The sequence below is a fragment of the Desulfosporosinus burensis genome, from assembly GCF_054657535.1.
Map to the genome: position 1 here is coordinate 1 of NZ_BAAHYN010000020.1, position 57,671 is coordinate 57,671.

Genomic DNA, 57,671 nt, shown 5'->3' on the forward strand with positions numbered 1-57,671 from the left:
TTCCGGTGTGGGTTATAAAGTGGGGCAACGCTTTTTTAAAGTTCGGTTTTTTTTTTACTTAAATACCCGCGGTTTTTTTTTTTTCCAAGTAAAAAAAATTTGGGGAAATTAATGGGGGGCACCGGGTTGCAACGCGCCGGTTTTTGGGGGGCCGTTTATTTTAAAAAAATTAAAATTTTTTAAAAAGGCCCGGCCCCCCAACCACGTCCGCCCCCAACACGCCCGTTCCTTGTTTTTCCAGATGTGGATACAAGTTGTTGCTTCAGAATGATATACTACGTGCTATAATGTTGATATAGAGTGTGATGTAGCATTAAGTATGACATAATGGAGGATGAAGAGATGACGAGACAGCGGGTATTGCTGATTAGCCTTGTAGGGTTCCTGATATTTGGTTTGCTCCTTGGAGGCAAACTTATCTATCAAAAGAAGTGGGTTGATGTTACGATCTTGAGTCAAAGTCAGCAAATTCCAGGCGTCATTTCCGCTAAAGTGGTGACTAATCGTGGCGAGAAAGAGATGGTTGTGGTTACTGATCAATTGGTGAACCTTCGTCAGACAAGTCAAACTCTAGTGAAATTAGCTGAAGATGTTCCAATTCGATTTAAAGATCATAAGAATGAAACTCTCGAAAAACTATATGGACAAATTCAGTTTGCCTTACAAGAAGGTATAGCGCGTGGAAATTTCACGGAAATGGCCCAAACTGTAAGAATACAGGCGGAACAAGCAGGCGTACAGCTTGAATTAGAGATGGATAATGATGCCATATACGTACTCATGAATCAGGGAGATGCTCAACTTATTGAAGTAATCGAACGACATGGGCAAGAGAAATTTCTGCCGACAGAAAGAGAGTAAGATATTACCGATGAAGGGGAGAGAACATGAAACTTGATATTATAATAGGTTTTGTAATTGGGGTTTTCGCCTTTTTAATGGTTTTGGGATATAATGTCTTCCCGATTGGCTTGCTGCTTGTAGCAGCGTATCTGGTTTGGACCTTAGTCCTTTCACGTCAAATCCTAAAAAACGGGAATGGTGTATCTATAGCCACTACTGCGATTGATTTTGAGGATATCGGGGGACAGAGTGTTGCTAAGAAAGAATTGCAAGAGGCGTTAGACTTTTTACTTCACTCTGACCGGATGAAAGCCTTAGGGATCCGCCCGCTCAAGGGGATCTTGTTGTCAGGCCCCACGGGTACAGGGAAAACACTGCTTGCCAAAGCGGCGGCAAGATATACAGACTCCGCTTTTCTGTCGGTTTCAGGCAGCGAATTTGTAGAAATGTACGCTGGTGTGGGGGCGGAAAGGGTCCGTGGATTGTTCCGTAGAGCGCGAGAAATGGTACGGAAAGAAAAGAAAACGAGTGCGATTATTTTTATCGATGAAATGGATATTTTAGGGGCTAAACGGGGCAGTAATGTTTCCCATCATGAATATGACCAAACCCTTAATCAACTGTTAGTTGAAATGGACGGATTGAAAGCGGAACAAGGTCCGCCCATCTTAGTGATGGGCGCTACGAATCGCCCGGAAGCGTTGGATGCAGCGTTGCTTCGCCCAGGACGTTTTGACAGGCAAGTCAAAGTAGATCTTCCTGATAAAGAGGGACGCGTGGCAATCTTGAAAATTCACACAAAAAATAAACCTTTGGCTGAAGAGGTTAAACTAGAAGATATCGCGCATGAAACGTTTGGATTTTCAGGAGCCCATTTAGAAAGTCTTACCAACGAAGCTGCCATTCTTGCTCTGCGTGACGAAGCGAGTGAAATTAATGCTCATCATTTACATGAAGCGGTCGAAAAGGTGATGTTGGGAGAAAAACTTGATCGAAAACCTACGGCAGAGGAATTACGACGGGTGGCTATTCATGAGAGTGGGCATGCGTTGCTAGCAGAAATGGTCCGGCCAAACTCAGTCTCTCAAGTTTCCATCCGTTCACGAGGAAATGCCCTAGGATATGTTCGTCATTATCCGAAGGATGATTTATATCTGTATACTCAGGCGATGTTAGAAGAACAGATCATGGTGGCCTTAGCAGGGGCCTTAGCAGAAGAGGAAATCCTAGGTACTCGGAGCACTGGGGCTGCAGGTGATTATGAGCAAGCACTTAACCTTGTGGAAAGGATGTTAATTTCTGGAATGTCTTCGCTTGGCGTTACTGACGTATCTCGTTTGAATGCTGAACAACGTCAGCCTGTGACGAAAGACATATTAGCAGAACTCGAAGTGCGAACGAAGACAATTCTTTTGAAGAACAAACCTTTGTTAATTAAAATCACAGAGATTTTAGGAGAAGAAGAAACATTAAGTGGAGATAATTTGCGGATGTATTTGCTAAATGTTGCTTAAGCCCTAATGGGCAATAATACGTATAGCGTGGAGCCTTTCACTCAATTTGAAGTGAAAGGCTCCATTTTTTACATTGATGGGAGAAAATCGTCAAGTGATTAAGAGTTTAGATAATATTTTACAGAAAAAGAAGGATATTTCTGGGTTAATTTAGAAATAATTTAATGGGGAGTATCTTAAAGATCCACAGATATGAATTGCAACACGAAGTTTCGTGTTTATTTGCGTTGACAATAGGAGAGTGATAAACTATATGAAGGCTGAAATTGTCTCAACGGGGACTGAGATATTACTTGGAGAAACTCTCAATACGAGTGCTCATTACTTAACAGGAAAACTATCGACTTTGGGCATTGAGGTAGACTATCATACGACCATTGGTGACAATCCCGAACGGTTAGAACAAGTTTTACGTCAGGCGCTTGGGCGTTCTGATCTCCTGATTACGACAGGAGGGTTAGGTCCGACTGCCGATGACTTGACCAAGGAATTAGTTGCCAAAGTCTTAGAGTTGAAGTTGGAGTTAGACTCCTCCAGTCTAGAACAGATTAAGAAGTTTTTTGGTCGTCGGAAAGCGCCTATGCCTGAGAGTAATGAAAAACAAGCCTTTTTTCCAGTAAACTCGAAAATTTTGCCCAATCCCATTGGGACAGCCCCAGGGGCCATCATCGAAAAAAGCGGTAAGATCGTTATTATATTGCCAGGTCCTCCCTTTGAACTGCACCCTATGTTCGATAATTATGTTTGGCCGGAATTAGAGAAGATCCTTGAACCCCATGTCGAACGAATGAACGAGCGTGTCCTAAAAGTATTCGGAATCGGAGAATCGGCAATTGAGGAAGTACTCAACGAACTGATGAGACTTCCTAACGTTACGGTGGCATTGCTGGCCAAACGAGCTGAGATGCACATTCGTTTGGTGGCGAGGAGCACGGAAAAAACGTCTGGAGAAGCAGTTAAAGCGTTAGATCGAGTAGAGGAAGAAATCCGTCAGCGTTTAGGAAACAAAGTATTTGGCCGAGATCAGGAAACAATGGTCGGGATAGTAGGACAATTATTTACGGATAGACATCTGACTATTTCAACGGCTGAGTCATGTACTGGTGGATTACTTGGTGCTGCGCTCACTCAGGAACCGGGAAGTTCTCGGTTTTATTTGGGTGGGGTCGTGAGTTATTCTAATTCTCTTAAACAAGGGTTGCTTGGGGTAAGCGGGGAAACCCTTAAGGCGTTTGGTGCTGTGAGTGAAGAGGTTGCTAAGGAAATGGCAGAAGGAATTCGTGCTAAGACCGGATCAGATCTCGCCATCTCAACAACGGGGATTGCGGGGCCGGATGGAGGCAGTGATCAAAAACCGGTAGGTCTTGTATTTATAGGCATAGCGACACCTACGGGTGTTGAAGTAGAAAAATTTCAGTTATACGGAGAACGGCAGTCTGTTCGTCAGTTAACCGTTCATGCAGCCCTTAATGGAGTGAGACAGTGGATGTTGAATAGCGAAAGGGGTTTACAAATAGGTGATGGTTGAACGTTTACAAAGTTTTGGAGATATTCAGTTAAGTAAACAGGTTTTACAAGCTTTGTCAGAGATGGGGTTTGAAGAGCCTTCTCCGATTCAAAAAGAAGCAATTCCAGTTGCCCTTGAGGGGATAGACCTTATTGGGCAGGCTCAGACAGGAACTGGTAAGACAGCTGCTTTTGGAATCCCTATTACAGAGATGGTAAATGCTAAATTCCAAGCGGTGCAAGCACTCATTGTCACACCAACTCGGGAATTGGCGATTCAGGTTGCCGAGGAAATTGCTAAGCTTGGCAAGTATCGGCATGTCAAACCGTTGCCGATCTATGGCGGACAGCCCATTGACCGTCAGATTCGCGCCTTAAGGATGGGATATCAGGTGGTTGTAGGAACTCCTGGCCGGTTGTTAGACCATTTAAACCGTGGGACACTTCGTCTACAACATGTGAAAATGGTGGTTCTCGATGAAGCGGACGAGATGTTGGATATGGGCTTTATCGATGACATTGAAAGCCTCTTAAAGGAGGTACCTTCTGAAAATAGGCAAGTCTTACTTTTTTCAGCAACGATGCCCCCGGGAATTCGCAAATTAGCCCAAACTTATATGAAGTCCCCGCGTTCCGTTACAGTCAGTCGGGATGAATTAACCGTTCCCCTGATTGATCAGGTTTTCTATGAGACCAGGGAAAGCATTAAAGTGGATGCCCTAGGTAGAATCATTGACATGGAAGATATCGGTCAGGGAATCGTCTTTTGCCGCACAAAACGCGGGGTGGATGAGCTCGTAGTGGCACTTGAAGCCCGAGGCTATTTTGCGGATGCTTTGCATGGGGATTTGAGCCAGCAACAACGGGATCGAGTCATGAAGCGATTTAGAGACGGAAAGTCTGAATTATTGGTGGCTACGGATGTAGCGGCTAGGGGCTTGGATATTAATAACGTGACTCATGTCATTAACTTTGATATTCCTCAAGATCCAGTATCCTATGTCCATCGGATCGGACGGACTGGAAGGGTTGGACGTAAAGGCCAAGCAATAACCTTAATATCCCCGAAGGAGTATCGTCAACTTCGCCTCATTGAGAATCTTATTAAGACGAGAATCCGTCGGCAAGAGCTTCCTTCGATGGCCGATATAAGTGAGCGACAAGCGGAAAATCTCAAGAATCAACTCTTAAAACTGATCCAGAGTAATCGGCTCGGCAATTATCGAGCGATAGTCGCGGAATTGTTCCAAGAATACGATTCCATCGATGTGGCAGCAGCAGCCTTAAAGTTTGCGGTCGAGGGCGCGAATGTTGAAGAACGCTCTGAAGTTAAAGATCAAGATGAGCGGCTTTTTGGAAACACAGGGGCTTCAGCAGGAATGGTGCGTTTTTTTATTAATATCGGTCGAATCCAACAAATTCGCCCCCAAGATATCATCCGTTGGATTGCAGACCAAAGCGGGATTTCTGGAAACACGATTGGGATCATTAATATTTATGATAAATTTACGTTTGTGGAGATTCCCGAAAAGTATGCCACCAGGGTCCAGAGCTGTATGCATCAGACTTTGATAAAAGGGCGTAAGGTAAGTGTTGAGCCAGCCAAAGCTCGTGAAAGTGCCGAATTCTAATGAGTAAATTGATTTGATCAAAGAGTCTTTCACTTCTATAGGATGAACAGAAGTGAAAGACTTTTTTGTACTGATCAACGAACACTATCACCTAATGATTTATTAAATTGTAAGATAATTTGTTTTACTGTCGGTTGTAGATAAACAAATTGACAAGCATTATGAGGTACCTCTATAATAGAAACCGAACAGATGTTTTGGGTAGGACCACGATGAGGAGGTTATAGAATGGCGGAAACAAATAAGCTGAAAGCATTAGACATTGCCCTAGCTCAGATTGAAAAGCAGTTTGGTAAGGGTTCCATCATGAAACTTGGGGAATCTTCGGCAGGACTGTCGATTGACGTCATTCCAACAGGTTGTTTAGCGATAGACCTTGCCTTAGGAGTGGGTGGGGTCCCACGTGGGCGGGTCATCGAGATTTTCGGTCCTGAGTCGTCAGGTAAAACCACAGTGGCACTCCATATCGTCGCTGAAGCACAGAAATTGGGCGGAGTGGCTGCTTTTATCGATGCAGAGCATGCACTAGATCCAGTTTATGCTAAAGCCTTAGGAGTCAACATCGATGATTTGCTCGTGTCGCAACCGGATACTGGAGAACAAGGACTTGAAATCTGCGAGGCTCTTGTACGCAGTGCTGCAGTGGATGTTGTTGTGGTTGACTCAGTGGCTGCCTTAGTTCCTCGGGCTGAGATTGAGGGTGAGATGGGTGACAATCATGTCGGCTTGCACGCCCGCCTCATGTCTCAGGCCTTACGAAAGTTGACTGGCTCGATTAGCAAAAGCAATACCTGTGTAATTTTTATTAATCAGATACGTGAAAAAATTGGCGTAATGTTTGGAAGTCCAGAAACTACCACAGGTGGACGAGCCCTTAAGTTTTACGCTACAATTCGGATGGATATTCGCAGGCAAGAAGCCTTGAAACAAGGTCAGGATATTGTCGGTAACAAAACACGAGTTAAAATCGTGAAAAATAAAGTCTCCCCACCCTTTAAGATGGCAGATTTTGATATCATGTATGGAGAAGGGATTTCCCGCGAAGGAAGCATTGTGGATATTGGGACGGAGATGGAAATCATCAATAAGTCTGGCGCTTGGTACTCCTATAACGGCGAGCGGCTAGGTCAGGGTCGAGAAAATGTCAAGGAATACCTTAAGCAGCACCCAGATAAGGCAAACGAACTTGAACGACAGATCCGTGCCAATATGAGTGCTGTAGAGACGAGCACTGAGCCTGAGGAAGATGATTCTCTTGACGAAATCTAAACCCGGTAAGAGTGCGATGGTCGTTGCGGTGGATTGTTTATCCCGTCGGTCGATGACTCATTATGAATTAGAGACGCGTCTTCTAGAAAAGGGTTTCGAAAGCTCTGAGGTCACGGGAGTGCTGGATAGACTTCTTAAACTAGGCTACCTAAACGACCAGGAATTCGCTTTAATGTACTCGGAAAGTCGGCTTAAACGTTATTCGAAGAGAAGAGTTCAACAAGACATGAAAATGCGGGGGCTTGACCCCTGCTTGATTGAGCAAGCGTTAGAGTCAACTTATTCTGATGTTGACGAATATCAGCAATGTTTAACCCTTGCCAAGCGATGGTGGGTAGAAGAGGGAAAACGTTGGGAACAAAGGCATGAGGCAGAACAAGCAAAGCGGTATGTTCCACGTGAATTATGGATACAGCATAAAGTCGCTCGTAAGCTCATTCAACGTGGCTATCCCACGGATTTGGTATGGAAAGCACTAAATAATCTTGAAGACAGTTATAATATGGACGACGAGTGGTAGGCCCTGGTGTATAGAATGTATCTGTTTAGGACAAGCTTGACATTGATTGCAAATGATATTAAAATCTTAGCAGAGACCTGTCTCTGTTAAGATTTAACCTTTAAAGGTTTTCTTATAGATTTCGTTGTAGTTAGCTAAAATATAGGTTTTTTTGACTAGCGAGCGATAGTTTGTAGGAAACAGGAGAAGACACCTGTTTTAAGGTTATGCTTAAAAGTGACTGGTTTTGGAAACCAGCTTTTTTAATGCAAAAAATAGAAAATTTGTCAAACAAGGAGGTGTGTAGACGTATGATTATTGAACTAATTATTACCGGGTTAGTTTCTGTTTTAGTTGGATTAGGTCTGGGTGTTTTAGCAGGTTGGCTTTTCCGCAAAAGTACTGCAGAAAAGGGTATTGGATCAGCAGAAGAAGAGGCCAAGCGTATTGTTGAGAGTGCCCATTCAGCTGCTGAAAGCAAGAAGAGAGAATCTGTCGTTGCTGCTAAAGAAGAAGTCATGCATATTCGCAATGAAGTTGAAAAGGAAACTCGGGAGAGGCGTAATGAACTCCAACGCCTTGAGCGGCGCTTGCTCCAAAAAGAGGAAAGTCTCGACCGTAAAATTGAGTCACTGGAACGCAAAGAGGAAAATCTGCACCGCAAAGACGGCGAAGTAGAACAACTTAAAGAAGAACTGAACCAGATTGTTGGTAAGGAACAAGCGGAGCTTGAGCGCTTATCTGGAATGACCTCAGAAGAAGCTAAACAATTGCTTTTGAAACGTGTTGAGGAAGACGTTCGCTATGAATCGGCAATCATGATTAAAGAGATTGAGACACGTGCCAAGGAAGAAGCTGAGAAACGGGCAAAGAATATTATTGCCTTAGCGATACAGCGGTGCGCAGCGGATCATGTGGCTGAAACGACGGTATCCGTTGTAGCGTTGCCCAGTGACGAAATGAAAGGGCGAATTATCGGTCGTGAGGGACGAAATATCCGAACTTTAGAAACCCTTACGGGGATTGATCTTATCATTGATGATACACCAGAGGCTGTAATTTTATCAGGGTTTGACCCAATTCGCCGAGAAGTTGCGCGAATTGCTTTGGAAAAACTCATTGCCGATGGGCGCATTCACCCAGCACGAATTGAAGAAATGGTTGAAAAGGCTCAGAAAGAAGTTGACCAAAAGATCAGGGAAGAAGGGGAACAAGCAACCTTTGAAACAGGTGTGCATGGCTTACATCCTGAATTAATTCGTTTGCTTGGGCGACTAAAATTCCGCACAAGTTATGGACAGAATGTTTTGAAACACTCCACTGAAGTGTCCCATCTGGCTGGATTGATGGCGGCAGAGTTAGGTGTAGATATTCAACTTGCAAAGCGGGCAGGTCTTCTGCATGATATTGGCAAGGCTGTAGATCATGACCTAGAAGGGACCCATGTGCAAATTGGGGTGGATCTGGTTAGAAAATACAAGGAATCCGGTGATGTTCTTCACGCTATTGAAGCGCATCATAACGATGTAGAACCCAAGACCATTGTTGCAGTACTTGTTGCTGCTGCTGATGCGGTCTCAGCCGCTCGCCCTGGAGCACGTAGGGAGACCCTGGAAACATATATTAAACGTTTACAAAAGCTTGAAGAAATCGCCGAGAGTTTTGAAGGGGTAGAAAAGTGCTTTGCTATTCAAGCCGGACGAGAAGTTCGTATTATTGTCAAACCTGATAAGATTGACGATGTGCTCGCTCCGCGTGTAGCTCGTGAGATTAGTAAGCGAATTGAAGAAGAACTTGAATATCCGGGACAAATTAAGGTGGTTGTAATCCGAGAGACCAGAGCCGTTGACTTCGCAAAATAGTATAATAGTGAGATACCTAACCAGGCGATCCAGTGGGTCGCCTGGTTTTTTATTAAGGTGAATGCCCTATACCATATTTGACCAGTATGATTGATAGAGGTTTGGAGCAGGAGTTTGCAAGCTTATGCCGAATAAATACATGTAAGGACAGCGTAAAAGAGAGGGCTGAAATTAAGATGTTTAGTAGTTTATATAAAGACGGAGGGCGCACCCATGACGGAGGACGAGCCCAAGATGGAGTGGGATTGCTAACCTCAATTCTTTTGAGATACCCTGAAGTAGGGTCTGTACATTATTGGTGTGAGCAACATGCACTAAAAATCACGTTTATGATTACTCAATCACAAGAGGCCTCCACTCTTCAGGACATGCTAAAACCCGCTGTAGAATTCTTCCATCAACTTGAAGGTCGAAGCATGAGGGTTTTTGATATCATCTCCCGAAGCGAAGAAAATGTCTGTGTTATTACGGTAACTCGTGATGTCGAAAGTATGACTCAACGAGAAGTTGGGCTGATTGTCGAGCTGCTAAAGCGGAAGTACCAGAAACAGCTGGTGTATGATGAAATGTATCTGCCCGAAGAGGAACAGATTTACCAGGAGGAAATGATCAGTAAAATGCTTTACTCAATCCAAAGCGATACTATGAGTAGAAACGTGGTTGCATTGCGAGAGGAAGGGCGTGTTTTGGTCTTCAAGTCCTAGCTAATGCGATGCTCGAAGTTCGATGCGCGATGCTCGATTTGTGATATTCGAACCTCTAACCTCGACTCAGTCATTGGAACAGTATCTAAATTCGGAATAATGGCATTCTATGGATAACGTTTAGGTGCGATGTGCGATATTCGATGTGCAAACTTCGAACATCGAGCTTCGAACCTCGATTTGTAAGGGAGGTACGTTTGTTGCGCATACTTTTTATTGGGGATATTGTAGGCAAGCCTGGAAGGGAAGCGGTTAAACGTTTTTTAAAACCACTTCAGGTGGAATATAAAATTGATGTGACTATGGCTAATGGCGAAAATGCCGCAGCTGGAAAAGGGTTAACCAAAGATATTGCCGAAGAGCTATATGGCTATGGAATCGAATTTTTGACGATGGGCAATCATGTTTGGGATAATCGAGATATTATGACCTTCATTGATCGTGAACATAGAATTATTCGCCCAGCGAATTATCCAGTTGGAGCGCCAGGACAAGGGCATGGATTCCTGAGAGCCTTTGGTAAGAAAATTGGAGTCCTTAATCTTTCAGGGCGCATCTTTTTACCATCGCTTGACGATCCCTTTAGTGGGGCGATACGTTGGGTTAATCAGATGAGGCAAGAGACGCCCATTATCATCCTTGATTTTCATGCTGAGGCTACTTCGGAGAAAATGGCCTTAGGTTGGTTTCTGGATGGCAAGGTCAGTGCTGTTGTGGGAACCCATACCCATATTCAGACTGCGGATGCTCGTCTGCTTCATCAAGGAACAGCCTATATTACGGATGTTGGGATGACTGGGCCAAGGGATTCTGTCTTGGGCGTAAAAAAGGAGATTATAATTAATCGCTTCTTAACCCAACTACCCGCGAAGTTTGAGTTAGCCAACGGTCCTATTCAGATCAATGCCGTGGTCATAGATATTGATGAGGATACTGGAAAAGCGCGCCAGATTGAAGCAATCCAACGGATTGCAGAGGCTTGAATCGAGGCAAGAAGCTCGATGCGCGATCTCGAACCAGGGTTCGCAATACACGATTCCTAGATACATAATCTTGCTTGATTTTTCCGTTGCCTTACTCTTTGACAAAATTCTGAAAATTCTTCTTCATAATAGAGGATTTTGTCTGACTGTTCTCGAATACATATATTCTAAGTTGTGGTAATACTTGTAAATGAATTCGAGCAGGAGGATGTATCTATGGAAGTATTAAAAGTCTCAGCTAAATCTAGCCCGAATGCTGTTGCAGGAGCACTTGCAGGGGTTCTGCGTGAGAGGGGGGGCGCAGAGTTGCAAGCCATAGGAGCAGGAGCACTCAACCAAGCTGTAAAAGCGGTAGCTATTGCTCGTGGTTTTGTGGCTCCAAGTGGAGTCGATCTTGTCTGTATTCCAGCATTCACTGATGTATTGATTGATGGAGAAGAAAGAACTGCTATTAAGTTAATTGTTCAGCCGCGCTAAACGAAGATTGCGAGACATATGTGGATTCACCTGTTTGCTTTATTCATAAGCAGACAGGTGTTTATTTCGTTATGATAGATATAGGGAGGTCAATAGTTATGGATAATATCTTCATAGTAGATGGGCACTGTGATAGTTTAATTCACTATGTTGAGGGAGAAAGAACGTTGCATGATCCCTTAGAAGGAGGGCACTGGGATACACAAAGAGCGAAGCTGGCCGGACTTTCTCTGCAGTTTTTTGCGGCCTATATTGAGACGAAGTATAAACCTACAATGGCAACCTGGCGGGGATTGCAACTGATAGAAGGTGCCCATCGATTTATTGTGGATCATCCAGAAGAGGTTTTTCTGGTGTTGGGAAAACAAGACCTTCAAAAAGTTCCGGATCTGACTCGAATTGGAATCCTGCTGAGTGTTGAGGGCGGGGAAATTCTAGGACAGAACCTTTTTATGCTGGATATAATCTATAAGTTAGGAGTTAGAGCGTTAGGTCTGACCTGGAATCAGCGCAATGCTCTGGCTGATGGAATTGGGGAAATTAATACGCAGAGTAGATTGACAAATTTAGGTCAAGAGGTTGTTTTACACATGAATAAGCTCGGCATGCTGATTGATGTGTCTCATCTTAATGAGGCAGGATTTTGGCATGTTCTAGAGCTTTCTGAGGCTCCTATTGCAGCGACACACTCCTGTGCCAAGGCTTTGTGTTCAAATCCGCGTAATCTTACGGATCAACAACTTCGTGCTTTGGCAGAGCATAAAGGAGTAGTAGGGGTGAATTTTTATCCGTCTTTTTTAAGAGAGACAGGCCAAGCTACGCGAGAAGATGTCATTCGTCATATTTGTCATATTGCTGAGGTAGCAGGCGTGGAGACGGTTGGATTAGGCTCAGATTTTGACGGAATAAGTGAAGCGCCAGCCGGGCTAGAACATGTAGGGGATTACTCCAAGTTGCTGGATGATTTGATAAGAGTCGGGTTCTCGACTCGGGAAATAGAGCAAATTTCAGGTCGGAATTTTATGCGATTATTGTCGGACGTGTTAAAATAAGCGTAAATAGAGAATCTAGAAATGGGGTTGAGTCGTGGTTTCAACATTTACCCTATACGAAGCAGATTTGCATTGCCACACAACAGCGTCCGACGGATTACTGACACCGACAGAACTGGTCCGTTTAGTTGCGGAGTTGGGCTTAAAAGCGGTTGCAATAACAGATCATGATACTATTCAGGGCTGGGAAGAAGCAGTGGATGCTGGTTTAAACTATCAGATACAAGTACTTAGAGGGATTGAACTCAACACAAATTGGCGTGGGAAAGAGGTTCACATCCTCGGATACGAATTAGATGGTTCATCAAACTATTTAAATGAGAAACTAAGGGGTTTGAGTGAAGCTCGTGTACATCGTATGCTGGAAATTCTAGCTCGTTTGGCAACTCAGGGGATTGTTATTAGCGAAGATGAGGTTCGACAGTTTGCCCAAGGAGAATCAATCGGACGTCCACATATTGCCCAGGTACTTTTAAAGCGTGAATTTATACGGTCCATTCGAGAAGGGTTTGAGCGTTACATCGGAATGGGGGCCCCGGCCTACGTTCCACGCTATAAACTTACCCCAGAAGAGGGGATCAAATTAGTACGCAAAGCTCAAGGGGTTGCCGTTCTTGCTCACCCTGGCATTCAACAACTAGAAGAAGGTATCCCTGACTGGATCCAAGTTGGGCTCCAAGGGATCGAAGTTTGGCATTCTGAACACAAGCTGGAGGATGTCAAAAGATACTGCACCATTGCTGAGCAATATGATTTACTAACTACGGGAGGATCTGACTTTCATGGCGAAGCACAGAAACCTGGAGTCCAGGTCGGTCGTTGGGGTGTTTCTCTCGAGGTCGTCGAGCAGATTCTCAATCGAGCAAAACAAAATCGTCGGAACTTAGACAGAGAGTGCTCAGCTTTTGTTTAGAAAGGGTTAAAATGCATTTTCCCGGCATAAACTATAACTATAGATAGTGCCGGGGGGGGCGTAATGTATTGGATTCTAAGGACGAAGTTAAGTTACTGAGGGCTCGTATCGGGGAACTGGAGCAACGTGTAGAACATTTAAGAGTAAGCCGAAGGGTGCTTATGAACTTGTTGGAAAAGGTTGAACGTGAAAAGGTGGCTTTGGTTCATCATCTTGAAAAGGAAAATGTGCGCTTACAACGTGATAATAAACGATTTGCGAAATGGATTTTCTCAAAAAACAAAGAAATTGTTGAACTGCAAGAAAAAGATAATCTAGATACATTATTATAAAAAAAGCATGAGTCGATTTATGAATGACTCATGTTTTTTATTTAATGTTGATTGTCCGCTTGTTTTAAAAGAAAGCCTAAATTGGTTTTAGGATTGTGATGTTCACGAATTAATTGGCAGATCACAGGGTTTAACCCTGCATCTTCAGCGAGATAACCGCCCCATAGGGCGTGCCTTGTTTCGACCTTTAAGGGGTATGAGAAAATGGAGTGACCGCTTTCTAGGCGTGACCTTAGGGACTTGGGTATTTTCTGGACAAGGACAATAAATACCCGCTGCCAGAGACGGATGGAAAGAACGGATTTTCCGCAGTCATGGAGGAGTGCGGCGATGACAAGGTTTTTAAAGTCGTCAATGGATAGAGAATGTTTTGCTTTCAAGATACTTTTGGTAACATCTATCGCATGCCGTTGTTCGGTCAGTGATTGCTGAAGAAAGAGTACAGAGGCAGCAGGAGATAAGTGTTTCAAGGCCCATTCGATGTCCTTGGGATCAATATTGGGAAAAATTGCATGCGCGAATTGAAGTACCCGGTAGATCATGTCATGATTCCTCCATTCTCCTTCTCCTTTTTCATCATAGGTCACAGAATCCTGTTTTGCAAGCCATATGGAATAGTTTGCTGGAATAAGGGAAATCTATCGTTTGAAAGGTATTACTTTCACCTTCACTAAGCTGATTAAGAGGTTATAATTATATGTTCTTTTTTTGATATATCTGATATACTAATTAGAAAACTATTTGAAGGGAGCCAATCATGCAGTCCAATCGTATAATCAATAATGCAGCACTAACGTTTGATGATGTTCTCATTGTTCCGGCCAAATCTGAGGTTTTACCTCGAGATGTCGATGTCAGCACTTACTTAACCAAAAAAATCAAATTAAGTATCCCGCTTATGAGTGCTGGAATGGACACTGTTACAAATTCTCGGATGGCGATCTCCGTTGCGAGAGAAGGCGGAATTGGGATTATTCATAAAAATATGAGCATTGAGCAGCAAGCCTTAGAAGTGGATAAAGTTAAACGTTCTGAACATGGTGTTATCACGGATCCAATCTTTTTACATCCCAACGACAGTGTTATGGAAGCTTTAAAACTGATGGAGCGTTATCGAATCTCAGGGGTTCCTATTACTGTCGATGGAAAACTGGTTGGAATCCTAACAAACCGGGATCTGCGCTTTGAGAAAGACTATAATCGTTTAATCTCTGAGGTGATGACTCGGACAAATTTGGTAACCGCTCCTGTCGGAACAACTCTGGATCATGCCCAAGAAATATTGGGGCAACATAAAATTGAAAAGTTACCCCTTGTAGATTCTGAGGGGATGCTCAAGGGACTTATTACAATTAAAGATATTGAAAAAGGGCGGCAGTATCCGAATTCTGCTAAGGATGAAAGTGGTCGTTTACGTGTAGGCGCAGCTATTGGAGTCACTGCAGATACATTGCAGCGTGCCGAGGCGTTAGTAAATGCTCGTGTCGATGTTATTGTGCTTGATACAGCTCATGGTCACTCTAAAGGGGTCATCGAGATGGTGCGGGTCTTAAAAGAACGCTTTCCGGAGACTCAGCTGATTGCTGGGAACGTTGCAACGGCTGATGCAACTCGAGAACTCATTGAAGCGGGTGCGGATGCTATCAAAGTTGGGATAGGACCAGGTTCGATTTGTACCACTCGTATCGTTGCAGGTATTGGCGTTCCTCAAATCACGGCGGTTATGGATTGTGCTGAAGAAGCGGAGAAATATGGTGTTCCTGTGATTGCGGACGGAGGAATTAAGTTCTCAGGGGACATCGTCAAAGCCTTGGCGGCCGGTGCTCGAACTGTCATGATCGGAAGTCTCTTTGCTGGTACGGATGAGAGTCCTGGAGATCTGGAAATTTATCAGGGACGAAGTTATAAGGTATATCGCGGAATGGGATCAATCGGTGCGATGAAAGAAGGTAGCCGAGATCGTTATTTCCAAGAAAAAGATCAAAAACTTGTTCCAGAGGGTATTGAAGGACGCGTCCCCTTTAAAGGACCCGTTTCAGAAACTATCTACCAAATGATCGGGGGATTGCGTGCTGGGATGGGGTATTGCGGCACAGCCAACATAGAGGCACTCAGAACACAAACCAAGTTTATACGTATAACAGCCGCGGGGCTTCGTGAAAGTCATCCCCATGATGTAACGATTACCAAGGAATCCCCAAATTATAGTTAGTAATAAAACAACGATAGTTAGTATCAAGCTTAAGACTCCCACTTCTATAAGTGGAGTGGTACCCCGGACTATGCTTCGGCGTTCATTTAGTTGAACGAGTTCACTACGTTTGAATTTTAGGTTAACCATTGTATAGCGAAGCTCAGGGAGAGAGTGTGACTCTCTCCCTCTTTATTAGTTATGAGGAGGGACGCATGAACTTTGTTTTTGGGCGCTATGTACTTATTTTAGGCTTGCTCTATATTTTTTGGGGCGAGTTTTTCGTTTCGGGTGGTGTACTCAATCAACTGGGCATCAATTTTGCTCTTTTTTATCCACTGGGTTTTTTAATAGGTTATCGCAGCCAATATGAGAATTGGCGTTCCGCATACCTTGCGGCTTTGATATTTAACCTTTTATCTTATGTAATTGCTAGTTTGCTTGAAATTCCTATTGAAAGCCTAATCATGATTGTAATAGATTATGTCAGCCTCTTCATTTTTCTTAAAGTTGGAAGGTATATAGGGCAACGTGCTCAATCTAAGGAGTGATAAGTATGCGAATTGTTATAGCCCCAGACTCTTTCAAGGGTTGTTTAAATGCCAATCACGTGGCGGCTGCAATGAGTAGAGGGGTCCAGCGAGTTTACCCAGAATGCGTGATTGATATGATCCCTATGGCAGACGGTGGGGAAGGTACGGTCGAGGCGATCCTTAGCGCGGCGGATGGGGTAAAGGTAAAGGTCAAGGTGACAGATCCGCTGGGACGGCCGATTGAAACGTCTTATGGTCTTATCGACCGTGGAGCGACAGCCATTATTGAAATGGCAGCAGCTTCAGGGCTCCCTCTTTTGCGCGATGATGAACGTAATCCTCTCGTAACCTCAACCTACGGAACCGGTCTACTGATACGTGACGCGCTGGAGCGTGGAGTCACTAAAATTCTTCTCGGTATCGGCGGAAGTGCTACGAACGATGGTGGTGCTGGGGTGGCAGCCGCGTTGGGGGTTAAACTTTTGGACGCCCAAGGACAAGAGTTACCTCAAGGAGGGGCTGCCCTTACCAAGCTTGTTAGCTTAGATATGTCCGACATAAATCCACGTCTATCTCAGGTGAAGATTGAGGTGGCCTGTGATGTTCAAAATCCGTTGTGTGGTCCAGAGGGCGCGAGTGCTGTTTATGGTCCGCAAAAGGGCGCTCAGCCCGAAGATGTAAAAGTTTTGGATGCAGCATTGCTAAATTTTGGGCTGCGCTTGAGCGAAGTGGTAGGGATAAACCTTCTGGAATTAGCCGGTGGGGGCGCAGCAGGAGGGCTTGGTGCTGGGGTGGTTGGATTTCTGGGAGCGAAATTACGACCAGGGTCTCAGATTGTCTTAGAGGTAGCCAAGGCAGATGAGAAAATTAGACAAGCAGATTTAGTGCTCACCGGCGAGGGAAGGACCGACTTTCAGACGGCATATGGTAAGGTGCCAGTGGGAGTTGCCGCCTTAGCGAAGAACTATGAGGTTCCAGTACTCGCTATCTCGGGATCGGTGGAGGGGCCTCCGGATTTTTTAGCAGAACTGGGGGTTACTAGTTGTTTCAGCGTTTCTGAAGGGATTGCGACTTTGGAGGAAGCTTTCTTAAAAGCAGAAGAACAGTTGGAGAGGGCAGTTTGGAGGATTCTTATGGTATGGAAGCTCGGGTATGAGGCTGCACAAAAGAACCAAAAAGCGTAAATATTTATTGTTTAGCCCCTTTATAGGCAGGAAATATATGGTAGACGGAGAATGACTGACTAAGAAGTTCATTCGTCCGCTAACAGGGATAAAGGGGGGATTTATAGTGACGGAAATGTCTCGAAGAGAACGTAAGAAAAAAGAGACACGCGAAAAGATTTTCTCAAATGCTATGCAACTTTTCCGTTTGCAAGGATTTACAGCCACCTCAGTCGATCAAATTACTCAGCAAGCTGATGTGGGAAAGGGAACGTTCTATAATTATTTTTCAACAAAAGAAGCTGTAGTGCTGGAATTTTCACGTCGTTCTTGGCAAGATCTTGTAAATGAAGGGCGTCAACAGGTATGTATGAGTACTCGCCAGCGGTTAGGAAACCTTCTGCAAGATTGGGCTGGGTTCATGATAAAAGATCGTGAAATTGCTTGGGTTACTGTGCGTAATCGCGATGGGGCAGATTATGATTTGAGTTTGCATTATGCGCTTATGGCTATTATAACGGTAGGGCAACAAAACGGCGAAATTAGTCGTGAGTTCGAACCCGCTTTTTTGGCTGAAAGTCTAGAAGGTATGATGGTCCAACATTTCATGCGCTGGTTTGTTTCTGGTTCAGGCAATTTACATGAAGAATTAAATCATGCACTGATGGTCTTTTTAGACGGTCTTTCGGAAAAGAAGCAAGAGGCGTAACATTCATATCCCTCCGTTGTTGCTCATAGAGTACAGCGGAGGGGATTTTTTATGTCTGCACGCTACTCGCCGAGGAGTCTTGGGCTTTGGCTGGGAGAGATGCCGGTTGGACCTCACAATGATATTTCGGATGTGCCAGGTGTATTAGTAGGGAGTGTGTCATTAATCCGAGGAGTGGGTCCGTTAAATCCCCGTGGAAGGGGTCCTGTTAGGACGGGTGTGACCGCTATTCTACCTCGCCCTGACCTTTATCGACAGCCCTGCAAGGCAGCAATTGACGTAATAAATGGGTATGGGAAATCGATAGGAGTTCCTTTTATTCAAGAAATGGGGATCCTTAATTCCCCCATTTTATTGACCAATAGTCTAAGCGTCAATGACGTGGGTCACGGTGTTATCACCTACCTTTTAAAGAAGTATCCAGAGATTGGTAACGAAGCGCGGACACCTAATGTGGTTGTCATGGAATGTGATGATTCTTATCTGAATGATATTCGTGGCCGACATGTTAAGCCCTTGGAGGCCATCCTTGCACTTCAACGGGCTGCGAAAGGACCGATAGAGCAAGGGAATGCTGGGGCTGGGGTTGGGATGTCCTGTTTTCAACTAAAAGGGGGCATTGGAAGTTCCTCACGCCTTGTTGGACAAGGCGTGAGGAACTATGTTGTGGGTATGCTTGCCCTGGCCAATTTTGGTATGTTAAAAGATTTCCTTTTATCCGGTGTTCCAGTTGGGAAATTCCTTGCTCGTCAAGCTAAGGGATACAATCCTGGATCGTTAATCCTGATAGGGATCACAGATGCACCATTATCACGCTGGCAATTGCAACAACTTGCGCGTCGGGCTAGTTTAGGTATGGCTCGGACGGGATCTATTTCTAGCACTGGAAGTGGTGATTTTTGTTTAATGGTTAGCACCCATTGTAGTGAGGACAACAATGGCAGTTCTTTATCCGACTGGGCCTTGGATGAATTCTTCAGAGCTGTGGTGGAGTCCACTGCAGAAAGCATTTGGAATGCTCTCTTTTTGGCTCAAACTATGGAAGGACGAGATGGAAATATTCGTTACGCCCTGCCAATTAGAGAAACGTTACAAATAATTCGAAGTTGGCAGGGAGGATATTCATGGAATTTGTCATGATTTTCGCACTTAACGCGTAAACATCCTTAGGGAGAAAAGCTAAGGGAGGTTCATTGTGAGTATAACCTGGAATATGATCTGGGAAGCTCATCCAGATGCATTTATAGTAAAAAATTTAAAGGAGTATCCAGACGATAAAAAAAAGGCCAGTCGCCTCCCAGCCCAGTTTGCTTATTTTATGGGCGGCGAGACCACGTTAAGAGTTGGGATCATTGCGAGTTCTTCAGTTCCACGCGAAGAGGAATTCCTACTTGCCGGGTTATTATGGGGAAATCGACTCAGTAATGGCGCAAAAACAGTAATTTATTATGTAGCCCCAAATTTCTCCACTTCTTTTTTGACCGGACTCACTAAAATTGGGGGTACAATTTTTGCAAGAGCAGTTTACTGGCGTGAAAAACTCTCGCCTAGTTTATACCCCATTCCGGAGAAGCAAACTAGCAACCAACCTCGCTATGTCCTAGGAGAGGAACGGCCAGATTGGAAACGCTGGGCAGAGGGGTTAAATCCCGTGGTAAGGCAACAATTGACGACTGTGAGGTCGTTCTTTAGTCATTTGGCAGCACGTAGGGTTCGCATAGAAATTAAACCTCAGAGCATAAGTTTCCTCTGGGGTCACTTTGAAATTGCTGAGGTGCGACGCAAAGGGAAAAAATTTGAACTATCCACCAAAGTGAAGTGGTTAAAGAAAGGGGAACAAATGGTCAAGTGGCAAAAACAAGGCTGGGTGGATGCTTCTGGTTCACTAAATCCGGAGTTTTGCGCCACAATTGTCAGTATTCTGGATTACCTAGAATCTCTTGAGCAAGAAGGTAAACTTCGCACTCAAGACCTTTTGGCTTTGTTGCTTCATCAGGGAGACGGGGTCTTAAAGTCACTCTGGGGGAGTCCGTGGCCGTGGCCGTGGCTTCCTAAGGAGCGTGCAGAAAACTCGGTGATGGAGTTAGAAGAATGGTATTTTTATCAGTGGAATGGGCAGTTAAGTGTTGTATGCCCAATCTTTGAAAAGCCACTTACCAAAGCTGCCCAAAGTGTTTTATTAGCAAGTGTCTTGGAAAGAAGCATGCTATTAGTATTTGCCAAGGATGACAAAGGCGATCCACTAGTTTGGGATGGCCGTGTTCATTGGCTGACGGCACTTGGCAAGGAAGAAGAACTTCGGCGCTGGTACTGTTGGTTAACGGATGTGGATAAGTTTCCTATCTGGACGTTGCCAGAAAACTGGCAAGATAAGGGGATTTATGAACTAAATTGCCAGGGATCACTGTTAAATCATTCACTTATGCAGAAAGGTTACTCGTAAACGTTGCTAAACTGGGAAAATCTATTAACACCTCGGTCCCACTCGATGCTGTAGATTCGGAAATGTGTAGCTTGCCATGATGGGCAAGTATAATTTGTTGTGCAATGGTTAACCCCAGTCCGGTACCTTCATTATGGGTGGAAAAGAAGGGATCAAGAACTCGTTTACGCAAATTTTCTGGAATCCCTGGTCCATTATCAATAACCCTAATTCTTATATGAGATTCGTGTTCTGTGAGACGAATAATGACCTTTCCTCCTTGGGGTGAAGCTTCAATCGCATTATTGAGTATGGATAGAAGAGCTTGAAGAAGTTGTTCATGGTCCCCCATGATACAGACTGAATGGGATGAGAGTTCGAGCACAAGGGTTACACCTTTTCGATCTCTCAGGGGCTGAATTAATTGAGTTGTGGCATGAATGGTATCAGCTAAGCTAAGTGCTTTAATTTGAGGTGCTGAAGGACTCGTAATGAGGAGGAATTTGCCCAACACTTGTTCTAAGGTGTGAATTTCATCCAGAATAAGCTGTTGATACGGACGGTAGGACTCCGGCCATTGTTCGGGAGTGATCAGTTGCATAAACCCTTTGATGGTTGTCAAGGGGTTGCGAATTTCATGCGCCAAACCAGCAGAAACCTCATTAATAATGGCAAATTTTGCAACCTGTACATACGCTTCCGAGCGTTTTTTTTCTTCGCTGATATCGAAAAGCGTCAATAGTGTGCCCGAAGGAATGTCACAGTTTAGTAAAGGTCGAGTTTGGAAGCGCAGATGCATAATTTCTTTTTTCGAGTTTTTCCAGGTAAACTCGCCCACTTCAGGTAAACTACCAGGTTGGAAATTATTTAGAATACCTAAGGCTTTAGATATTGGTTGGCCAACTAATGAGGACTTGGATAAACCTAATAAGTGGGTCGAACGAGGATTTGACTCGATAATCTCTCCTGTATTATCTAATAAAATAATGGCTTCATGACTATAGTCGACGGTTTTGATGACTGGAGGATTTTGCCACAATAAGGCCCGCATAGTATTGATGTGATGTTGATGTCGTGCGCGTTCTCGAGTTTCCTTACGGTTGAAGAGAAACAACAGAACGAAGAGAAAGAGAAGATGTACGATCAGCATGTGGCTTGAATGAGAGTTGGGATAAACTTGGCTGTAAAAGATAAGCAACAACATGCTGAAGATCCAAACTTTACCCCAAGTACTGTACCAAAGTTCGAACCAAATAAGAAGGGTTATGAACGGTATGCAAATAAGTATCAAGTGAAGAAGGCTAGAAATAGGTAAAAAATCAACGATAAAAATTAATATAATCATAATAACCGCCAAGACAATAAAGACACTTTGCCGTAGTAGAGAACTCAACCGTAACTTTAGGGAAATCACATTTTAATCTCCTTTCGGAAAACTATCAGAAACACACTATCATAGTCTATCATAAGTGAACGCAAAAAAATGTAAAAATAAGGAGATGCGTTGTTTGGGGAAGCATGTCTGATATAGGCTTAAACACCCAAATTCGTGACATTGGAATAAATATTCATACTCTAAAATCCGACAAACAAGGCATGAGTAGAATTGGGTTCAATATGTTCTAAATATTTAGTTATTTAGCAATCAAAAAGAACGTTAAATTAAACCATTATGCAGTTAAAGAATAAAGTCTTTAGGCAAACTTAAGGGATCAGTTCGTAAGAAAAATGATGCAACTATATAAGAAGTATTGTATAATTATGCAAATGACAAAAAAGGAGCTATAATCAATGAAATTGCGTAAGGCACGAATAGCGGATGTAGAAGCGATGATGTTATTAATAAATAGCAACGCTGAACAAGGACTCATGCTGCCAAGATCAAGAAATATGCTTTATGAAAACATTCGCGAATTCTTGCTGGCTGAAGAAGATGACCAATTAGTGGGGGTTGCGTCCCTTCATATCCTTTGGAGTGACCTAGCAGAAATCCGGGCGTTAGCGGTTGCTAGTGGCTACAAACGAAGAGGGATCGGAACCCAGATTGTTAGAGCACTTGAAGGAGAAGCGAAAGAACTGGGCTGTACGAAACTTTTTGCCTTGACTTATCAGCCTCAGTTTTTTAAATACTGTGGGTATGAAGAAGTCAGCAAAGACCAAATGCCCCAAAAAGTATGGACAGAATGCATTAATTGTATAAAATTCCCCAATTGCGATGAGATAGCAGTGGGACGCACTCTATAAATAGCTGCGTAGAAGCTGAATAGTCATTGCTGTAGTGAAAAACATTAATAATATATGATCAACAAACATTGTACCGAACCTTATGGTTCGGTATTTAATGTTTGTTGAACAATTCTCCGCTTGATTACATAAACCGTACTATGGCCTGCAAAAAATGAAGACGGAGAGAGTTCAATGGATTTAGATTGGGAAGTTCAAAAGGGTCTAGACCAAGCACTGAATTTTGTCTCAGAGGGAGTAGAACAAATTCTGTCAGAAAGTATTGACGAAGCACATGGCGTTTCCCCCAGTCTAGGGGCAACGGCACTTGCTGATCTTGCTCTGCTGGCAGCCGGGAGAAGGTACGAGCTCCCTCAACAGAAAGGGGCTCAATGGTTAAAACAGCATCAACATCAAGGTGGCTGGGGAAAGTATCCAGGTGACAAGCCAGACGAAGAGATAACTCAGATTGTCGGTATGGTACTTCAGGGGAGCCAAGGCGGATGGAGGGCTAAACTTAAACTTTTGGCTAATGCACGGCAATTTTCTCATATGATTCTATCGTTAGGGCAAAGGGTGGTTCCTGGCCTAGAGGGACCTACCCCTGAGGAAATATTGCTGCCTACGATTCTCGAAAAGAGGATTTTAGCCAAGTTACCACTCTATGGTCGACCAGTCGTTGTCGCAGCGTCGCTACTTGACTCGAACACACAAGCGGGCATTCAACAAGGCCTTGAATATCTTCTCAAGACACAAATGTCGGACGGCTCTTGGGCAGAGGATATTATCGCCACAAGTATGGCTATGCTCGCGCTTGTGATCAGAGGTAGCCATGTAGAAAAGTCTCAAAGGGCTGCACAGTGGCTGGTTCGAAAACAGTATCCCAGTGGTGGTTGGCCTGCATTTGATCAGCTCAAAATATGGGCTATTGGATGGGCCTTAAAGGTCTTTGCTGAGACAACTCAAAAGCCTTCAGATATCCTATGGTTAAAACAAGCAATCGATTGGTTAAAGAGGGGTCAGAATGAGGATGGGAGCTATGGCAGTACTCCCCCATTTACTCATCCTGACTTGGATGATACCTCGGTTGCTTTAATTGGTTTGCATCAGGCGTTAGGAGAACAAAATCAGTTGGGAGTTCTTCTGTTGAACCGTTTACAAAATAATGACGGAAGTTGGGGAACATTTCCCAGCTTTCAAGGAATACCTCCTCAGGTTTCTTCAGAATTTCCAGTCTATATTCCCAGTGTCGACGTGAGTATTCACGTTCTCGAAGCATTAGGGCCTAGTCCGCGATCCCAAGATGAAATAATCTGGCGCGGATTAAATTGGATTTTAACTCAACAAGAGGACCAGGGTGCATTTCCAGCCACTTGGTATGAGGGGGCTGTTTATAGCACAGCTCAAGCTTTAGAATTATTCAGTAAGTTAAGCTTTCGCTGGAAACACTGGAGCACAGCACGCAATATCTTAGGAGCAGGGAACAAGGGACAAGTATTTCTCTTGAATGCTCAGGTAAGTGATGGAGGTTGGGGTTCTGTGGTCGAAACAAGCTTGGCCATTACAGGGTTATTACGGTATTCGAACGTTGTTTCATGGGAAGTCTTTGAAAAAGGGATAGTGAACCTTCTCGCAGCCCAGAACAGTAACGGTTCTTTTAAACCATCTTACCAAGGGGTCTACGCAAAGGGCTGGAATTATGAAGAACCATTATCCACAGCACTCACGGCCATTCGAGCTTTACAGAGGTTTCAACGCGTTCAACGCATGAATAAGGGGGGGGGTATAAAGTTTTTTAGGTGACTTAAAGCTATTAAGAACCCCTTAATCACCCATAAGCGTTAGGTGGTTAAGGGGTAATTGATGTGTGTTTAATTCTTTGTTAATACTTAGAGGGGTCATATTATAGATTATGAACTATTATGGTTATTTACTAACGTTGTTTAAGAATTGTATGGAGGAAATTCCATTGTAAGTCGAGATAGGCATTGGTCATCTCGTATTCACTGAAGCCTTTGGCTATGAGATAGTCACGAGAGGACGCTTCAAAATCACGGATAAACCCTAGAATCTCTTCAGCATGAGTTGACAACATTTTTCACCCTCCATTTCAAAACGTAGATGAGTTATATTCGATTTTACAAGAATATATGTCTATTCATTATAATAATAGTGACCTTTACCATTATTATAATGAATAGACTCTAAAAAAGGTGTTGGAATAGAGAATAAGCGTTGGGATTAAAAGGGGAAATATTGATGAACTAATAAGAATTATCGTTGTTTTTTGCAGAAGGTAACAAATCTGATGGGCAATGACGCCAAAGTGTACAATCAAGTAGAAGGCGATTTCCAGCTCGATAATGTCGTTTTGCCTGGGGAGAATTATTCAGAATGACATAACAATCTGCAAGAGTATGGTGAATACTGGCTTTATAACTTATCGTGAGCATTTTTTGAGTTATCCAATGGGCACCACTCTGGGGAAATCCATTTTGTTTGGCAAGATATAAGCTATGTTCGAACATTTTTGCGGCTTCATGGGTTTTGCCTATTTGTTTAAGTATACGTGCTTGTGTCGAAAGCAGGAGCGGGTCGACTAAGGCAGAGGGGTTCTCTCGTAAAACATAAAGCGCGCGTTTAGCGTTTCCTTCTTTAAGAAGAATGTCTCCAAGTGTCGAGCAGAGCAAAGGAGCTTGGCTGGGAAGGAACTTTTCTAGAAGTGTTATTGCTTGAGTCGGTTCTTGAAAGTAGTAATATAATTGACTTGCAAAACGAGCAATCGACAAGGGGCTAGTGTCTTGAGAAATGGCATGAGCCATGCGTTGTGCGGTTATTTTCTTATCCGGAGGGTTAAAGTCTTTCTTCTGAAGCATGGCTAGATAGGAAATGCTTAACCCGCTGATCAGAACCCAAAGAGCATAACTTATGCCGAAGTGCCAGACAGTAATAACACTTGCTAGCATTGTAATTGTTGCCAAGAATAAAAAAAAATATAGTTTTTGTACATAAACAATTTCTGGATCGTATTGCACTTTGCCCATCCCATCCCTCCTATTTATAGTTACGACAGAGAGAAGGTAAATAGAACCGGGTTCATATTATAGAGCACCGGGTGAGAGTGAGATTTCCACTTGAAGTTGGGAGTCTCACGATTAGATGAATTCATAGTACGATGGCTGAACTATAAAATGAGCACTCCTAACGGAATGCTCATTAATAATCAAATTTACTAATGTGTAAATTATAGAAGATTACTCTTAACAATACTTTTCAAGCATTGTCATCGATTGATTATCCACATATCAGAACGGATAATGGTTGCGCCTCTAAAATCATAGGTAAATCAAAGTATTGAAAATTTTAATGCAAGAGATATTGTAATTCTCTCAGGTTTAGATTAAAATTAAATTATTAATGGTATGATGGTCTGACCACGTAAACGGGATATTGTGTATTTAAGGCTAAGGAGTATGTGGGTTAATTATAGACTACTTAATAATCATAGGAGGAATATCAAGATGGAAATTGATTCTTTGACTGAATTATATGAACGGTTTAAAGTCAAATTAGAAGTGGTGTCTGGAGAATGTTATCGTGTGAAGACGGCAAATGAGGCTGGTGAATTGGTTTATAAAGTTATGCTAGAGAAAGGGATCAAAACTGTTGCACTTTTAAAGGCTTCTATTTTGGAAAAAGGAAATTTTGCACAACGGATTACAGAAGCTGGCATTATGGTACATACTGATTATTTTCGCGAAGTCACCCCGAATGCCCAGGCGGGTATCACCCAAGTGAACTACGCTATTGCAGAACTAGGCACTTTAGTCCAAGCGGATGCGGATGCTAATGTTGATCAACGCTTATGCTCTACTCTTGTTCCGATTCATATTGCCTTAGTTTCGACGTCGGCGCTCATACCAACCTTAAAAGAGACGATGGCAACAATTCATCAACTTCCCCAAATACCAGGGTTTGTGGGGTTTATCACTGGTCCTAGTAGAACCTCCGATATTGAACGTGTTTTGACGATAGGAGTACATGGCCCGAAACAACTTGTAGTGGTCTTTGTAGATGAGCAAGTAGAGGAAGTGATTTAATTGGCTGATAAACAATTTAAGAAGAAGATTTCAGAGGCGCTAGGAAATGATGTTTTACGTGGGGCTTTAGGACGTTTTGGGGATGCTTATACGATAGCTCGCGCCAAAGCGTATGAGGGTTATGATTTCCAATCGATTAGCGACAATATAGCGGAAGTTAAGTCGTATGCTGCTAGCCATTTAGAGGAGATGATTGATCAATTTGAACAATCTGCCACTGCCCGGGGAGCGAAGGTTTTCCGTGCGTCAACTGGTGAGGACGCTAAGCAATATATTCTTGACTTAGCTAAAGGTCAAGACGTTAAGAAAATTGTCAAATCAAAATCAATGGTTTCGGAAGAAATTTTGCTGAATAAAAGGTTAATGTCTGAGGGTATCGATGTACAGGAAACAGACTTGGGAGAGTGGATTGTTCAGCTGGCGGGTCAACATCCTTCCCATATGGTCTTACCGGCGATCCATATGACAAAAGAAGAGGTTGCCAATGTTTTTTCTGGCCACTTACACAAGTTGAACCAACCAGTTATTGCTGAACTTGTTAAAACCGCTCGTGAAGAACTGCGTAAATCGTTTCTTGAAGCTGATATGGGGATTTCTGGAGCAAATATGGCCATTGCTGAGACAGGGACTTTAATAATGCTTACCAATGAAGGGAACGGCCGTCTAACCTCCACCTTGCCCCCTATCCATGTTTATTTAGTCGGTATCGAGAAACTCGTGCCTAAATTTGAGGATGCTACACATATCCTTCAAGCACTTCCCAGGAGTGCGACGGGCCAGCAGATTACGAGTTATGTGAGTATGGTAACGGGCCCGACTCCTGCGTATTACCCAGATGGAACGGTTAAAGATAAAGAATTCCACATCATCCTGATGGACAATGGTCGCCGGAAGATGTATAACGATGAGAAGTTTAAAAAGACCTTCCAATGCATTCGCTGTGCATCTTGTCTCAATGTATGCCCAGCCTTCCAACTGGTGGGTGGGCATGTTTATGGACATATTTATACCGGCGGAATCGGAACTATCTTAACCAATTTCCTGAATTCTGAAAAAGATGCTCAAAATCCCCAAAATCTTTGTCTCCAATGTGGTAAATGTTCGGAAGTATGTCCTGGAAAATTAGATATACCACAAATGATTTTGGAAATGAGAAATCGTATGGGTGAAAAAGAGGGACTACCGTTCACTCAGAAATTTGCCCTAGATGTAGTTTCTAATCGCCGATTATTTCATTCCCTGTTACGAATGGCATCTGTTGCCCAAAAGCCATTCACTAAAGGACAACCTGTGATTCGTCATTTACCCATGTTTCTCTCGGGCCTTACCGAGAAGAAGAGTTTACCGGCCGTGGCCAAGGTCCCCTTCCGTGATATATTCAAAACGATTAAGCAAGACGTGAAGAATCCGAAAGGAAAAATTGCTCTTTATGCTGGTTGTCTGATCGATTTTGTTTATCCGAAGATCGGAGAAGGAGTCATAGTTGCACTGAATGAAAAAGGGTATGAAGTCGTCTTTCCTGAGGGACAATCCTGTTGCGGTGCACCGGCCACCTATATGGGTGACCGCAGTAATGCGCGTAAATGTGCGATTATGAATATTGAAGCATTAGAGGCAGAAAAGGTTGATTATGTGGTTTCTGCCTGCCCAACCTGTACCCATGCGCTGAAGGAGAGTTTCAAAGAGTTGCTTCATGATGATCCAGGGTTAACAGCTCGTGCTGAAGAGCTAAGCCATAAAGCTTTGGACTTTTCTAAATTATTGTCTGATTTGGGTGGTTTAACACCTGGGGGCGACGGAGTACCCCTGAAAGTGACCTATCATGATTCTTGCCATCTGAAACGCTCAATGGGAGTTTTTGCCGAACCTCGCAAAATACTGACCGATACTTCTGGGGTGCAACTGATTGAGATGAAGGAATCCGATCGCTGCTGTGGTTTCGCTGGGTCTTATTCGATAAAGTTTCCCGAGCTATCCGGCCCTATCTTAGAGCGTAAACTTAATAATATTGAAGAGACTGGTGCAGATGTGGTCGTGGTCGATTGTCCTGGATGTTTGATGCAAATCTCTGGGGGTTTGGATAAGCAAAATCCTGACATGAAGGTAATTCATACTGCGGAACTCCTCTTAGAGAAACGAAAAAAGTCACATAAAAACACTAAGAAATAGTTGGTTCAACATTATTAGTGCTAAAAATGTATTTTTCTGCCAAGGTATTTTAGTGAGCTACCTAGAATTAAAGCTAATGTGAGCAGACAGCCTTTTATCCAAATTGTATGGCAATGTGTTGCCACGAAAGCGAGCGAAATCGCGTTGAAGGAGAAAGGTTGTTTACCAAGAGAGGAGAAAGAGGTTAGCCATTTTATACCAATAACGTTGTTTTTCATTTAGAGGGCTTAAAAAGAGCGATTCAGAAGATTGATGGATGATGAAGAGGTAAGAATGAATTATCGCTACGTGACTTCTTAAGAGTCTAAATGGAACGTTTTTATGGTTTGATGGGGACCCTGTTTCCAAAATCTCACAGAACATTGCCCTCCTTATGAGTCTGCAGCACAATAAGGAGGGCAATCTCAGGGATTGCACCTCTGGGAAACAGAGCGGGCCGTTGCGAGAGCTGAGAGCTATTTGAGATCCCCAGGGGAATGGAAATCCCTTGGGGATTATTTTCTCTGGGCAGATTAAATGGCAAGATACTATATGATGTAGGTATTGTGGATTAAGTTCCTAAAGATGGGAATATTATTGAGTTGTACGTAAGCTTCTCAGAACTAGAAGGAATTCAGAAGAAAAGAGAGAATAGTATAGGGGAAGTTGGAAACAATAAATAGCTCGTTGGGTTTGAGATCTCAATAGGAGGACATGAGCGTGATCCAAGCCATTCTTTTTGACTTAGAGAAAACATTGACAAATGTAGTTTATGCCAAGTTTATGCAAAATTTCCTTGGCATTTTAGCGCCAAGATTTGCGCATCTTCTTTCGCCAGATAAGTTTTCCAAACAATTATTGAAATCGATAGAAGTCACTCAAAAGGAACCTAAACCCGGGCAAACTAATATGCAGACTTTTTATGATGATTTTTGTAAAGCCACGGGTCAGTCAATACTGACACTTAAACCATTATTTGAAGAGTTTTATGCTTCAGATTTTCCTGCTTTGCGCTGTTTGGTTCAAGTTAACCCACTTGGGGTTAAAGTCGTAGAGTACGCAATTCAGCAAGGCTTTTTAACTGCAGTGGTATCGAATCCGATCATGCCTTTAACTGCCATGCAGGAACAGGTCCGCTGGGCGGGTCTCCTACCAGAACATTTTAAAATCATCGCGGCCATGGATAACTTACATTATTGTAAACCCCATATCGAGTTCTATCGAGAAATTGCCGAGAATCTTCGCGTTAAACCGGAAAGCTGCCTGCTGGTTAGCGAAAATCCTGAAGATTTAATCTGTCGAGAACTGGGAATGAAAGTCTTTTTTGTTGGGGCGTTAAGTTTTGAGGTTCAGTCGGATTATTTTGGACAACTTGACGATCTCCTCCGAAACATTAGTCTTGGGAGTTTGTAAAGGGTTAATCGGATCCTTAGAGTAAGAAAGGAAGGATATGCGTGGTGGGTTTTTGCCGGTTCGCGCAGTATAAAACGGGTGAAAGGCTAGACCAAGTGTTTCCATCTGTCCGTATGGCCCAATTATTCTATGAATTTCTTGGCCGCTATAAGGCTTGGAGACTCGCTAAACTTCAAGCGATGATTGGGACGTTCATTGTTTTATTCTTAGGGTTAGTTGCTTTGCTTATTCCCTGGTTTTTGCCAAGAGTTGGAGTATTTGTGAGTTTAGTCATGCTGATTCTTTTCTGTTTTGCAATACGATATTATCTAGAAGTAAACGAGCGAGCCAGTCATTTGTACATTAATGTTCATATTTTGCATCATCATTTGAGCGGTAAGCTGGAAGTGGGGTTTTGTGATCATCACGAACCTTGCCATTGTGTAGAGAATTTCCGGGGCTTTGCATTGCAAAATTACAGGATTTCTTTTGATAATGGATTCCTAAGATAACTGTACATGCCAATTTCTACTTCTTATGTGGGAGTCTTAAATGGAGATACTAGAGCAGCGCTATTTAATAAGAACTTTTATGAAAGTAAATTGGCGAAAGTGACTAAAAGATGCTACAATAATTTAATACATACATTGAATCAAATGGGAGGGTTTTTAATGAAGAAGTATGTTTGTTCAGCTTGTGGTTATATTTATGATCCTGAGGCCGGAGATCCTGATTCTGGAATTGCACCAGGCACAGCTTTTGAAGATATCCCTGAAGATTGGGTTTGTCCACTTTGTGGAGTAGGTAAAGATATGTTTGAAGTCTCAGAGTGAACTCATTCTGCTAAAGCTTAATATTGAGACTTCGGTGAGGGACTCTACTCCACCGAAGCAGAGATGGACACCCACTTCGAGTGGGTGTCTAAATATTAATAAAACTTTATAAATCCGTTATATACACAGCTAACCCTACGCTGACAGATTAAAGAGGCAGTACAAACTTCGTTGTACCGCCTCTTTTCGTCGCACTAGTCTTATAGTTCCATGATGGCCGCTTCATCTCGATCAAGTTTTTCCATGCATACTTTGAGGCGATTGCGTAGGGCAATATCGCTTACGGCCTCTCGCATTTGGCGCATCAGATCAATGGTGCGTCGAAAAACGCTGATAATATCTCCCTCGTCAAGGTTACATAACGCTTGAACTTCTAGAAACGTACTGCCTTGGCTCCAAGCATAGGTAATTCCTGCGACTCTAGGGTCATATCTTACTGAGTCTTGGCCACAAACACTTTGAAGGTATTCTACGAAAACTTTGACAGGTTCAGAATCAAAGACTGCCGTCCGGTGAAACATATCGTTCTTTCTTGCTTCGAAGTCAATACTAGACAGCAAGGCATTAAGTTGGTCGTCATCGAGTTGAAGGAAAACGTCTGAGTAAATTAATTCAGTTACCAGGAGTTCTTGGACATAAATGCGACTGGCACAAGTGCCACGGGCTAAAAGCTCATCTCCTCGCATATACCCTAGCTGGCGGAGATGATTCTTTTTGTATTCAAATTCCTGAAGAAAGGCATTTTTTTCAGGAAGAGCGTCTAAGGCCTTTTGAAGCTCTTGTTGGTGTTGTTTTATTGTAAGGTAAGATTTACTTTGACTATGGCAGTTTTCTTGCTTCTCTGTGGGGCAACTCTTAGGAGAAAGGGATAAGAGTTTTTCCCAGGTGCGAATCTTACGGGCCATTTCTCGCCCGTAAACACGAGACTGCTTGCGGGGTCCTAAAGCCTTGAATGTTTTCTTAAGTTTCTCTAATTCCTTCCGTTTAGGATGGTGTTTAAGCGGACACTGAAATGATCCAACCTCTTCGCAGAGATGTTGCGCTCCAGCGAGCTGTTGTTGGACTTGCGCTAACTCAGTGTGAAGGAAATCAGAACTCAGGCGATAGCTATAGGCGGCAAAACTTTTTTGAAAGTAGATTTCGATTTGAGCTTGGGTTAGGGTTGCCGTGAGATTGAGAACAGTATTATAGGTAAGTCTAAATTGGCTGGTTAGCGGTTCAAGACGATTTAATTGAAATTTAGGAGGCGGACTTTTTTCCATATAGGCTAAATCGACTAGGGCAAAGGAGAAGCCTTTTTCATCAAGACCGCGTCGTCCTGCCCGTCCGGACATTTGAAAAAATTCATGATTGGCAAGCGGTCGAAAGTTTCGTCCATCATATTTATTCAATGAATCGAAACAGACTGCTTTGACGGGATAATTTATGCCCACACTAAAGGTTTCTGTGCAGTAGAGTACTTTGATAAGGCGTTCTAAAAAGAGTTCTTCAACTATAACTTTTTGGGAGGGGAGTAAGCCAGCATGATGATAGGCGATTCCCTTTGAACACAAGCGCTTGAGTTGCCTTGTCGACGAGGACCAGTCTGCTTCTGAACCGAAGCTTTGAAGAAATTTGTCTTCAACGGTTCGACGTTCGGTCGCTTTTAAGTAATTGCCGATGGTGGCTAATTCTATGGCTTTTAAGGCACATTGTTTGCGACTGAAAACAAAGAAGAGCGCTGGGAGATGTTCACGCTGGATTGTGCGAATGAGGTCTAAATGAGTGGTTGGGCCAAAGGGATTTTCATCATTGACTCGATCTTTGAGTTTCCGGCGGTAGTAACGCCATAGCTGGTCATAATCCACTAGGCCGGTGTCCTTGGTGTAGTAATAATATTCTAGGGGGACCACCCGATTGTGTTCTTCGATCAAAGCTACATCTTCATGTCGGATGGACTCGATCCAATCTACTAAGTGTTTAGCATTAGCAATGGTGGCACTCAAACCCAGAATCTTCATTTTAGAGGGTGCAAGAATAATGGACTCTTCCCAAACAGTGCCCCGTTCCTCGTCATTTAACCAGTGAATTTCATCAAAGACTATATGAGAAACAAACTCTAGGGCAGGGTCTTCGGTAATGACTTGGTTGCGAAAGACTTCTGTTGTCATAATGAGCAACGGAGCAGTTGGATTAAGGACAACATCCCCAGTCATTATTCCTACTGCATCTTCGCCAAATTGTTTTTTGAAGTCTCTGAATTTCTGATTACTGAGAGCTTTAATGGGTGCCGTATAGATCACTCTTAAGTGTTCGTTCATGGACTTTTCTATTAGATAATCCGCCACTAGGGTTTTTCCTGTGCCGGTAGGTGCAGCAACGATGACGGATTTTCCGGCATCAATTGCATCGAGGGCCTCTTCTTGAAAAGGGTCTAGGGCAAAATCGTGATAGATGCGCTTAGACATAGTAGTCAGCTCGTTTCTGATGTCATTTTGCTAATTTTAACAAAGCAATCAATAATGGTCAAATATAGCACCGTTATGGTCTGAATGTTCCCTTGAATCCATAGGATGAAACAAGAGACGAGGCTAGGGGGGATCAGATGTGTCTTCAATACGGTTAGAGATTGAGAAGGCCATGGGACTTAAGTTCCCAGAAAGACATGGAGAAGTGATTATACGGTTTGAGGAATCTGTAGAAATTCCCTCAGCGGCTGAAGCGCTGATGCGGGGATTATATCATGATCCTGATCGTGTGCGCCAAGGATTTAAGGTTTTGCATCAAGAGACGGGGTCAATCATTGATATTCTCATGCCACGACGCTCCCGGTTACGTGAATGGGCTGATTCTCTTCCGGATCGTCCTAAAGAAGCGGAATCCTTCTTAAAAGAAACGACTGAGCAACTTTTAATCAGAGAGCAACGCTTGGTTCAAGCAGAGCGAGAGTTAGTGGGTCAATTGCAGGAAAGCGGGTTGGATGACATCTATCCAATTCCCTTAGCGGCATTTGGAATTTGTACTTATAGAGATCCAGCAGTTAAGATCTTTCTCAAGCCTCTTGGGCGGTTTTCAGAACTACTGCAAATTAATCCGGACACTTTGCGACAAGCCGTGCGCGTTCATTTCCTGTTCTTACTATTATTGATAGCCGGTGCGGATTTAGATGGGCAAGTATATGTAAGGGGTGGAGAAGAAAAAGATATACATTGGTTAACTAGTATTTACACGATTCGGTATTTAAGGAGCCAATCTGCAGAATTGATCCAAGGTTATCAAGAATGGGTTAAAGCTTGGGGTGGTAAACTGCCAAACCAAAGTATGCTTAACGAACGAGAGTGTGAAAAGACTCGTGCTGCCATGATTTTTTGGCGCCGACAGGCGAATATTAGCTGGGAAGAATGTTGGCGAATCATAAACCAACTTGACCAACAACCAAGCGGTAGCAATGCCCTGGTTTTTAATTAAGGCCAGTCTGCTAATTCGTGAGGTTTTATGATTTCTAAGCGATTATCTACTAGTTTTAGAATTCCAGATCGCTTCCAGCTGTTGATGGATCGGTTGACGCATTCACGAGAAGTCCCAATCATGTTGGCTAAATCTCGATGTGTGAGAGACGCGTCTATAAAAATAGGTTGGCCAGGATTGTTGGCTGGTTGTGCTAGGCGAAGGAAAAGGGCAGCTAGAATTCCGGCGGTTGAACGATTCGTCAAAATTCGAATGAATTCCTGGGCGAGTCTTAAGCGTCGGCTTAAGGTGCGAATGAGGGCTAGTGAAAGAGCAGGATTAGATTCTAGAATATGGGACATTACTTCGTTATGCAGGACTAATAAGGTGCTATCCTGCAGGACTTCAGCGGTTGCTGGGTAGGAACCGGCTTCGAGAAGCAAAACCTCGGCGAAACAATCATAGGGACCACACCAATCAAGAATCTGTTCTTCACCTTCAGGGGTTGATTTACTAAGTTTAACTTGCCCAGAAAGGACAAAATATACCGATGAACCAATCTCACCTTCTACAAATAATAGTTGCCCCCGACGATAACGGCGCTCGATTAAATGTGGGAGAAGGGGGGCTACATCACTGGGGCTTAAAGACGAAAACAGAGAAAAACGGAGAAGTTCTTCAGAGTTGAGCATAAAAGACCTCCTTTCTTAATTTAAGTTCTCAGTCGAATCTTTTTTTTTGGTGATATAAACGTGCTATAATAAAGTGATTCAGAGGTCGATTCAAACAGTGAATAAAAATGAGGAGACCTTTTGGCCTCCTCATTTTAACAAGCGGTCAGATAAGACCATACAATAGAAAGGAGCGAGGAGGAAATGGTATGATCGACATTGAAGTGACCCCAGTCAGGATAGAACTGGTCATAGATTCTCCATTTAGGGTTATAACATTAGTTGTCGTAGCGGTATTGGCCGTGATCATCATAATAAATGCTGTCTAAATTGTCGCATAGGATTAGTCTAGTGGATGTGACGGAGTAGCACTGACTTGCTGTGCGGCACGTACCACTTCTGACATGATACGCGCTTGATCTGGAAGCGCTTGGGATTCCCATTGCGTCATAATTTCGCCACGTGAAGAAACATAGTAGCGCGCTGGCAAACGATTCAACGCATGGGCCATTATATCGGCCTGACAGCGTTCACAGGAGCATGAAAGTTGATTAATTCGAAGGTAATCTTGTAGTGCTTGTTGGACAACTATTTCTGTGTGATTTTTAAGCTCATACATGGATGTGCTCATCTCCTTAGCATCTATTGATAATTCAATGATAAGCGTTTATTGATTAAAGAACAAGTAGGGTTTTACGGATAGTTTGAGGACAGGCCTAATAACTGTCTTCTAGAGTTAAAAAGAAGGCTTGGATCACCAGATGTTGATGATACAGCCCTCTCTTCAATATCAGTTTTTTTATATTATATGTCCGATGCTTGCCACTTAACTTGACGTACAGCAATGAATCGATGACAGGTTGAGGACAAGCCTATCGTTTGAGTTTATTGGAGATTTCTTGCCAGAAACGGTTTGTTTCATAGCCAAGGCGCCAAATGGCTATCCCTCGCAATCTGTAACTCTTGACAAACCCGAGGCGAACCTTGGCAGAAAGTTCATTTTCATACCACACGGTATGCCTTGTTCGTCCTCGCCAATAAAAGAAGTAGGGTTCTACCGCTTGGTCAGACCAAAGAACTCGTGCGTTATTTTGGGCGACTAACTTCGGAATATCACGCATTGGGACCATACACGTTGGTTCGTTGGACCAATCGTAGCCGTAGACTGGGATGCCTAGTAATATCTTTTCATTGGGAATATAGCGGATGGCGTAGTCGAGTGCTTGGGTCATCCAAGGAAGACTTGCGATCGGACCGGGTGAACCGCATGAGTAGTGTTCGTCATAGGTCATTATAGTAATTGAATCACATAACCGCCCAATCCCAGCAAAGTCATAGCCAGGAGCCTCCGACTCCGAGCGTTTTGCAGGGATAGCTATCGATAAGAGTAAGCCACGGTCATGTAAAGTGGTTTTTAGAGATTCAAGAAAAGTGAGGAAAGGAATACGGTATGGGGCTTCTAGCCCTTCAAAATCCACATGTACTCCGGCTACATTTGGTGGTAGTAAATTAATCATATGACGTATACAATTTCTTTGCGAGGCAGTTGAAGATAATACTGAACGCAAGGGAAGAGGATCAAAGATTTTGCCGTCGAAATTATGGAAGAGAATAAGGGGCGCAGTGCCTTGTTCTATAGCTGCTTGAAGCACTAGCTTATTAACCTGACCGATGAACTGACCATCTGGTTGAAGCTGATAGGCAAAGTCAGCGTAAACATCAATGTGGTGGCCTTGTTGTCTTAGCGTTTCAAGGGCGCGAAAATCACCTTCGTAATCCTCAGAATAATACCCGAGGATCCATAAGCGTTTGTTGATAAGACGTCGTGCAGTGGGTGTCCAATTAGAATTCAATACAGACCTCCTCCTCATGTAGCAAATACTCTTAGGATAAGATATGAGGAGAATGAGAATTAATTTTCTTTTTTTTATGGTAAAATAAGTAAATAGGGGGAGCGGCGATGAATTGGGACTTTATCAAGGATTTACAAAGGATATACGATCTGTTGGATCATTTGGACGCAGCGACCATTGAACGTGATTACCCTATAACTTGGGAAAAGGCTCATGCGACAAGCTGTGCTCAAATCGGTCGTATGTTGGCGGAAATGCGAAGTGTAGACATAGAGCAAGCAGCTTTGGCTTGTGCTTTACACGACATCGGTCGTTGGGAGACTGGAAAACAGTTGGATCACGCCCCAAAAGGAGAGGATCCGATTCGCCGTTTCTTAGCCGAGGGGAAGTATTCGGAAGAATCTCGAGAGCAGATTGTTCAAGCGGTCATCAATCATTCTAAGAAGGAACAGATCGGAACTCCCCTCGAGGAACTCGTCAAGGATGCCGATCTCTTAGATTGTCATTGGCATGGAGAACACATCCAGAAACCGTATCATATGGCCAGATTGAAGGAAGCATTAAACAACCTAGGAATTTCGTTGTTTAATGAAGGGTTAGCGCCGTGAAAAAAGAAAAGGTACTTCTAATTGCAACGGGTGGAACTATTGCCATGCGTAAGAATGAGGCGGGAAAGGTGGTTCCTGCTGTTGGCGGTCTCGAGCTTGTGGAAAGCCTACCCGATCTCTCCCAAGAGGCTGATTGGGAAATTTGTGATTTTAGCAATGTTGCCAGTTGTAATATTCAACCCCAGCACATGAAGTCTTTAGCACATAAGGTCGAGCAGCATTTTTTACTCGATCCTTCACTAAAAGGGATCATCATTACCCATGGGACAGATACTCTTGAAGAAACTGCTTATTTCCTGGATGTTGCCATTAAAGACCCACGGCCTGTGATCTTCACCGCTTCGCAAAGGGATGCTTCAGAGAGTGATTCTGATGGTCCTCGTAATTTACATAATGCTATGCGCATCGCCCTAGATCCTCGAGCTCTGCAGCGTGGCATCGTAATTGCTCTGAATGAAGAAATACATGCTGCACGGGATGTGCGCAAACTTCACACGAGTCATGTGGATGCTTTTGACTCAGGAGATAGTGGAGCGTTAGGTAGTATTGATACTGGACAGGTTATTTGGCATCGTAAACCGGAACCCTCACTTAAACTTGGAGTTCCGAAGAGTTTAGCCAATGTAGCAATTTGCAAAGCGTTTACGGGTATGTCACCGGAAATTTTGAGGATTACCCAACAAAACACGGATGCCATGGTGATTGAAGCGTTCGGACGCGGAAACTTACCCCCTCAGTTAATTCCGGAGATAGCTAAACTTGTTACCAACGGCATTCCTGTCGTTATCACATCGCGCTGCTTATTTGGTCGTACAGCCCCAATCTATGGATATCCAGGCGGAGGAGCAGACCTGGAACGAGTAGGAGCCTGGTTTTCAGCAGACTTGTCGACTGAAAAGGTCCGCTTGTTTTTAAGTATCGCCTTAGGTCAGGGGATTGACAAAAAGGAACTAAGACAGATGCTAGCTAATGGGGCTGTCGATATTTCTTGATCAGATAAAATTGATCCACCTAGCTAATAATACTTTATCGACCACGCATGAGGACTTTTTTCTCATAGCGGGTTTCAAGATACTTCCTGATTCACTTAGATACTTAAAATTTCATAAAAAAATTAGATTGCTTCTAGGCATTTGCTCTGCTATACTGACCCTGTGCTTGTTAAGACTTGGGCCTATCAAAATTGGAATCCATACTTTGACCTTATTTGGTGCAACGGATGATAATTTGTTGAAGGATCCAATCCGTACAAGGAACACCTAATAAGGAGGAGTTAGAATGGCTCAGGACAGAACTCTAACATGTCGCGATTGCAGTCAAGAATTTATTTTCACCGCCGGAGAACAAGATTTCTACATTGAAAAAGGATTCGAAAACGATCCAACTCGGTGCCCAGCGTGTCGTCATGCCCGCAAGCAACAATCAGGTGGTGGCCGTAGCGGCGGATTCGGAAGTAATGGTAGTCGACCGCAACGACAAATGTTCCCTGCAGTTTGCGCAAGCTGTGGAGTAGAGACGGAAGTACCGTTTCAACCTTCAGGTGAAAAACCTGTGTATTGCCGCGATTGCTTCCAATCAATGCGTCGGTACTAAAAGATAGTATAAATGGTACAAAAGGTTAGGGATTATCCCTAGCCTTTTTTGTACTTATCAGAAAGTATAACTACGTTACATGCTGCAAGAAGGGTAATCCGTGCGAAGACAGTGTCTTCGTCTGTAGCATTAGCAACTAAGGCGGCCGCCTCGCCAAGGGTCCCTTCTCTCCATCACGACACCTAGCCATCCATGGAGGTGTTCTAATCTCAACCATCCTTGGTGGCGCTCTAACCTCGAACATCCCTGTTCGAGTCATGGCCAGCGCTTGGCGCCAGCCAAGTTTTTTTTATACTGTCAGAAATTATAACGTTCTGTTTTCTTTCAGGATGTGCCTAGTTTCGAATGCGTCACGGATGGCCTTAGCCGATCCTTGGCACAAGCCTAGTTTTTAATACAATGTAGAGAGTATTAATTTCGAGTTACGAACATAATATTTAACAATTTTCTAGGTTCAACATTTTTTGGTGATCCCTCTAAGGATCTAGAATACCCTTAAATGAAAGGAGGAGAGACTACCGTGAAACGGAATTCTGTGATGGCAGGGTATTATATTTTCTATTTTGCAGCTGTGGGAATTTATATTCCCTTTTTACCAATATTTTTAAGTCATTCGAATTTAAACAGTCTAGAAATTGGTGTCTTAATGTCAGTAGGACCCTTCGTCGGTATTTTTGCTCAAGCTGTCTGGGGAACACAGGCAGATCGATATAGAAGACACAAAGAATTTCTGCTCCTGGCTTTAACGTTAACAGCACTTGTCTGTTTTTCCCTGTCATATGGCAAGGGATTTATTTCATTTGCCGTATTATTATCAATTTATGCCTTTACGAACTCATCGATCACGCCTTTATCGGATGCCTTAGTGTTAAATACACTCGAGGACCGCAAGGATTATGGGAAAATTCGGCGCTGGGGTTCTTTTGGTTTTGCTCTAACTGCCGCTCTCGGCGGACTAATCTTTACATATCTAGATTTAGCCTGGTTTGGGGTTGTTGAAGGGATTATTCTGATCGGGTGTTTATTCTGGGCTAAATTGTTACCTAACCCTCGAAAGACAATGCAAGCAGGCTCATCCTTACCCGCTATCCCTTTTACTTTTTTGAGTAATGTCAAAGCTCCAAGTCTGCTGATCTTTTTTATGGTCACATTTCTTTTCATGGCACCCTATAATGCCTATTCCGTTTTTTTCGGTTGGCATCTACAGGAGTTAGGGGCTAGCCGTTGGTGGATTGGTTTTGGGTGGACGATAGCGGCCTTAAGTGAAATGATCGTTTTTAGTATGGGGAGTATTTGGCTGAAACGGTTCAGTCCTCAGCAACTTATCGCCTTGGCAGGATTTATTTTCGCTTTTCGTTGGATAGGGTATAGTCAAATTCAGGATTATCGGATCATTATTTTGTTGCAAATTACTCAGTGTCTTAGTTTTGCTCTCTTTTACCTGGCAGGTGTCGAGTATTTAAACACGCTTTTACCAGCCTATGTCCAAGGAAGCGCTCAGTCTGCCTATAATGCTGTAAGCTTTGGAATCAGTGCAATTATCGGTACAGTCGGCGCAGGGTGGCTGATTCAAGTTGGTGAGGTACAACTGATGTACAGAGTATCGGCCTTATTTACTGCGGTAGGTATCATTCTAGTGCTGCGTTTCTTAAATAAAGATGATTGATATAAGTTCCGAACTTTGAAACCTTCGTTTTCGCTTGTGCTTTGGGGGATTGCAAATACTGTAACCTTAGAAATATATGATCCTGTGAGACGACAGGCACTTAGTTCATGAAACTAAGTGCCTGTCGCATTGATGTTCGTGCTTACGGTATGAGAAGGTGTAATAGTTGCCTTTTAAGATCTAAGGCAAGACTAGAGAGCAAGAGCTCATCTGGATCACGTGGGTGGGGGAATGGGATTTTAAACTCATGGATAATTCGAGCGGGACGTTGACTTAAAACAACTACTTTGTCCGAAAGAAGAATCGCTTCATCAATATCATGAGTGATCAATAAAACGGTATGCCGAGTCCGATTCCAGATACTTAAAAGCCAGCGTTGCATTTCCTGCCGGGTCAAAGCGTCCAGAGCTCCAAAGGGCTCGTCTAGAAGCAAGGTTTTTTTGCCAAAGAGAATCGTGCGCAGTAAAGCACCACGTTGTCGCATGCCACCGGATAACTGGTGTGGGTAATGATCTGCAAATGGTGAAAGACCGAACTGATTTAGCCATTCTTTAGCCTCTACTTGTGCTTTTCGTTTATCCTTATGCAGGATCTCGCATCCCAAGAGCACGTTTTCTAGTAGGGTACGCCAGGGGAGGAGCAAATCTTTCTGAGGCATATAACCGACGTTACCTAACGTCCCATGAATCGCTTCACCATCCAATAATATTTCCCCTGCATCCGGAACCTCAATTCCTGCCAAGAGATTGCATATCGTACTCTTGCCACACCCAGAAGGTCCGATCAAGGAAACAAAGGCACCTGTCTCAACTTCTAAGTCTAGAGAGTGCAAGACCTCCATTGACAGGTTCTTCTGAGGGTTCGAGTATGCTTTGGAAAGACCTTTAAGAGATAGTCCCATCTGGACCTCCTTAGGATTTAGGTAAGAAATCGTTCGTGAAAGCCTTGGCGGGATCAATCATCTTCTGCAGCAGGTCTCGTTCGACAAGCCATTTTGCATAGCTTTCCCAAACGGCTGCTTTCTGAATCCCCCACTGCGGTGCATCGGCCTGATATTGAGGGCTGAGCCATGTCTGGCTGCTGCGAATTAAGTCAGGATTTGCTTCGGGTGCATGCTTGATTAATATCTCGGCAGCTTCCAGCGGATTCTGAATTGTGTATTGATAACCGTCACTAACTGCTTGCATAAAATGACGAATCACTTCCGGTTGGGATTGTGTCATTTTCTCGCTAGTAATCAAGACAGGCGTATAAAAATCGAGAGCAGGGTCAACGTCTTTAAGCCAAAGCATATCTAAAGTCTGTTTTCGTAATTCTGCTTCTTTGCCGGTCCAACCATAAAAGATCCAGGTTAAATCAATATCTTTGGTTAAAGACATAAGTTGATCAGCTTCTCCAATATTAACCATCTTAATCTTAGAGAAATCAGCCTTTTCATTTTCCATGAGTGCTTTGAGAATAGCGTCTTCTGAGGGCAGGCCCCAACCACCGTAAGTCTTCCCTTCGAAGTCTTTGGCATTTTTAATATTCTTAGAAGTTGGAGAAGCAAATCCTGAAGTGTTGTGTTGTAAGATTGCAGCTAGCGAGAGAATCGGTACATCGTTAGCGCGTGCCGTAGTCACTTGTTCCTGATGGCTCACTCCAAAATCTGATTTTCCAGCCGCCACAAGCTGCTCGACATTCCCAGAGCCAGAAGGCTGGATGAATTTAACATCTAGACCCTCCTTTGAGAAATACCCCTTTTCTAAGGCAACAAATAGCCCAGTGTGATTCGTATTAGGAGTCCAGTCCAGCATTAAGGTTACTGAGGTAAGTGGCTCTGTCGCGGAGGTCGCGGGTGATGGAGATTTGACCCCGCACCCTGACAGTATAAGAATAGGAATAATTAATAAAGCAAGCAGCTTTTTCATACTATTATCTCCCCTATGATTTATTTACTTTTTCTAAATTAACATCTCGAAGACGAGGACAAAGTTTAGGATCGAGGATAAAGTATTGTAGATAATCTTTGTTAAATGGAATCTTGGTTTTTGCTATGGATCCACGGTAATGCGAGTCGTGCAAGGAGGGTAATAAGGGCGTAATAAAGAAAACTTAAGGCGGTAATTGTAAAAATTGCGGCAAAAACACGGTCTGTCAAAAAGGAGTGTGAAGAGCGCGTCAGATAAACTCCTAATCCCGAGCTGGAACCCAACCATTCTGCTATCACGGCCCCCATGACGCTATAGGTAGCGGCGATTTTCAGGCCGGCAAAAAGGGAAGGGAGAGCGTTAGGCCAGCGAACGATATAAAACATTTGCCAACGGGAAGCTCCCATACTTCTTAATAGATTTAGGAGGTCAGCATCAGTTAATTCTAGTCCTTCGATTAGACTAATGGTAACCGGGAAATAACACACGATAATGACGATCATAATTTTAGGCAGAAGTCCATAACCCAGCCATAGGATCAAAAGAGGTGCAACGGCTATCAGTGGAACCGTCTGTGAAATAATTAGAAACGGATATAGTAGGCGTTTTAGCCAAGGGGATAGGACCATCGCGCCTGCTGTGATCAGGCTGAAGACGACGGCAAGTGCAAAGCCAACCGTTGTTTCAACTAAAGTAATCAGAGTATGCGTCCAGATAAGTTGGCGAGTCTCCCATAAGGCTTTGGCTATTTGAGCGGGGGTGGGGAGAAGCCAGAGGGGAACTTGCGCAATCGTAACTACCATTTGCCATGTCCCTAGAAAAAAGAGAAAGAACAGTAGGGAGGGGATCCCTTTCCATTTTAGACAACCCATTGTTATGTTCGATACTTAGCAATTTTTTCAGCAATCGATGAGCCACTAGGGACATAATCCATTTTAATGTAGGCCATCACTCTTGAGGCTCCAGCACGAATGCATGCTTCCTGAGCTTCTTTGATGATTGCCCAAAGCTGGTCTGGTTCTCCTTCCATTGTTGTCTCCATAGGACCAACTTCATAGGGAACCCCACTGGCTGCAATGACTTTGATCGCCTCGTCCACAACTTCATAAATGCGGGATTCTTCCACTTTGGGGATAACCTGTAAGGCCATAATGATTTTTGCCATCGTTTTTTTCCTCCTTCTTATGAACAAGTTCTTCGTGTGAGAGTCTTTAGTGGTGGCGCATAGCGGCATGGGAGTCTGACTAGTACATAAAAAATACCGCATGTAATGCGGTGTACTTGTTCTCAAACCTCCCTACGCTGGCATTACCCAGATCAGGTTAAGGGTCGGGCAGATTGCCCCTCTCAGCCATAAGTTCTAGCTCCCCTGTTACCATATTAATTTATGTCATTCTAACATAATGACTGTTGCGACGCAATCTATAATTTCCCAATAGTACTTGCGCTATTTGCATTAGAGCCCCACTCGTTGAGGCTTGCAAATGCTGAGAATGGTTATTAAAAGTAGAGAAGTTTACTTTGTACTTCAGAGATATATATTGACAGTAACAAGAAAGAAGAGTATTCTAAAATAAATGAGATATATTCTCAGTTATTATTAGAACAAAGGTGAGAATGATTATCATTTCCGCGAGGAGGGGTGACGATGGAGCGCTTTTTGGGAGACTTAAAAACAGGTGAATGGGCACGTGTGGAGCGCATTGATGGCGGAGGAGCTTTGCGTCGCCGGATGATGGATATGGGTATTGTTCCAGGTGTCGAATTAGAAGTTGTTCGTCAAGCTCCTTTCGGTGGTCCACTTCAAGTTCGGCTGAAAGGGTACTATTTAGCAATGCGCCGTGCAGAATGTGCTAAAATTGCTGTAAGTGAAAAAGATCCCAAATGTAATGACCCTTTATTAGCAAGTCGCTAAATTCAAACGATTTTTAGATCAAGTTAAAAACGTGATGATGCCGCTTGGACATACATATGCTCAGAGGGGGGAGGCGGCTGGACATGAAAATTGCGCTTATTGGAAATCCCAATGTAGGCAAGAGTACTGTATTTAATGCTTTAACGGGTTCGAACCAACAGGTCGGAAATTGGGCTGGTAAGACGGTTGAACGCAAGTCAGGTGTAGTTAAAAGAGCCAGCCGGGAAATCGAGCTGATTGATTTACCAGGAACCTACAGTTTGACCGCATACTCACAAGAAGAAGTTATAACGCGTGAATATATTATTCGCGAAAAACCAGATGTTGTTATGGCTATGGTTGATGCTTCAAATATTGAGCGTAACCTCTATTTAGTTCTTCAAATCCTTGAACTAGTGCCTCGTGTGGTGATCGGTTTAAATATGCTGGATTTGGCTCAGTCTGCAGGAATTACAATTGAGTCTTCAAATTTGGCTTTAGCCTTAAATGTTCCAGTCGTCGAAATTGTTGCAGCCAAAGGAAAAGGAATTGAGGAGTTCTTAACAGAAGCCATTCGGGTTGGAAAACTGAAAAACGACCCTCTTCCGAATGAGGTCAGTTATCCGAAAGAACTTGAACAAAAGATTCTCGCAATGGAAGCGCTATTGGTAGATACTCTATGGGTCACGAGGTACCCATTGCGCTGGTTAGCTATAAAACGTCTGGAGAGAGATTCGGAAATTGGGCAAACATGGAAAACAAATTCTGAAAAGTTGCCAATACGTAAGAGCAGGGATGCTTGCTTTGACCTTGGAGAGGCAGTTAATTACGAACTACAAGAATCGACTAATCTTCCAGGAGAGTCGTTGCTGCAAGACTATGAGAGAGAAGGCTGGACTAAGGACCATTTTGAAATGGCTATTGCGGATGCTAAGTACCAATATATTTCGAAAATTTTACCGCAGTTTAGGAAGCACGAGAATCCAGCTAAACCTACCTTTACAGATAGACTAGATCGTTGGATTCTTTCTCCATTTTGGGGTTATCCGATTATGTTAGTCGTCTTAACTCTCGTTTTTTGGATGTCCTTTATTGCCAGTGCGCCTATAGGGGGAGCAATTTCACTTGGCATGGCGTGGGTTGCCGAGGTGATTGTGGGCTGGCTACGATGGGTTCAGGCTCCAGAATTTATGCAAAGTTTAGTAAGAGATGGGATCTTTGCTGGCGTTGGTGCCGTTTTAGCCTTTGTGCCTCAAATTGCCATATTCTTTGCCTTTTTTTCGTTTATGCAGGACAGTGGTTATTTAGCACGGGCTGCATTTTTAGGAGATCGATTTATGCAGCTCATGGGATTGCATGGAAAATCTTTTTTTTCCTTGATATCTAGTTTCGGTTGCAATGTTCCGGGAATTATGGCTACACGAACTTTGGAAGATCCCAAAGATCGCTTGATCACCATACTTATTAATCCTTTAATTCCTTGTGTGCCACGCTTAGGGGTAATGAGTGCTGTTGTGGCTGCATTTTTTCCAGGTTCTCGAGGTGCCCTGATTATGGTAAGCCTTTTGTTGATAAGTATGCTGCTTGTAATGTTTTCTGCACTCTTTTTAAGACGAGTGGTCAAGCATACGGAGCGATCAGCATTTGTCATGGAACTGCCGCTCTATCATATTCCCACAGTGCGTAATATCCTAGTGCCAACCTGGCAAAAAACCTACTCCTTTCTAAAAAGAGCATGGACGTTCATTTTAGTGGCTTCGATAGTGGTCTGGATCTTAAGCTCTTATCCCCAAGGGGTCCCCATGAGCGAAACTTGGGCTGGCATAATGGGTGGTTGGTTAGCATTTATCGGACAACCATTAGGGTTCGACTGGCGAATCATGGTGGCGATCGTTTTTGGCTTTACAGCGAAAGAAACGACCTTATCAACCTTAGGTATTTTGTATGGTGTCGCTGCTGATGCATCGCAATCTATTGCTCAGGCCATGACAGGGGCTATGACCCCTTTAGGTGCCTATACATTTCTGGTAGTTTATATGCTTTATATTCCTTGCCTGGCATCCGTCGTAACGACCTATAAAGAATCACGAAACTTGGGTTGGACAAGTTTTGGAGTGGCATACAGCCTTATTCTGAGTTTTGTCATGGGATGGCTTGTATTTCAAGGAGGTCAAGCACTAGGATTTTGATAATTTTAACTAACCCCAAGGGGGAGTATGACTATGCTTACCAGCGTTATGGAAATACTGGCACGTAAGGAATCATTATCATTGGCCCAGTTAGCTGGAGAAGTCGGCTATACCGTAAGAGAAGTCGAAGGTTTCTTAAACCAATTGGAACATATGGGTTATATTCGACGTGAATTCTTGGGGCAAGCCTGTGGTCTCAGCTGTGATTCAGATCAGGGCAGCGACCGCTGTGAAGGGTGCGGGTTTAAACCCATCAAAACGTTCACGTTCTGGGTGCTTACAGAACGTGGGGAACAGCTTGTAAGTTCTAGGTTGAAGTAAAGGTATATAAAATTAAAGATTAATGATATAATGCAGAAAAAAATGACAATACCTTTTAAAACTTGCATTAGAAGGGAGACCGTGTACTGCATGTCTAAGCCCCGTGAGGAAAAATATCAGGCTATCCTAGATGCGGCTACGGAGGCTTTTGCAGAGTATGGCTATTTTACCTGCCAAGTTTCCAAAATAGCCAAACTCGCTGGAGTAGCTGATGGTACAATCTATTTATATTTCAAGAATAAGGAAGATATTCTAGTTAGTCTTTTTTCGGATCGGATGGGTCAATTTATTGAAGAGATTCGCCAGGCACTTGTGCAGTATAAAACAACACGGGATCGGCTACTGTGCATTATACGAACTCACTTCAGATATATGCAAGAGAATCGTGCTCTTGCCATCGTCACTCAGATAGAAATCCGTCAGTCCGATCCTAAAATTAGGGAGGCCATTTCAGGGCCTCTGAGAGAGTATTTTCAACTCATTGAACAGGTTCTGACTGAAGGGGTTGAACGGGACGAAATCGTTTTAGCTGATATTAAAATTGGCCGACAAATGTTCTTTGGAACGTTGGATGCTGCAATCAGCGATTGGGTAAATTCCAAGAAACCACGTTCCTTAGAAGGGGTAGAAGAAATCATTTTTGATTTGATGTGCGGTGCCTTCAAAGTTGACCATAAGAGTAAAATATGACATCGATATAGCCAACAATTCGAAGAGCCTTCCGCTATCTCATTTTAAGCGGAAAGGCTCTTTGTTTGGGTGTGTTTTTAAGAATTGAAGTGTAGCAAGAAAAATCCTAGACAAAAGGCTCATGTTCGCGTAGTATTTAAGAAAATGTTTATACTATACCAAAAATAAGAACCATGGATAGGGAGATTAACTATGGATTTTGCAGGTAAAGATAAAGCAACCTATGTGCAAGAAACTTTCAATTCTATTGCTGGTCATTACGATTTCATGAATAGCCTAATGAGTCTCGGAATGGATAAACGATGGCGGCGTATTGCAGTTCAAAGGGTTGGCGCAAAGCCAGGAATGCATATGCTGGATGTATGCTGTGGTACAGGTCAACTTTCTATGGAATTGGGAAGCACAGTTGGAGTAGAAGGAACGGTTACAGGTTTAGATTTCTCACATAAAATGCTGGATGTAGCAAAACGTTCTTTGGAGCAATCCTCCAACAGGGATAGAATTAAATTTATTCAAGGAAATGCAATGGAACTTCCTTTTCCGAGTAATACGTTTGATGGTGCTACAGTAGGTTGGGGATTGAGAAATTTACCGGATTTACGACAGGGTATAAAGGAAATGGTACGTACCGTTAAGCCCGGAGGAAGGATTGTATCCCTAGATATGGCTAAACCAACTTTCCCGGGATTTAAACAAGCGTATTGGTTATACTTTGAAAAACTCATACCCTTAATGGGCAAAATCTGGGCTAGAAAAGCAAGTGCCTATCAATATTTACATGACTCGGCCCGGGAATTCCCGGCTCAGGAAGAATTGGTACGAATTTTTACAGAGTGTGGCCTTGTAGAAACACGATTCGATAATTTGGCTGGGGGGGTTGTTGCCATTGTTTCTGGCACTAAACCCGATTAGCAAACTTAATACTAATTATACTAATTATTGTCACACAAATAAGGACTTCCAGGCGGATTGAAGATGATGCTTGGGAGTTTTTATAGTTCATAGCAACTAACGAGGCTGACCCTGAATGGCCGACTGCCCCTAAAAAGCTGTTTCTATCTTGAGGGATTAGAATCAATGTATGATTTTTGTAAAGTTGTCAATACTATCTTTGTTTGTTGAATGAAATAGTATAGGAGGTTCTAGGACATGAAAGTTCGTGAGGTTATGACTACTTCTGTTGAATGTGCAACCCCCAATAACACAGTTGTGGAGTTAGCAACAATGATGAAAAATAATGATATTGGTTCAATTCCAATATGTGAAGCTCAGAAAGTCATTGGTATTATTACTGATCGGGACATAGTTTTAAAAGCAGTTGCAGATGGCAAAAATATTGAAAAGCGTACTGCTAAAGAAGTCATGAACTCAAAGCTAATCACTGTGACCGCTGATCAAGATGTGCATGAGGCGGCAAGTTTAATGTCAAAATACCAAATCCGAAGGCTACCAGTTGTAGAACAGGGGAAACTCATAGGAATTGTCGCCCTAGGTGACTTAGCTATTGAAAAAATCCATGTCAATGAAGCGGGAGATGCACTGAGTGAAATATCTCAAGGTGCTCATCATTAAATGAGGTGATTAAATGGGAGATTTTCGTGATCGTCTCGACTTAGGGACTTGGGGAGCCTTTCGTACCGGATGGTGGGTTCTGCATATTGTAGGGATTTTGGTTGTCGGTTATATTGGCTTTTGGATCGCAGGAATGTATTAAGCTTACCCACTGCCAAACTATCAGAGATAGCGTTGTGAAAAAAGTTCACAACGCTTTTATATTTGTGATAAACCTGTATAATATGTTTAATAAATAAGATAAGGACGTGTTGGATGTTGAATTTGTTAGTTGGGATGCAAGGTCAGGCACAAACCACGGTTTCTTTATTAAATACTGCCAAGGCTATGGGTAGCGGAACTTTAGAAGTATTCGCCACGCCAGCTATGGTAGCGCTTATGGAACAGGCTGCAGTCAATGCCCTAACTTTACCTGATGGGCAATCAAGTGTCGGTATTTCTTTAAACATCGTACATTCAGCCGCAACTCCTATGGGTTCTAATGTCTTTGCTACAGCTGAATTAGTTGAAATAGACCGTCGTCGGCTCACTTTTTCAGTGGAAGTACGTGATGAAGTTGGACAAATTGGCTCTGGAAAGCATGAACGAGTTGTGATCGATGTAGAGTCTTTTCTAACAAAAGCTCGAAACCGAAAATAGGGGATGTGTATGTGGAAGAATTTTTTACGTTATCTGAAATAACTATTCGAGACCAAGTCATTGAAAAATCGCAATTCATCGGCGTTGCAGTTCCCCTACAGACGATGGCGCAAGTTGAAACGTCAATGCGAAAAATTCACACAGATTACCCCAATGCACGTCATTACGTTTATGCCTATCGATTGCATAATGGATTTATTGAGAAGTCCTCGGACGATGGTGAGCCGCAAGGGACGGGAGGACGTCCTATTCTAGATGTCCTCCAACATCGGAATGTCTGGAATGTGTTGGTAGTAGTGGTGAGATATTTTGGCGGAATCCTGCTTGGAACAGGGGGACTGTCCAGGGCTTATGGGGGAACTGCTCGGCAAGTTATTAATGAAACTGAGTTAAAAAGAATTTCAACCTATCGGAGTTTCTTGTTGAGTGTGCCTTATGAATGGTTTGAAATGCTTAAGTATCAGTTTGTTCAACACAATTGGACCATACTAAGAGAGGAATTTTGTGAAGTCATAAAACTGCATGTCTATGTCCCTGAACACGAAGCTGATTTATTCATCAATTGGATAGATAATTATACTCGAAAGCAAGTAAACTATGAAAACTTAGGAGTCGAGTGGAGATAAAGCCTTTTCTTAAGAATTTGAAAATTTATTAAATTATGAAGAGTGGAACTTTAAGAAAGTGAACACAATCACTTTCTTTTTAGATTTTGGCATGTTATAATTTAAAAAGTGAAATAAAGAACAAACTCGATTTCAAAGTGAAAAAAAGAACAAATCAATTACTTATATAAGAATACTAAATGAAGGGGGTGATTTCATGTTAGCTTTCATTCCAGTCTTAATCATTGGAGGATTTCTTGGCGGGTGTGCTGTAGTAATCACGGCATCGTGTTGTCAACTGATAAGAATAACAGTCAATTCCCCTAAAAACGGAGGAGCTTACCCCAGAGCTATTGAAGCATAGAATTGCAACCTTTCCAGAATTCTATACTTTCTAGAAAAACATGATTACACCCCTTCATAGATGAAGGGGTGTAATTTTTAGTTTGCAGGACTGTTGATAGGATAATTACTTAAAGACACTTTGATTACGGCCCGTAGTTTTGGCTTGATGTAGGGCGTGATCCGCCCTATAAATCACAGATGCTGGAGAATCCGATGGGTGCCAAAGTGTTACGCCGATACTCACCGTGACAGAAACCTCGCTGGTTGTTTTTGGATAATGTACCGTAGTTTTTTCCACAACTTCTCGTATCTTCTCACTGATTAGTAACACGATTTTTTCGGTGGCTTCTGGTATAAGAACGACGAACTCTTCTCCACCATACCGGGCAATCAGGTCTTCTTCTCTTAAATTATGCTGGAGTTCGCTTACTATCGTCTGAAGTACTGTGTCTCCAAATTGATGGCCATATCGGTCATTAAACTGTTTAAAGTTGTCGACATCTATGATAAGTAAGCCAAAGGTTACTGAGCGCTTGCGACGTTGGCAGAGTGAGATGTGTTCTTGCAAGCGTTTTTGAAAGTATCGGTGGTTATACACACCTGTAAGTCCATCTGTAATGGATTCACGTTCTACAATGGCATAAAGAAGCGCATTTTCTAAAGCGGAAGCGGCTTGACCTGCTATCGTTTCTAAAAAATTCATTTGTTCGGGAGTGATCTCCGTTTGTCGGAGGGAATGTATATTTATGGTTCCAATTTTGTGTTGTGCATTCTGAAGAGGTAGGCAACAGATCCATTCCCAATCTTGACAACCTGTAGGGGAGCGATAATACGTAACCCCTGCTGATAGTACCTTGAAGAGAAACGACAAATCAAGCTGGGGAGGTATTCGTGGAGAGAGAGTTCCTGAGTCGAAAACTCCTATAACCTCAAAGTCTTGTTTTTTTTCATTATATAGACAAACGCTCGCTTGATTAATACTAATCAGAGAGACGATTGCGCTGATTATATTAGTAGCAATAACCTTCGGATCAAGAGATGCATTAAGCGCACGCGCAATATCTAAAAGGACGTGTGAATGTAAACGGATTTCTTCAAGCTGGTTTTCTAAGACGTTTATCCTCTCATACAACTCAGTAATGTCTATAGAGTCGTTTTTAGGATCTGACATAGCACAAGCCTCCCACCCCGTATCTGGCTGTTATCATCTTGTATGGAAGAAAAGGTTTTGAACCTTTATAGTATTCTCCCTAAATTGTATTTATCCTTCGCAATAATTTTTATAGTTGCAAAGAAATTGTTCGAAATACTGACAAATGCATATTAATATCCTGAAAATCGGAATTGTAATAAGAAGGAGAAATGAGACTTCTGTCGAATTTTTTCTAAGAGGACTGTTCAGGATGAAGGAGGACCTATATTCTGACATATCAAATAACCGTCATTATTGGAAGTATCCCATTTGTAATGTATTTGACTTGGAAAGCCCAACTATTTGGCATTACCAAGAGGAGAGCATTTTTGATGGCCTTCTTTTTGTGTTGTGCTGTCTTATTGTTCCCTTGGGCTCTTCGGATGGGAGGGGCAAATTGGTGGATTTTGTCCGTTTTAGCCCTTATTTCCACAGGGGTACTATGGCCAAAAATTCGAATTAGAAAGGACAAGTCAAAGATCAATGTAATGACCCTCGAACAAAACGTATCAGAAGAAATCACTGTTATCCAGGAGAGAATAGTAGAACCTCAAGAAGAGCAGGAGAAAATTGTAGAATCTCAGGAAGAGCAGGAGAGAATAGTAGAAGCTCAAGAAGAACAAGAGTCTATAGACGAAACTCAAGAGGTTCTAGTTAGTAATGCTAAGGATATGACCGTTCACATATTAACGGTTGATCAATTCCCTAAGGGAATAGACAATGAGCTGTCCATCGATGAGCTGATTGATCTAGGATTTAAAGCTAAATATACAGACAACTTTGAACAGGCTGCCTCCTATTTTTTCCGAGCGTTATCTCTTGACCCTATGCCTGACATTGCTTTTTATTTAATTCTGGATTGTTATTGGCTTTGGAACAATTTGGGCGAGCGTAAATGCGCGCTAACTCAGCTTGATGGGTATGTTAAAAGGTACATACCGCTATTCAATTCCGAACTAAGTCATCAGTTTGAAGCTTGGATGACGAAAGAAAATATCTACAAAGAACTAAATCTAAGGGGGATTGTTCACGAATGAAGCCGACTAAAGAAATTATAGGGTTGCGTATTATTAGTATTTCGGACGGAACTCAAGTTGGGGTTGTAAAAGATTTTGTCCTTAATCCGCAGGAGAAAACTTTAGATTTTTTGATTATTGATCAACCTACGGATTATTTTGGAGCGAAGGTCATTCCTTTTGCCGACGTTCTTGGTCTTGGAGCGTTTGCAATTACGATTGCGGATCCCAATGTTATCCAAGATGTCGCCCAAAATATCGATGCCCAAAATTTATTAAAGCAAGATACCCGTGTTATAGGAACAAAGGTATTGACTAAGAAGGGTCAACTCATTGGAGAAGTTAAAGAAATACTGATCGATGAGGAAACAGGTCGTATTGCCGCTTGCCTTTTTGAAGCAGAGGGTCAGATGAATGAAATTAGTGCCGAAAAAATTATCACACTAGGCAAAGAATTACTCATTATCGAAGGAGATCAAATGCTTCAAAATCGTCAGATGCCTGATCAAAACACTGAAAACCTGTCTCAAACGCCCTCTAACTCAACAGCACCAACCCCAAGGGCAGATGATATCCAGGACCACACCACGGGAGCTGATTCTTCCGGAGAACCAGAAGCAGGTTTTAACTTATTTGAGCAACGACAACTGCAATATTTCATCGGCAAAAAGGTAGAAAAAAACATTGTTCTTGATAATGGTGACATTTTGACGGCTGGAGAAACTATTACGCCTGAAATGGTGACTCTTATCACTACCCGTAGTACCTTGATGGAAGTAACCTCCCATTTACAAAAAAATTAAGAAAGCTCAATGGGATGAATCTATATGAAAAAAACTGGATTTCTTTTGATCGCCTTGTTATTGCAATTATGTGTTACCCTCGTTATTGGGACCGTTGTTTCCTATGGTAGTACGAATGATCGGGCTCCATCAGGTTTGATTGTTTGGGGGCTGGACTTTTCTGGTTTAAATAGGGATCAGGTATCCGCTCAATTAAAAGAAAGAATTCCGAATTCTGTCACCTATAAAGATCAAGTCTATCCCTTGAAAGCAGAACAAACGCATAAGGTAATCGAACAATGGTTAGATCAAGTTTTTCCACGTTCAACTGGCTCTAAGATTGCAGATCACCTGAGTAGCTTAGTACGTTCGAAAAACGACATTTCGACGGATCAGCTCGGAATGGACAGAGATGAGACTATAGATCAGTTGAAGGATATAAGTGGGATTATTAACCAACCTATGCTTCAGGCAACGATAGCATATAAGTCTGGGCGATTAGAAAAGACAGAAGGAAAATCAGGGCATGAAATGGATGTTGAAGCGAACTGGGTGAAGATTTCTCAAGAGCATGAGCACAAGCAGGTAGAAGCTGTTATCAGAGAAATTCCTGCACAGCCCAGTACAGCTGACTTAGCCAAAATTAACGATATTCTAGGGGATTACACTACGTATTTCAATTCTCAGGATGTGCCACGCACCCAAAACGTGCGAATAGCTGCGGAGGCGATCAATGATCACTTAATACCACCGGGCGAAGTATTTTCTTTCAACGAGGTTGTGGGAGAAAGGACAGAGGCTGCTGGTTACTTGCCTGCAGTTGTCTTTGTAGATAAGTCGATGATTAAAGAGTTTGGAGGGGGCATCTGCCAAGACTCAAGCACTCTTTATCAAGCAGTACGCCAGGCAAATATGGCGATTGAAGAGAAACACACGCATTCCTTACCGATATCCTACGTGTTAAAAGGACAAGATGCCACCGTTTTCTATGGTCTTCTTGATTTTCGTTTTAGAAATGATACGCAAGGGTATCTATTAATCAGTGCACGAACGGGGGAGAACTGGTTAAGAATACGACTCTTTGGACTGGCAGATGATCAACACCCGGTTCTTAAGTATCCAGAGGGATATCCTACAAGTCCTGTGGATTGGCACTTGGATCCGAAATAGAAGACTCCCCGATAGAAGGCAAAGTTGAGGTTAGCCGTCTACTAGGGGGTCAATCTATTTGCCAAAGATTCATAGCCAATTTTCTGTAATTTAGTTTAGAGGGTTATATAGGGTTATATCCTGGATTCCCGCCATCTCATAACGAGGCAGGCGGGGCAACCCCTAAATCCGCATAAAGCGCCTTCTGTTTCTCAAGAACCTCACCAACACGCAATTCTTGACCGGGATTCTCAAAGCATTCAATGACATCCAACTTATCGAAGACACCTTGTAATGTATAGGTTTTAAATAAATCATGCACTTGCATCTGCTTTTTAATATATGAAAGATAAATAAGTGCAATGAACTCGATAAAGAGCTTTCCATCCAGGCTTTGTTCGGATGATACCAATGTACGGCGCATGTTTAGTCGTTCCTTCAGATTCCCAAAGGCTTTTTCGACAACGTCTTTGTTGCGGTAAATTTCAAGTGCGGTGATGGCATCCATTTTTTCATTACTAATCATCGCAAAAAATCCATAATATCGCTTGGCTTCCTTTACCGCTGCTTCCTTAACTGTAACGGTTGTTCCACGTTTTGGTGTTGTCTTGACCTCGAAGTACTTCGCGTACTGTTTTTCGTGTTCAGGAATTCTTTTTCCAGATTTCAGTTCACTGCGCATTGCAAGCAGTTTACGGTCAAAGCTTTTTTCGTCCTCAGTGGCTTTGTCTAGGTTGTAGTATAAGTGGATGTACATTCGTTTGGTATCCTTGAGGGTATCGCCTTTGTAAGGGCGGGCCTGCGTGTACTGCCATTCGGACTGAACCGTCTGAGCATACAGTTCATACTTCTCGCTGAAATGCTCGAAACTACGAAATCCGTCATAGATGGCATCCAATTCTTTTCGTACAAAAGTAAGGGATATTTTTGCAGCCATCAGAAATTTGACATGTTCCTTCAAAAGACCATTTATATTTTCTTCGCTGTAAAAGCCGCGATCCATAACAAGCTTCGTTTTCGAAAATCCCAAAACATTCAAGTCAAACAGCAGATTTTTAACCGTCTTGGAATCCGGGATGTTTCCGGCCAGTTTACGATAATAGAATGGCAGATTGGATTCTTCACCAAAAACCAGTGCCAGATTAAACTGCGGCAACGGATCATTTTCTTTGTTCTTTCCGTACTGCACCTGACGCAACAGCTCTGAATGACTGGATATGGTTGTTGTATCATAGGCCCAAAACTCTTTGTCGATTCTACGTTTCCCCTGGAGCTTGAAGAAGCTGGTTTTATCATCTTCGGTGATGGATGCAAATAATTCGCTGCTCCTTTGTGACGAAATATCCTTACCATAGGGGTGCTTGTGCAGATTGCTCCATTTCTCGAAACGAAACAACGGATTATTCTCCTCAAGAATCAGATAGTAAGCAATGGATAGAATCTGCTTATAAGTATTGGGGAAACACTGCTTCAGATCCTGGGCGATACCAAGTTTCTCGCCGATGGCATCAAACAAATATGTAGCACCATAAAAGCATCTTGCTGTTTCTAGTGTCGGCACTGGCCCCCTTTTAGGCATTGAAGTAGCATCATCTTTTGGTTTACACCGACCATCTGTTGGTATGATCTGTCCGGATTCCTTGTCAAAACGACCGATTAACTTTCGTTTTGCGCGGGACTGTTTTTTATTCTTATCCCAGAAGGAAACCGATTCATATGCGTAGGTTATGCCTGAGCGCTTGTCCGTTTGATATACGATTGCTGCCATTTAAATCACATCCTCGTTATGTATATAATATCACATAACGAGGAATAATTCAAGTAAAATTTCGAAGAAATCCAGTGTTTATGCGGCTTTAGAGGCTGTTAGTGTCGAATCCTCGTTAGGGGTTCTCGGGAATGCAGGTTATATAGACTGATAAATAAGTTTTGCGGCAACTAAAAGAGACATAATGATAAAGATTGGTTTAACTAGTTGAGCACCTCGTCGTATTGCTAGTTTGGTTCCTACATAGGAACCTATGATCATGAATAGGGCCATGGGGATGCCATAAAAAAAGTCAATCTTTCCATGCCAGGCGAAGAGGAGTAGAGAGGCAATGTTGCTTGTAAAATTTAAAACTTTAGAATTTGCAGAAGCAACGACAAAGTCGAAGCCATAGAGAGCGATAAACGAAAAGATTAAGAAGGACCCTGTTCCAGGGCCGAAAAATCCGTCATAAAACCCTAACGCCAAGGCAAAAAGACATCC

Annotated in this window: 59 protein-coding genes and 1 riboswitch (1 of these 60 running past the window's edge); of the genes, 44 read left to right on the forward strand and 15 right to left on the reverse strand. The window is 43.0% G+C overall.

Features of this window, described 5'->3' with window-relative positions:
• Positions 1-342 precede the first annotated feature (342 nt).
• From ACYQ3Q_RS25305 to ACYQ3Q_RS25365, 13 genes are all read left to right on the forward strand, one after another.
• Positions 343-861: a hypothetical protein gene (locus ACYQ3Q_RS25305; RefSeq protein WP_459931193.1), complete on the forward strand. Its 519-nt coding sequence runs from the start codon at positions 343-345 to the stop codon at positions 859-861.
• Between the two features lie 26 nt (positions 862-887).
• Positions 888-2,357: an AAA family ATPase gene (locus tag ACYQ3Q_RS25310; protein WP_459931194.1), complete on the forward strand. Its 1,470-nt coding sequence runs from the start codon at positions 888-890 to the stop codon at positions 2,355-2,357.
• Between the two features lie 253 nt (positions 2,358-2,610).
• Positions 2,611-3,885, forward strand: a complete 1,275-nt coding sequence (locus ACYQ3Q_RS25315) for a competence/damage-inducible protein A (RefSeq protein ID WP_459931195.1) — start codon at positions 2,611-2,613, stop codon at positions 3,883-3,885.
• The gene (locus ACYQ3Q_RS25320) at positions 3,875-5,494 is read left to right on the forward strand and encodes a DEAD/DEAH box helicase (protein WP_459931196.1); all 1,620 of its coding nucleotides are present in this window, start codon (positions 3,875-3,877) and stop codon (positions 5,492-5,494) included. Before ACYQ3Q_RS25315 ends, ACYQ3Q_RS25320 begins: the two co-directional genes overlap by 11 nt.
• A gap of 228 nt (positions 5,495-5,722) precedes the next feature.
• Complete coding sequence (gene recA, locus ACYQ3Q_RS25325; protein ID WP_459931197.1) at positions 5,723-6,763, forward strand: recombinase RecA; 1,041 nt, start codon at positions 5,723-5,725, stop codon at positions 6,761-6,763.
• Positions 6,741-7,283 carry a regulatory protein RecX gene (locus tag ACYQ3Q_RS25330; protein WP_459931198.1) on the forward strand — a complete coding sequence of 181 codons (543 nt, stop codon included), beginning with the start codon at positions 6,741-6,743 and terminating at the stop codon, positions 7,281-7,283. The genes recA and ACYQ3Q_RS25330 overlap by 23 nt, the downstream gene beginning before the upstream one ends.
• A gap of 290 nt (positions 7,284-7,573) precedes the next feature.
• Positions 7,574-9,124, forward strand: a complete 1,551-nt coding sequence (gene rny / locus ACYQ3Q_RS25335; RefSeq protein WP_034145796.1) for a ribonuclease Y — start codon at positions 7,574-7,576, stop codon at positions 9,122-9,124.
• Positions 9,125-9,210: 86 nt separating this feature from the next.
• A complete protein-coding gene (locus tag ACYQ3Q_RS25340; RefSeq protein WP_459931199.1) occupies positions 9,211-9,828 on the forward strand; it encodes a hypothetical protein in 618 nt (205 codons plus the stop codon).
• A gap of 200 nt (positions 9,829-10,028) precedes the next feature.
• On the forward strand, positions 10,029-10,811 hold the full coding sequence (locus ACYQ3Q_RS25345; RefSeq protein ID WP_459931200.1) for a TIGR00282 family metallophosphoesterase: 783 nt from the start codon (positions 10,029-10,031) through the stop codon (positions 10,809-10,811).
• 216 nt (positions 10,812-11,027) lie between these two features.
• Complete coding sequence (locus ACYQ3Q_RS25350; protein ID WP_034144930.1) at positions 11,028-11,288, forward strand: stage V sporulation protein S; 261 nt, start codon at positions 11,028-11,030, stop codon at positions 11,286-11,288.
• Positions 11,289-11,386: 98 nt separating this feature from the next.
• Positions 11,387-12,340, forward strand: a complete 954-nt coding sequence (locus ACYQ3Q_RS25355; RefSeq protein ID WP_459931201.1) for a dipeptidase — start codon at positions 11,387-11,389, stop codon at positions 12,338-12,340.
• A gap of 34 nt (positions 12,341-12,374) precedes the next feature.
• Positions 12,375-13,253: a PHP domain-containing protein gene (locus tag ACYQ3Q_RS25360; protein WP_459931202.1), complete on the forward strand. Its 879-nt coding sequence runs from the start codon at positions 12,375-12,377 to the stop codon at positions 13,251-13,253.
• Positions 13,254-13,321: 68 nt separating this feature from the next.
• The gene (locus ACYQ3Q_RS25365) at positions 13,322-13,585 is read left to right on the forward strand and encodes a translation initiation factor 2 (protein ID WP_459931203.1); all 264 of its coding nucleotides are present in this window, start codon (positions 13,322-13,324) and stop codon (positions 13,583-13,585) included.
• Positions 13,586-13,626: 41 nt separating this feature from the next.
• Here ACYQ3Q_RS25365 and ACYQ3Q_RS25370 read toward each other — a convergent pair whose 3' ends face one another.
• The gene (locus ACYQ3Q_RS25370; RefSeq protein ID WP_459931204.1) at positions 13,627-14,127 is read right to left on the reverse strand and encodes an HD domain-containing protein; all 501 of its coding nucleotides are present in this window, start codon (positions 14,125-14,127) and stop codon (positions 13,627-13,629) included.
• A gap of 215 nt (positions 14,128-14,342) precedes the next feature.
• Here ACYQ3Q_RS25370 and guaB point away from each other — a divergent pair, with 215 nt between their 5' ends.
• From guaB to ACYQ3Q_RS25400, 6 genes are all read left to right on the forward strand, one after another.
• Positions 14,343-15,797, forward strand: a complete 1,455-nt coding sequence (gene guaB, locus ACYQ3Q_RS25375; protein ID WP_459931205.1) for an IMP dehydrogenase — start codon at positions 14,343-14,345, stop codon at positions 15,795-15,797.
• A 194-nt stretch (positions 15,798-15,991) separates the two neighbouring features.
• Positions 15,992-16,327, forward strand: coding sequence for a hypothetical protein (locus tag ACYQ3Q_RS25380; protein WP_459931206.1), 336 nt, complete (start codon positions 15,992-15,994; stop codon positions 16,325-16,327).
• 5 nt (positions 16,328-16,332) lie between these two features.
• On the forward strand, positions 16,333-17,493 hold the full coding sequence (locus ACYQ3Q_RS25385; protein ID WP_459931207.1) for a glycerate kinase family protein: 1,161 nt from the start codon (positions 16,333-16,335) through the stop codon (positions 17,491-17,493).
• 106 nt (positions 17,494-17,599) lie between these two features.
• Positions 17,600-18,181 (forward strand): TetR/AcrR family transcriptional regulator, encoded by a 582-nt coding sequence (locus ACYQ3Q_RS25390; RefSeq protein ID WP_459931208.1) that lies wholly within the window; start codon positions 17,600-17,602, stop codon positions 18,179-18,181.
• 51 nt (positions 18,182-18,232) lie between these two features.
• Complete coding sequence (locus ACYQ3Q_RS25395) at positions 18,233-19,321, forward strand: DmpA family aminopeptidase (RefSeq protein ID WP_459931209.1); 1,089 nt, start codon at positions 18,233-18,235, stop codon at positions 19,319-19,321.
• A gap of 55 nt (positions 19,322-19,376) precedes the next feature.
• Positions 19,377-20,624 carry a hypothetical protein gene (locus ACYQ3Q_RS25400; RefSeq protein WP_459931210.1) on the forward strand — a complete coding sequence of 416 codons (1,248 nt, stop codon included), beginning with the start codon at positions 19,377-19,379 and terminating at the stop codon, positions 20,622-20,624.
• Here ACYQ3Q_RS25400 and ACYQ3Q_RS25405 read toward each other — a convergent pair.
• Positions 20,602-22,017: a two-component system sensor histidine kinase NtrB gene (locus tag ACYQ3Q_RS25405; protein WP_459931211.1), complete on the reverse strand. Its 1,416-nt coding sequence runs from the start codon at positions 22,015-22,017 to the stop codon at positions 20,602-20,604. The two genes, ACYQ3Q_RS25400 and ACYQ3Q_RS25405, sit on opposite strands and share 23 nt — an antisense overlap.
• 377 nt (positions 22,018-22,394) lie before the next feature.
• Here ACYQ3Q_RS25405 and ACYQ3Q_RS25410 point away from each other — a divergent pair, with 377 nt between their 5' ends.
• On the forward strand, positions 22,395-22,847 hold the full coding sequence (locus ACYQ3Q_RS25410) for an N-acetyltransferase (protein ID WP_459931212.1): 453 nt from the start codon (positions 22,395-22,397) through the stop codon (positions 22,845-22,847).
• A 174-nt stretch (positions 22,848-23,021) separates the two neighbouring features.
• Positions 23,022-24,629 (forward strand): prenyltransferase/squalene oxidase repeat-containing protein, encoded by a 1,608-nt coding sequence (locus tag ACYQ3Q_RS25415; protein ID WP_459931213.1) that lies wholly within the window; start codon positions 23,022-23,024, stop codon positions 24,627-24,629.
• A gap of 130 nt (positions 24,630-24,759) precedes the next feature.
• Here the strand turns inward: ACYQ3Q_RS25415 and ACYQ3Q_RS25420 are convergent, their stop codons facing one another.
• Together ACYQ3Q_RS25420 and ACYQ3Q_RS25425 are read right to left on the reverse strand one after the other, a co-directional pair.
• Positions 24,760-24,921, reverse strand: a complete 162-nt coding sequence (locus ACYQ3Q_RS25420) for a hypothetical protein (protein WP_459931214.1) — start codon at positions 24,919-24,921, stop codon at positions 24,760-24,762.
• A gap of 169 nt (positions 24,922-25,090) precedes the next feature.
• The gene (locus tag ACYQ3Q_RS25425; protein WP_459931215.1) at positions 25,091-25,870 is read right to left on the reverse strand and encodes a tetratricopeptide repeat protein; all 780 of its coding nucleotides are present in this window, start codon (positions 25,868-25,870) and stop codon (positions 25,091-25,093) included.
• A 477-nt stretch (positions 25,871-26,347) separates the two neighbouring features.
• Here ACYQ3Q_RS25425 and ACYQ3Q_RS25430 point away from each other — a divergent pair, with 477 nt between their 5' ends.
• From ACYQ3Q_RS25430 to rd, 5 genes are all read left to right on the forward strand, one after another.
• Positions 26,348-26,926 (forward strand): LutC/YkgG family protein, encoded by a 579-nt coding sequence (locus ACYQ3Q_RS25430; RefSeq protein WP_459931216.1) that lies wholly within the window; start codon positions 26,348-26,350, stop codon positions 26,924-26,926.
• Positions 26,927-29,095 carry an L-lactate dehydrogenase (quinone) large subunit LdhH gene (gene ldhH / locus ACYQ3Q_RS25435; protein ID WP_459931217.1) on the forward strand — a complete coding sequence of 723 codons (2,169 nt, stop codon included), beginning with the start codon at positions 26,927-26,929 and terminating at the stop codon, positions 29,093-29,095.
• A 693-nt stretch (positions 29,096-29,788) separates the two neighbouring features.
• Complete coding sequence (locus ACYQ3Q_RS25440; protein ID WP_459931218.1) at positions 29,789-30,487, forward strand: HAD family hydrolase; 699 nt, start codon at positions 29,789-29,791, stop codon at positions 30,485-30,487.
• A 41-nt stretch (positions 30,488-30,528) separates the two neighbouring features.
• Complete coding sequence (locus ACYQ3Q_RS25445; RefSeq protein WP_459931219.1) at positions 30,529-30,978, forward strand: hypothetical protein; 450 nt, start codon at positions 30,529-30,531, stop codon at positions 30,976-30,978.
• A 159-nt stretch (positions 30,979-31,137) separates the two neighbouring features.
• The gene (gene rd, locus ACYQ3Q_RS25450) at positions 31,138-31,299 is read left to right on the forward strand and encodes a rubredoxin (protein ID WP_034141867.1); all 162 of its coding nucleotides are present in this window, start codon (positions 31,138-31,140) and stop codon (positions 31,297-31,299) included.
• Positions 31,300-31,499: 200 nt separating this feature from the next.
• Here rd and ACYQ3Q_RS25455 read toward each other — a convergent pair whose 3' ends face one another.
• Positions 31,500-33,746, reverse strand: coding sequence for a DEAD/DEAH box helicase (locus ACYQ3Q_RS25455; RefSeq protein ID WP_459931220.1), 2,247 nt, complete (start codon positions 33,744-33,746; stop codon positions 31,500-31,502).
• Between the two features lie 139 nt (positions 33,747-33,885).
• Between ACYQ3Q_RS25455 and ACYQ3Q_RS25460 the strand changes: the two genes are divergently transcribed.
• Positions 33,886-34,746: a hypothetical protein gene (locus ACYQ3Q_RS25460; protein WP_459931221.1), complete on the forward strand. Its 861-nt coding sequence runs from the start codon at positions 33,886-33,888 to the stop codon at positions 34,744-34,746.
• Here the strand turns inward: ACYQ3Q_RS25460 and ACYQ3Q_RS25465 are convergent.
• The 3 genes from ACYQ3Q_RS25465 to ACYQ3Q_RS25475 all read right to left on the reverse strand — a co-directional run bounded on the left by ACYQ3Q_RS25465 (position 34,743) and on the right by ACYQ3Q_RS25475 (position 37,249).
• On the reverse strand, positions 34,743-35,417 hold the full coding sequence (locus ACYQ3Q_RS25465; RefSeq protein ID WP_034141865.1) for a Crp/Fnr family transcriptional regulator: 675 nt from the start codon (positions 35,415-35,417) through the stop codon (positions 34,743-34,745). The two genes, ACYQ3Q_RS25460 and ACYQ3Q_RS25465, sit on opposite strands and share 4 nt — an antisense overlap.
• Positions 35,418-35,739: 322 nt before the next feature.
• Positions 35,740-36,015: a late competence development ComFB family protein gene (locus ACYQ3Q_RS25470; RefSeq protein WP_459931263.1), complete on the reverse strand. Its 276-nt coding sequence runs from the start codon at positions 36,013-36,015 to the stop codon at positions 35,740-35,742.
• 253 nt (positions 36,016-36,268) lie between these two features.
• Positions 36,269-37,249, reverse strand: coding sequence for a glycosyl hydrolase family 18 protein (locus ACYQ3Q_RS25475; protein ID WP_459931222.1), 981 nt, complete (start codon positions 37,247-37,249; stop codon positions 36,269-36,271).
• Between the two features lie 107 nt (positions 37,250-37,356).
• Between ACYQ3Q_RS25475 and ACYQ3Q_RS25480 the strand changes: the two genes are divergently transcribed.
• The 4 genes from ACYQ3Q_RS25480 (at position 37,357) to ACYQ3Q_RS25495 (ending at position 41,116) form a co-directional block, all read left to right on the forward strand.
• Complete coding sequence (locus ACYQ3Q_RS25480) at positions 37,357-37,857, forward strand: HD domain-containing protein (RefSeq protein WP_459931223.1); 501 nt, start codon at positions 37,357-37,359, stop codon at positions 37,855-37,857.
• Entirely contained in the window at positions 37,854-38,849 is a 996-nt protein-coding gene (locus tag ACYQ3Q_RS25485; RefSeq protein ID WP_459931224.1) for an asparaginase, read from the forward strand. Before ACYQ3Q_RS25480 ends, ACYQ3Q_RS25485 begins: the two co-directional genes overlap by 4 nt.
• Before the next feature lie 286 nt (positions 38,850-39,135).
• Positions 39,136-39,450: a zinc-ribbon domain containing protein gene (locus tag ACYQ3Q_RS25490; RefSeq protein WP_291299909.1), complete on the forward strand. Its 315-nt coding sequence runs from the start codon at positions 39,136-39,138 to the stop codon at positions 39,448-39,450.
• A 520-nt stretch (positions 39,451-39,970) separates the two neighbouring features.
• A complete protein-coding gene (locus tag ACYQ3Q_RS25495; RefSeq protein ID WP_459931225.1) occupies positions 39,971-41,116 on the forward strand; it encodes an MFS transporter in 1,146 nt (381 codons plus the stop codon).
• A gap of 142 nt (positions 41,117-41,258) precedes the next feature.
• Here the strand turns inward: ACYQ3Q_RS25495 and ACYQ3Q_RS25500 are convergent, their stop codons facing one another.
• The 4 genes from ACYQ3Q_RS25500 to ACYQ3Q_RS25515 all read right to left on the reverse strand — a co-directional run bounded on the left by ACYQ3Q_RS25500 (position 41,259) and on the right by ACYQ3Q_RS25515 (position 44,191).
• Entirely contained in the window at positions 41,259-42,017 is a 759-nt protein-coding gene (locus ACYQ3Q_RS25500) for an ABC transporter ATP-binding protein (RefSeq protein WP_459931226.1), read from the reverse strand.
• A 10-nt stretch (positions 42,018-42,027) separates the two neighbouring features.
• Positions 42,028-43,026: an ABC transporter substrate-binding protein gene (locus ACYQ3Q_RS25505; RefSeq protein WP_459931227.1), complete on the reverse strand. Its 999-nt coding sequence runs from the start codon at positions 43,024-43,026 to the stop codon at positions 42,028-42,030.
• A gap of 101 nt (positions 43,027-43,127) precedes the next feature.
• Entirely contained in the window at positions 43,128-43,898 is a 771-nt protein-coding gene (locus ACYQ3Q_RS25510; protein ID WP_459931228.1) for an ABC transporter permease, read from the reverse strand.
• A 2-nt stretch (positions 43,899-43,900) separates the two neighbouring features.
• Positions 43,901-44,191 carry a thiamine-binding protein gene (locus tag ACYQ3Q_RS25515; protein ID WP_459931229.1) on the reverse strand — a complete coding sequence of 97 codons (291 nt, stop codon included), beginning with the start codon at positions 44,189-44,191 and terminating at the stop codon, positions 43,901-43,903.
• 111 nt (positions 44,192-44,302) lie between these two features.
• Positions 44,303-44,407: riboswitch (TPP riboswitch) on the reverse strand.
• A gap of 267 nt (positions 44,408-44,674) precedes the next feature.
• Between ACYQ3Q_RS25515 and ACYQ3Q_RS25520 the strand changes: the two genes are divergently transcribed.
• From ACYQ3Q_RS25520 to ACYQ3Q_RS25565, 10 genes are all read left to right on the forward strand, one after another.
• Complete coding sequence (locus ACYQ3Q_RS25520) at positions 44,675-44,941, forward strand: FeoA family protein (protein ID WP_459931230.1); 267 nt, start codon at positions 44,675-44,677, stop codon at positions 44,939-44,941.
• A gap of 83 nt (positions 44,942-45,024) precedes the next feature.
• Entirely contained in the window at positions 45,025-47,109 is a 2,085-nt protein-coding gene (gene feoB, locus ACYQ3Q_RS25525; protein WP_459931231.1) for a ferrous iron transport protein B, read from the forward strand.
• 33 nt (positions 47,110-47,142) lie between these two features.
• Positions 47,143-47,430 carry a FeoC-like transcriptional regulator gene (locus ACYQ3Q_RS25530; RefSeq protein WP_459931232.1) on the forward strand — a complete coding sequence of 96 codons (288 nt, stop codon included), beginning with the start codon at positions 47,143-47,145 and terminating at the stop codon, positions 47,428-47,430.
• Positions 47,431-47,520: 90 nt separating this feature from the next.
• Entirely contained in the window at positions 47,521-48,120 is a 600-nt protein-coding gene (gene fadR, locus ACYQ3Q_RS25535) for a fatty acid metabolism transcriptional regulator FadR (protein WP_459931233.1), read from the forward strand.
• A 192-nt stretch (positions 48,121-48,312) separates the two neighbouring features.
• Positions 48,313-49,032 (forward strand): demethylmenaquinone methyltransferase, encoded by a 720-nt coding sequence (locus ACYQ3Q_RS25540; protein ID WP_459931234.1) that lies wholly within the window; start codon positions 48,313-48,315, stop codon positions 49,030-49,032.
• A 237-nt stretch (positions 49,033-49,269) separates the two neighbouring features.
• Positions 49,270-49,692: a CBS domain-containing protein gene (locus ACYQ3Q_RS25545; protein ID WP_459931235.1), complete on the forward strand. Its 423-nt coding sequence runs from the start codon at positions 49,270-49,272 to the stop codon at positions 49,690-49,692.
• Between the two features lie 13 nt (positions 49,693-49,705).
• A complete protein-coding gene (locus tag ACYQ3Q_RS25550; protein ID WP_291299907.1) occupies positions 49,706-49,834 on the forward strand; it encodes a hypothetical protein in 129 nt (42 codons plus the stop codon).
• A gap of 113 nt (positions 49,835-49,947) precedes the next feature.
• Positions 49,948-50,331 (forward strand): thioesterase family protein, encoded by a 384-nt coding sequence (locus ACYQ3Q_RS25555; protein ID WP_459931236.1) that lies wholly within the window; start codon positions 49,948-49,950, stop codon positions 50,329-50,331.
• Between the two features lie 11 nt (positions 50,332-50,342).
• A complete protein-coding gene (locus ACYQ3Q_RS25560) occupies positions 50,343-50,957 on the forward strand; it encodes an IMPACT family protein (protein WP_459931237.1) in 615 nt (204 codons plus the stop codon).
• A 196-nt stretch (positions 50,958-51,153) separates the two neighbouring features.
• Positions 51,154-51,300, forward strand: coding sequence for a hypothetical protein (locus tag ACYQ3Q_RS25565; protein WP_459931238.1), 147 nt, complete (start codon positions 51,154-51,156; stop codon positions 51,298-51,300).
• Positions 51,301-51,405: 105 nt separating this feature from the next.
• Here the strand turns inward: ACYQ3Q_RS25565 and ACYQ3Q_RS25570 are convergent, their stop codons facing one another.
• The gene (locus ACYQ3Q_RS25570; protein WP_459931239.1) at positions 51,406-52,452 is read right to left on the reverse strand and encodes a sensor domain-containing diguanylate cyclase; all 1,047 of its coding nucleotides are present in this window, start codon (positions 52,450-52,452) and stop codon (positions 51,406-51,408) included.
• Between the two features lie 353 nt (positions 52,453-52,805).
• On the opposite strand from ACYQ3Q_RS25570, the gene ACYQ3Q_RS25575 reads away from it, so the two are divergent.
• From ACYQ3Q_RS25575 to ACYQ3Q_RS25585, 3 genes are read left to right on the forward strand one after another with little or no spacing between them, the layout of a single operon-like run.
• The gene (locus ACYQ3Q_RS25575; protein ID WP_459931240.1) at positions 52,806-53,510 is read left to right on the forward strand and encodes a hypothetical protein; all 705 of its coding nucleotides are present in this window, start codon (positions 52,806-52,808) and stop codon (positions 53,508-53,510) included.
• Positions 53,507-54,292 carry a PRC-barrel domain-containing protein gene (locus tag ACYQ3Q_RS25580; RefSeq protein WP_459931241.1) on the forward strand — a complete coding sequence of 262 codons (786 nt, stop codon included), beginning with the start codon at positions 53,507-53,509 and terminating at the stop codon, positions 54,290-54,292. The genes ACYQ3Q_RS25575 and ACYQ3Q_RS25580 overlap by 4 nt, the downstream gene beginning before the upstream one ends.
• A gap of 24 nt (positions 54,293-54,316) precedes the next feature.
• Entirely contained in the window at positions 54,317-55,441 is a 1,125-nt protein-coding gene (locus ACYQ3Q_RS25585; protein WP_459931242.1) for a VanW family protein, read from the forward strand.
• Positions 55,442-55,577: 136 nt separating this feature from the next.
• Here the strand turns inward: ACYQ3Q_RS25585 and ACYQ3Q_RS25590 are convergent, their stop codons facing one another.
• Together ACYQ3Q_RS25590 and ACYQ3Q_RS25595 are read right to left on the reverse strand one after the other, a co-directional pair.
• A complete protein-coding gene (locus ACYQ3Q_RS25590; protein ID WP_459931243.1) occupies positions 55,578-57,188 on the reverse strand; it encodes an IS1634 family transposase in 1,611 nt (536 codons plus the stop codon).
• 138 nt (positions 57,189-57,326) lie between these two features.
• Positions 57,327-57,671, reverse strand: partial view of a TSUP family transporter gene (locus ACYQ3Q_RS25595; RefSeq protein WP_459931244.1) — the end only. The gene runs 408 nt beyond the window's last position; the window shows 345 of its 753 coding nt (coding positions 409-753); its start codon lies beyond the right edge, outside the window; it ends in the stop codon at positions 57,327-57,329.

Coding starts and splice junctions, on each gene's coding strand:
- ACYQ3Q_RS25470 (WP_459931263.1), bottom strand. CDS start 36,015: ATGTATGAGCTTAAAAATCACACAGAAATAGTTGTCCAACAAGCACTA.
- ACYQ3Q_RS25430 (WP_459931216.1), top strand. CDS start 26,348: ATGGAAATTGATTCTTTGACTGAATTATATGAACGGTTTAAAGTCAAA.
- ACYQ3Q_RS25580 (WP_459931241.1), top strand. CDS start 53,507: ATGAAGCCGACTAAAGAAATTATAGGGTTGCGTATTATTAGTATTTCG.
- ACYQ3Q_RS25415 (WP_459931213.1), top strand. CDS start 23,022: ATGGATTTAGATTGGGAAGTTCAAAAGGGTCTAGACCAAGCACTGAAT.
- ACYQ3Q_RS25545 (WP_459931235.1), top strand. CDS start 49,270: ATGAAAGTTCGTGAGGTTATGACTACTTCTGTTGAATGTGCAACCCCC.
- ACYQ3Q_RS25530 (WP_459931232.1), top strand. CDS start 47,143: ATGCTTACCAGCGTTATGGAAATACTGGCACGTAAGGAATCATTATCA.
- ACYQ3Q_RS25590 (WP_459931243.1), bottom strand. CDS start 57,188: ATGGCAGCAATCGTATATCAAACGGACAAGCGCTCAGGCATAACCTAC.
- ACYQ3Q_RS25550 (WP_291299907.1), top strand. CDS start 49,706: ATGGGAGATTTTCGTGATCGTCTCGACTTAGGGACTTGGGGAGCCTTT.
- ACYQ3Q_RS25490 (WP_291299909.1), top strand. CDS start 39,136: ATGGCTCAGGACAGAACTCTAACATGTCGCGATTGCAGTCAAGAATTT.
- ACYQ3Q_RS25310 (WP_459931194.1), top strand. CDS start 888: ATGAAACTTGATATTATAATAGGTTTTGTAATTGGGGTTTTCGCCTTT.
- ACYQ3Q_RS25440 (WP_459931218.1), top strand. CDS start 29,789: ATGAGCGTGATCCAAGCCATTCTTTTTGACTTAGAGAAAACATTGACA.
- ACYQ3Q_RS25540 (WP_459931234.1), top strand. CDS start 48,313: ATGGATTTTGCAGGTAAAGATAAAGCAACCTATGTGCAAGAAACTTTC.
- fadR (WP_459931233.1), top strand. CDS start 47,521: ATGTCTAAGCCCCGTGAGGAAAAATATCAGGCTATCCTAGATGCGGCT.
- ACYQ3Q_RS25570 (WP_459931239.1), bottom strand. CDS start 52,452: ATGTCAGATCCTAAAAACGACTCTATAGACATTACTGAGTTGTATGAG.
- ACYQ3Q_RS25410 (WP_459931212.1), top strand. CDS start 22,395: ATGAAATTGCGTAAGGCACGAATAGCGGATGTAGAAGCGATGATGTTA.
- ACYQ3Q_RS25425 (WP_459931215.1), bottom strand. CDS start 25,870: ATGGGCAAAGTGCAATACGATCCAGAAATTGTTTATGTACAAAAACTA.
- ACYQ3Q_RS25505 (WP_459931227.1), bottom strand. CDS start 43,026: ATGAAAAAGCTGCTTGCTTTATTAATTATTCCTATTCTTATACTGTCA.
- ACYQ3Q_RS25585 (WP_459931242.1), top strand. CDS start 54,317: ATGAAAAAAACTGGATTTCTTTTGATCGCCTTGTTATTGCAATTATGT.
- ACYQ3Q_RS25480 (WP_459931223.1), top strand. CDS start 37,357: ATGAATTGGGACTTTATCAAGGATTTACAAAGGATATACGATCTGTTG.
- ACYQ3Q_RS25520 (WP_459931230.1), top strand. CDS start 44,675: ATGGAGCGCTTTTTGGGAGACTTAAAAACAGGTGAATGGGCACGTGTG.
- ACYQ3Q_RS25395 (WP_459931209.1), top strand. CDS start 18,233: ATGTCTGCACGCTACTCGCCGAGGAGTCTTGGGCTTTGGCTGGGAGAG.
- ACYQ3Q_RS25380 (WP_459931206.1), top strand. CDS start 15,992: ATGAACTTTGTTTTTGGGCGCTATGTACTTATTTTAGGCTTGCTCTAT.
- ACYQ3Q_RS25555 (WP_459931236.1), top strand. CDS start 49,948: ATGTTGAATTTGTTAGTTGGGATGCAAGGTCAGGCACAAACCACGGTT.
- ACYQ3Q_RS25515 (WP_459931229.1), bottom strand. CDS start 44,191: ATGGCAAAAATCATTATGGCCTTACAGGTTATCCCCAAAGTGGAAGAA.
- ACYQ3Q_RS25350 (WP_034144930.1), top strand. CDS start 11,028: ATGGAAGTATTAAAAGTCTCAGCTAAATCTAGCCCGAATGCTGTTGCA.
- ACYQ3Q_RS25420 (WP_459931214.1), bottom strand. CDS start 24,921: ATGTTGTCAACTCATGCTGAAGAGATTCTAGGGTTTATCCGTGATTTT.
- feoB (WP_459931231.1), top strand. CDS start 45,025: ATGAAAATTGCGCTTATTGGAAATCCCAATGTAGGCAAGAGTACTGTA.
- ACYQ3Q_RS25370 (WP_459931204.1), bottom strand. CDS start 14,127: ATGATCTACCGGGTACTTCAATTCGCGCATGCAATTTTTCCCAATATT.
- ACYQ3Q_RS25500 (WP_459931226.1), bottom strand. CDS start 42,017: ATGGGACTATCTCTTAAAGGTCTTTCCAAAGCATACTCGAACCCTCAG.
- rny (WP_034145796.1), top strand. CDS start 7,574: ATGATTATTGAACTAATTATTACCGGGTTAGTTTCTGTTTTAGTTGGA.
- ACYQ3Q_RS25510 (WP_459931228.1), bottom strand. CDS start 43,898: ATGGGTTGTCTAAAATGGAAAGGGATCCCCTCCCTACTGTTCTTTCTC.
- ACYQ3Q_RS25455 (WP_459931220.1), bottom strand. CDS start 33,746: ATGTCTAAGCGCATCTATCACGATTTTGCCCTAGACCCTTTTCAAGAA.
- ACYQ3Q_RS25465 (WP_034141865.1), bottom strand. CDS start 35,417: ATGCTCAACTCTGAAGAACTTCTCCGTTTTTCTCTGTTTTCGTCTTTA.
- guaB (WP_459931205.1), top strand. CDS start 14,343: ATGCAGTCCAATCGTATAATCAATAATGCAGCACTAACGTTTGATGAT.
- ACYQ3Q_RS25330 (WP_459931198.1), top strand. CDS start 6,741: ATGATTCTCTTGACGAAATCTAAACCCGGTAAGAGTGCGATGGTCGTT.
- rd (WP_034141867.1), top strand. CDS start 31,138: ATGAAGAAGTATGTTTGTTCAGCTTGTGGTTATATTTATGATCCTGAG.
- ACYQ3Q_RS25385 (WP_459931207.1), top strand. CDS start 16,333: ATGCGAATTGTTATAGCCCCAGACTCTTTCAAGGGTTGTTTAAATGCC.
- recA (WP_459931197.1), top strand. CDS start 5,723: ATGGCGGAAACAAATAAGCTGAAAGCATTAGACATTGCCCTAGCTCAG.
- ACYQ3Q_RS25305 (WP_459931193.1), top strand. CDS start 343: ATGACGAGACAGCGGGTATTGCTGATTAGCCTTGTAGGGTTCCTGATA.
- ACYQ3Q_RS25575 (WP_459931240.1), top strand. CDS start 52,806: ATGGCCTTCTTTTTGTGTTGTGCTGTCTTATTGTTCCCTTGGGCTCTT.
- ACYQ3Q_RS25355 (WP_459931201.1), top strand. CDS start 11,387: ATGGATAATATCTTCATAGTAGATGGGCACTGTGATAGTTTAATTCAC.
- ACYQ3Q_RS25315 (WP_459931195.1), top strand. CDS start 2,611: ATGAAGGCTGAAATTGTCTCAACGGGGACTGAGATATTACTTGGAGAA.
- ACYQ3Q_RS25340 (WP_459931199.1), top strand. CDS start 9,211: ATGATTGATAGAGGTTTGGAGCAGGAGTTTGCAAGCTTATGCCGAATA.
- ACYQ3Q_RS25565 (WP_459931238.1), top strand. CDS start 51,154: ATGTTAGCTTTCATTCCAGTCTTAATCATTGGAGGATTTCTTGGCGGG.